Annotated in this window: 41 protein-coding genes and 1 pseudogene; 19 read left to right on the top strand and 23 right to left on the bottom strand. The window is 66.0% G+C overall.

All coding sequences use genetic code 11. From position 1 onward, the window contains the following. Positions 1–142: pseudogene (locus tag JWP90_RS07640) on the top strand (LLM class F420-dependent oxidoreductase); the annotation flags it as partial. Between the two features lie 97 nt (positions 143–239). Here the strand turns inward: JWP90_RS07640 and JWP90_RS07635 are convergent. Next, positions 240–437, bottom strand: coding sequence for a hypothetical protein (locus tag JWP90_RS07635; protein ID WP_297361979.1), 198 nt, complete (start codon positions 435–437; stop codon positions 240–242). A 196-nt stretch (positions 438–633) separates the two neighbouring features. Between JWP90_RS07635 and JWP90_RS07630 the strand changes: the two genes are divergently transcribed. Further along, positions 634–1,140, top strand: a complete 507-nt coding sequence (locus JWP90_RS07630; RefSeq protein WP_297361976.1) for an O-acetyl-ADP-ribose deacetylase — start codon at positions 634–636, stop codon at positions 1,138–1,140. 4 nt (positions 1,141–1,144) lie between these two features. Here the strand turns inward: JWP90_RS07630 and treZ are convergent, their stop codons facing one another. The 3 genes from treZ to glgX are packed head-to-tail and all read right to left on the bottom strand — an operon-like array spanning position 1,145 to position 7,423. After that, positions 1,145–2,887, bottom strand: coding sequence for a malto-oligosyltrehalose trehalohydrolase (gene treZ, locus JWP90_RS07625; protein ID WP_297361973.1), 1,743 nt, complete (start codon positions 2,885–2,887; stop codon positions 1,145–1,147). A 1-nt stretch (position 2,888) separates the two neighbouring features. Next, a complete protein-coding gene (treY, locus tag JWP90_RS07620) occupies positions 2,889–5,216 on the bottom strand; it encodes a malto-oligosyltrehalose synthase (RefSeq protein ID WP_297361970.1) in 2,328 nt (775 codons plus the stop codon). Then, positions 5,213–7,423 carry a glycogen debranching protein GlgX gene (glgX, locus tag JWP90_RS07615; RefSeq protein WP_297361967.1) on the bottom strand — a complete coding sequence of 737 codons (2,211 nt, stop codon included), beginning with the start codon at positions 7,421–7,423 and terminating at the stop codon, positions 5,213–5,215. The genes treY and glgX overlap by 4 nt, the downstream gene beginning before the upstream one ends. A 278-nt stretch (positions 7,424–7,701) precedes the next feature. Between glgX and JWP90_RS07610 the strand changes: the two genes are divergently transcribed. From JWP90_RS07610 to JWP90_RS07585, 6 genes are read left to right on the top strand one after another with little or no spacing between them, the layout of a single operon-like run. After that, positions 7,702–8,886 (top strand): Vms1/Ankzf1 family peptidyl-tRNA hydrolase, encoded by a 1,185-nt coding sequence (locus JWP90_RS07610; RefSeq protein WP_297361964.1) that lies wholly within the window; start codon positions 7,702–7,704, stop codon positions 8,884–8,886. A 22-nt stretch (positions 8,887–8,908) separates the two neighbouring features. Then, on the top strand, positions 8,909–9,115 hold the full coding sequence (locus JWP90_RS07605) for a hypothetical protein (RefSeq protein ID WP_297361961.1): 207 nt from the start codon (positions 8,909–8,911) through the stop codon (positions 9,113–9,115). Positions 9,116–9,142: 27 nt separating this feature from the next. Beyond that, positions 9,143–10,804, top strand: coding sequence for an ATP-dependent DNA helicase RecQ (locus JWP90_RS07600; protein ID WP_297361958.1), 1,662 nt, complete (start codon positions 9,143–9,145; stop codon positions 10,802–10,804). A gap of 50 nt (positions 10,805–10,854) precedes the next feature. After that, entirely contained in the window at positions 10,855–11,268 is a 414-nt protein-coding gene (locus tag JWP90_RS07595) for a hypothetical protein (protein WP_297361956.1), read from the top strand. After that, complete coding sequence (locus JWP90_RS07590) at positions 11,265–11,972, top strand: hypothetical protein (RefSeq protein ID WP_297361954.1); 708 nt, start codon at positions 11,265–11,267, stop codon at positions 11,970–11,972. Before JWP90_RS07595 ends, JWP90_RS07590 begins: the two co-directional genes overlap by 4 nt. Beyond that, the gene (locus tag JWP90_RS07585) at positions 11,969–12,478 is read left to right on the top strand and encodes a DinB family protein (RefSeq protein ID WP_297361951.1); all 510 of its coding nucleotides are present in this window, start codon (positions 11,969–11,971) and stop codon (positions 12,476–12,478) included. Before JWP90_RS07590 ends, JWP90_RS07585 begins: the two co-directional genes overlap by 4 nt. 20 nt (positions 12,479–12,498) lie before the next feature. Here the strand turns inward: JWP90_RS07585 and JWP90_RS07580 are convergent, their stop codons facing one another. Both JWP90_RS07580 and JWP90_RS07575 read right to left on the bottom strand, forming a co-directional pair. Beyond that, a complete protein-coding gene (locus tag JWP90_RS07580) occupies positions 12,499–13,860 on the bottom strand; it encodes a phosphotransferase (RefSeq protein WP_297361949.1) in 1,362 nt (453 codons plus the stop codon). Positions 13,861–13,924: 64 nt separating this feature from the next. Next, positions 13,925–14,707: an alpha/beta hydrolase gene (locus tag JWP90_RS07575; protein ID WP_297361946.1), complete on the bottom strand. Its 783-nt coding sequence runs from the start codon at positions 14,705–14,707 to the stop codon at positions 13,925–13,927. A 397-nt stretch (positions 14,708–15,104) separates the two neighbouring features. On the opposite strand from JWP90_RS07575, the gene JWP90_RS07570 reads away from it, so the two are divergent. After that, positions 15,105–16,811: an FAD-dependent oxidoreductase gene (locus JWP90_RS07570; RefSeq protein WP_297361943.1), complete on the top strand. Its 1,707-nt coding sequence runs from the start codon at positions 15,105–15,107 to the stop codon at positions 16,809–16,811. Positions 16,812–16,816: 5 nt separating this feature from the next. Here JWP90_RS07570 and JWP90_RS07565 read toward each other — a convergent pair whose 3' ends face one another. Both JWP90_RS07565 and JWP90_RS07560 read right to left on the bottom strand, forming a co-directional pair. Beyond that, positions 16,817–17,692, bottom strand: coding sequence for a DUF72 domain-containing protein (locus tag JWP90_RS07565; RefSeq protein WP_297361940.1), 876 nt, complete (start codon positions 17,690–17,692; stop codon positions 16,817–16,819). Further along, positions 17,667–18,104: an MSMEG_6728 family protein gene (locus tag JWP90_RS07560; RefSeq protein ID WP_367182688.1), complete on the bottom strand. Its 438-nt coding sequence runs from the start codon at positions 18,102–18,104 to the stop codon at positions 17,667–17,669. Before JWP90_RS07560 ends, JWP90_RS07565 begins: the two co-directional genes overlap by 26 nt. 99 nt (positions 18,105–18,203) lie before the next feature. Here JWP90_RS07560 and JWP90_RS07555 point away from each other — a divergent pair, with 99 nt between their 5' ends. Then, positions 18,204–19,250 carry an ATP-dependent DNA ligase gene (locus JWP90_RS07555; RefSeq protein WP_297361937.1) on the top strand — a complete coding sequence of 349 codons (1,047 nt, stop codon included), beginning with the start codon at positions 18,204–18,206 and terminating at the stop codon, positions 19,248–19,250. A gap of 267 nt (positions 19,251–19,517) precedes the next feature. Here JWP90_RS07555 and ligD read toward each other — a convergent pair whose 3' ends face one another. The 8 genes from ligD to JWP90_RS07515 all read right to left on the bottom strand — a co-directional run bounded on the left by ligD (position 19,518) and on the right by JWP90_RS07515 (position 25,384). Next, positions 19,518–20,570 (bottom strand): non-homologous end-joining DNA ligase, encoded by a 1,053-nt coding sequence (ligD, locus tag JWP90_RS07550; RefSeq protein ID WP_297361934.1) that lies wholly within the window; start codon positions 20,568–20,570, stop codon positions 19,518–19,520. A gap of 392 nt (positions 20,571–20,962) precedes the next feature. Beyond that, complete coding sequence (locus JWP90_RS07545) at positions 20,963–21,241, bottom strand: helix-turn-helix transcriptional regulator (RefSeq protein ID WP_297361931.1); 279 nt, start codon at positions 21,239–21,241, stop codon at positions 20,963–20,965. Next, positions 21,241–21,726, bottom strand: a complete 486-nt coding sequence (locus tag JWP90_RS07540) for a DUF2975 domain-containing protein (protein WP_297361928.1) — start codon at positions 21,724–21,726, stop codon at positions 21,241–21,243. The genes JWP90_RS07545 and JWP90_RS07540 overlap by 1 nt, the downstream gene beginning before the upstream one ends. Positions 21,727–21,870: 144 nt before the next feature. Next, positions 21,871–22,968, bottom strand: a complete 1,098-nt coding sequence (locus JWP90_RS07535; protein ID WP_297361924.1) for a ScyD/ScyE family protein — start codon at positions 22,966–22,968, stop codon at positions 21,871–21,873. A 164-nt stretch (positions 22,969–23,132) separates the two neighbouring features. Then, the gene (locus JWP90_RS07530; protein ID WP_297361984.1) at positions 23,133–23,690 is read right to left on the bottom strand and encodes a dihydrofolate reductase family protein; all 558 of its coding nucleotides are present in this window, start codon (positions 23,688–23,690) and stop codon (positions 23,133–23,135) included. Between the two features lie 161 nt (positions 23,691–23,851). Then, on the bottom strand, positions 23,852–24,286 hold the full coding sequence (locus JWP90_RS07525; protein WP_297361921.1) for a YbhB/YbcL family Raf kinase inhibitor-like protein: 435 nt from the start codon (positions 24,284–24,286) through the stop codon (positions 23,852–23,854). Between the two features lie 96 nt (positions 24,287–24,382). Continuing rightward, complete coding sequence (locus JWP90_RS07520) at positions 24,383–25,141, bottom strand: class I SAM-dependent methyltransferase (protein WP_297361918.1); 759 nt, start codon at positions 25,139–25,141, stop codon at positions 24,383–24,385. Positions 25,142–25,228: 87 nt separating this feature from the next. After that, positions 25,229–25,384 (bottom strand): hypothetical protein, encoded by a 156-nt coding sequence (locus JWP90_RS07515; RefSeq protein ID WP_297361915.1) that lies wholly within the window; start codon positions 25,382–25,384, stop codon positions 25,229–25,231. Positions 25,385–25,691: 307 nt separating this feature from the next. Between JWP90_RS07515 and JWP90_RS07510 the strand changes: the two genes are divergently transcribed. Next, positions 25,692–26,333 carry a hypothetical protein gene (locus JWP90_RS07510; protein ID WP_297361982.1) on the top strand — a complete coding sequence of 214 codons (642 nt, stop codon included), beginning with the start codon at positions 25,692–25,694 and terminating at the stop codon, positions 26,331–26,333. A gap of 67 nt (positions 26,334–26,400) precedes the next feature. Here the strand turns inward: JWP90_RS07510 and msrA are convergent, their stop codons facing one another. After that, a complete protein-coding gene (gene msrA, locus JWP90_RS07505; RefSeq protein ID WP_297361913.1) occupies positions 26,401–26,922 on the bottom strand; it encodes a peptide-methionine (S)-S-oxide reductase MsrA in 522 nt (173 codons plus the stop codon). Between the two features lie 171 nt (positions 26,923–27,093). Here msrA and JWP90_RS07500 point away from each other — a divergent pair, with 171 nt between their 5' ends. From JWP90_RS07500 to JWP90_RS07485, 4 genes are all read left to right on the top strand, one after another. Next, positions 27,094–28,887, top strand: a complete 1,794-nt coding sequence (locus JWP90_RS07500; RefSeq protein WP_297361910.1) for a DEAD/DEAH box helicase — start codon at positions 27,094–27,096, stop codon at positions 28,885–28,887. Positions 28,888–28,899: 12 nt separating this feature from the next. Next, entirely contained in the window at positions 28,900–29,544 is a 645-nt protein-coding gene (locus JWP90_RS07495) for an alpha/beta fold hydrolase (protein ID WP_297361907.1), read from the top strand. A gap of 507 nt (positions 29,545–30,051) precedes the next feature. Further along, complete coding sequence (locus JWP90_RS07490) at positions 30,052–31,128, top strand: NYN domain-containing protein (RefSeq protein ID WP_297361904.1); 1,077 nt, start codon at positions 30,052–30,054, stop codon at positions 31,126–31,128. A gap of 16 nt (positions 31,129–31,144) precedes the next feature. Further along, positions 31,145–31,498 carry a hypothetical protein gene (locus JWP90_RS07485; RefSeq protein ID WP_297361901.1) on the top strand — a complete coding sequence of 118 codons (354 nt, stop codon included), beginning with the start codon at positions 31,145–31,147 and terminating at the stop codon, positions 31,496–31,498. A gap of 117 nt (positions 31,499–31,615) precedes the next feature. Here the strand turns inward: JWP90_RS07485 and JWP90_RS07480 are convergent, their stop codons facing one another. From JWP90_RS07480 to JWP90_RS07470, 3 genes are all read right to left on the bottom strand, one after another. Then, the gene (locus JWP90_RS07480; protein ID WP_297361899.1) at positions 31,616–31,759 is read right to left on the bottom strand and encodes a hypothetical protein; all 144 of its coding nucleotides are present in this window, start codon (positions 31,757–31,759) and stop codon (positions 31,616–31,618) included. Further along, entirely contained in the window at positions 31,756–32,688 is a 933-nt protein-coding gene (locus JWP90_RS07475) for a pseudouridine synthase (protein WP_297361895.1), read from the bottom strand. The genes JWP90_RS07480 and JWP90_RS07475 overlap by 4 nt, the downstream gene beginning before the upstream one ends. Positions 32,689–33,341: 653 nt before the next feature. After that, entirely contained in the window at positions 33,342–36,371 is a 3,030-nt protein-coding gene (locus JWP90_RS07470) for a hypothetical protein (protein ID WP_297361893.1), read from the bottom strand. A gap of 146 nt (positions 36,372–36,517) precedes the next feature. On the opposite strand from JWP90_RS07470, the gene JWP90_RS07465 reads away from it, so the two are divergent. Next, complete coding sequence (locus tag JWP90_RS07465; RefSeq protein WP_297361890.1) at positions 36,518–36,775, top strand: zinc-ribbon domain-containing protein; 258 nt, start codon at positions 36,518–36,520, stop codon at positions 36,773–36,775. A 130-nt stretch (positions 36,776–36,905) separates the two neighbouring features. On the opposite strand, the gene JWP90_RS07460 is transcribed toward JWP90_RS07465, so the two are convergent. Further along, positions 36,906–37,190 carry a hypothetical protein gene (locus tag JWP90_RS07460; protein ID WP_297361887.1) on the bottom strand — a complete coding sequence of 95 codons (285 nt, stop codon included), beginning with the start codon at positions 37,188–37,190 and terminating at the stop codon, positions 36,906–36,908. Between the two features lie 61 nt (positions 37,191–37,251). Here JWP90_RS07460 and JWP90_RS07455 point away from each other — a divergent pair, with 61 nt between their 5' ends. Next, on the top strand, positions 37,252–38,739 hold the full coding sequence (locus JWP90_RS07455; protein WP_297361884.1) for a serine hydrolase: 1,488 nt from the start codon (positions 37,252–37,254) through the stop codon (positions 38,737–38,739). A 316-nt stretch (positions 38,740–39,055) separates the two neighbouring features. Here JWP90_RS07455 and arfB read toward each other — a convergent pair whose 3' ends face one another. Next, positions 39,056–39,478, bottom strand: coding sequence for an alternative ribosome rescue aminoacyl-tRNA hydrolase ArfB (gene arfB / locus JWP90_RS07450; RefSeq protein WP_297361881.1), 423 nt, complete (start codon positions 39,476–39,478; stop codon positions 39,056–39,058). Between the two features lie 131 nt (positions 39,479–39,609). Here arfB and JWP90_RS07445 point away from each other — a divergent pair, with 131 nt between their 5' ends. Continuing rightward, a complete protein-coding gene (locus JWP90_RS07445; protein WP_297361878.1) occupies positions 39,610–39,798 on the top strand; it encodes a hypothetical protein in 189 nt (62 codons plus the stop codon). Between the two features lie 59 nt (positions 39,799–39,857). Here JWP90_RS07445 and JWP90_RS07440 read toward each other — a convergent pair whose 3' ends face one another. Continuing rightward, a complete protein-coding gene (locus JWP90_RS07440; RefSeq protein ID WP_297361875.1) occupies positions 39,858–40,679 on the bottom strand; it encodes an aldo/keto reductase in 822 nt (273 codons plus the stop codon). Positions 40,680–41,529: 850 nt separating this feature from the next. Here JWP90_RS07440 and JWP90_RS07435 point away from each other — a divergent pair. Continuing rightward, positions 41,530–43,404, top strand: a complete 1,875-nt coding sequence (locus JWP90_RS07435; protein WP_297361872.1) for a serine/threonine-protein kinase — start codon at positions 41,530–41,532, stop codon at positions 43,402–43,404. Positions 43,405–43,690: the final 286 nt, after the last annotated feature.

Below are 43,690 nucleotides of genomic sequence, written 5' to 3'. Positions count from 1 at the left end.
CGACGAGCTGGCCGAAAGCGTGCGCCCGTTCCTCGAGGCCGGATTCACCGACATCGCCCTCGTCCAGGTCGGCGACGACGGGCAGGACGACTTCCTCGCCGAGGCCGCAGGTCCGTTGCTGGAACGGCTTCGTTCCCTCTGAGCCCGGTCCACCGCGGGTTCCCCGCCAGGCTGCGTCGTCGCCGCTGCCTTCAGGACGGCCTTGACTGATCCATCCAGCACGCGGTGAACGCTGCCGCTCAGCCGTCCTGCCCTGGACGGACCACCCAGAGATTACTGTAGGTCCGGCCGCCGGTGTAGGCCGCTGTGCCCTGGGCGATCCAGATGTCGCCGGTGGCGACGAGCGTCAACCACTCGAACGTGTGGTTTTCGGGTTCGTCCTTCGTTCCAGCCAGCCGTCGACGATCGCACTGACTCCGCGCCAGGGCTCGATTCACGGTTCCGTGTAATACGAGGCCCGGTGAACAGGGCACGGATGTCATCCGGATCGTTCGAGTCCCAGGCGCGCTCGTATGCCTGCATCCACGAGGTGAGATCGCTCATGTTTCCGATCTACCGCTACCAGAGTACGCAGGCAACCGGTGGTTCACGCCGTCACCGGCGGTTATCCTGACGACCGGGCGAAGGAGAACCGTGGAACTCGAACTGGTCGAAGGGGACATCACGACGCAGGACGTGGACGCGATCGTCAACGCCGCGAACAATTCGCTGCTCGGCGGTGGAGGTGTCGACGGTGCCATCCACCGGGCGGGAGGGCCCGAAATCCTCGCCGCTTGCCGTCACCTGCGCGCGACGACCCTCCCGAACGGCCTCGCGACCGGAGAAGCGGTCGCCACAACCGGCGGCACGCTGAACGCACGCTACGTCATCCACACGGCGGGTCCGGTCTGGGACCCGGCCGAGGATCGATCGGGGTTGCTCATCTCCGCCTACCGCAACAGCATCCGGGTCGCCGTCTCGCTCGGCGTCGGTTCGATCGCGTTCCCCGCGATCTCGGCTGGCGTCTACGGCTGGCCGCTGGCGGATGCCGCAAGAATCGCGGTTCGCACGGTGCGCGACGCAGCGCCGCCATTCCCTGTGCGATTCGTGATGTTCAACCGGCCCGCGGCTGAGGCGTTCCACGCTGCACTTGCGCCGTGACCGGTCAGCCGATTACGACCACCGAATGAGCGGGGACCCTGAGGTTCCCCTCCAGCACGGCAGACAGCTCCTCCCCCGACCCGGTGAATGACAGCAGCACCTCGCCCTCCGGCACGGGAACGGCGCGCTCCGAAGCGCTGAAGTTCAGCACCACCGCGCTCTCGCCCCGATGCAGCACGAGCCAGCGGTCCGCCTCGTCGAAGGTCACCCGGGTCCGCCCGAATCGCGGGTCGGTGAACTCGGGTCGGTGCCTGCGCAGCCCGGCGAGAGCACGATAGAAGGCGAGGATCCGCTCGGAATCCGGACGCCCGAGTTCGTCCCAGTCCAGTTTCGAGTTCTCGAAGGTGGCGGGGTCCTGCGGGTCGGGAACGATGTCGGGGTCCCAGCCCATCCGGGCGAATTCCTCGATGCGGCCCTCAGCGGTCGCCTTGCCGAGTTCCGGTTCAGGATGCGACGTGAAGAACTGCCACGGTGTCGACGCGCCCCACTCCTCCCCCATGAACAGCATGGGAGTAAACGGGCCGAGCACGGTGATCGCGGCGGCGATGGCGAGCTGGCCGGGATTCAGTTGCGCCGACAGCCGGTCACCGACGGCGCGGTTGCCGATCTGGTCGTGATTTTGATTGGCGACGACAAGGCGCCAGGCCGGCATCCGTTCGGTGTCGATGGGACGGCCGTGGACGCGTCCGCGGAAGCCGGAGAATGTTCCGTCGTGGAAGAACCCGCGGGTGAGCACCTTCTGCAGCGCGGAGAGCGGTTCGAAGTCGGCGTAATACCCGGTGGTCTCCCCGGTCAGCGCGACGTGGACGGCATGGTGAAAGTCATCGCTCCACTGCCCGTCGAGGCCGTAACCGTTCGCCTCTCGCGGGGTGATCAGCGTCGGGTCGTTGAGATCAGACTCGGCGATCAGGCTGAGCGGCCGGCCGACGGCAGCGCTCAACGCCGCCACCTCGACAGCCATCTCCTCAAGCACGTGCGTTGCCCGGGAGTCCACCAGGGCGTGCACCGCATCGAGGCGGAGACCGTCGACCTGGTATTCACCGAGCCACATCAGGGCGTTGTCGAGAATGTAGCGGCGGACGGTGTCTGAGTCGGGTCCGTCGAGGTTGACAGAGGACCCCCACGTGTTACCGGGCCCGTCGGTGAGGTAAGGCCCGAACTTCGGCAGGTAATTGCCGCTGGGACCGAGGTGGTTGTAGACGACGTCCTGGATCACACCCATTCCGGCTGCGTGACAGGCGTCGACGAACCGCCGGTACCCATCTGGACCGCCGTAACCTTCGTGCACGGCGTACCAGAGCACCCCGTCGTAGCCCCAGTTGTGAGTGCCGTTGAACGCGTTCACCGGCAGAATTTCGACGAAGTCCACGCCGATCGAGGCGAGGTGGGCGAGCTTGCCTGCTGCGGCATCGAACGTGCCCTCTGGAGTGAAGGTGCCGATGTGGAGTTCATAGATCACCGCACCGGCCAGTTGGCGGCCGGTCCACGCCGAATTCGTCTCTCGGTGGTGGTTCGTGCCGACGGTGCGGGACAGCCCGTGCACCCCGTACGGCTGACGCCGGGAGCGCGGGTCCGGGAAAGGCCCTTCACCGTCGAGGAGGAAGCCGTAATCAGTGCCGGGTGCCGCTTCCAGTCCCGGCCGTTCCCACCAGCCCTCCCCGGTGCGGGTCAGCTCGAGAGTCTCGTCGCCCAGCCGCAGGTCGACGCGCCCGGCGCGAGGTGCCCACACGCGGATACCTTCGGTCATGTCAGTCCTCCATCGCTCGCGAGTCATCGAAGTCGTCGGCCACCAGAAGGGCGACCGGGTAGTGTCGGAGCAGGTCCGCCAGTCGCACCGTGCCACCATCGTGGCGTTCCCCGGTGAGGGCATCGAACCAGCGGCGCCCGGCGAGTTCAAGCGTCGTGTCGCCCCAGCCCCCGGCAGCCTGGAGGCGGAGTGGCAGTCGCGTGGCCACGGTCACTGCGTCGCCCCGGTCGAAGGCCACGACGTGGCCGGCGGCGCTCCCGTAAGCGGGGACAGGAAGATACCGGGAAAACAGTTCAGGCTTGTCCCGGCGCAGGCGGAGAGCGCGTGAGGTGACGACCAGTTTCGCCGCTCCGGTTTCGTCGACCTCCGGCAGCCAGCCGCGGTCGATGCGGGCGAGGTAGTCGCGCCGGACCGCGAAGTCGACCTGACGGCGGTTGTCAGGGTCGACCAGCGACGTCTCCCAGAGTTCGCTGCCCTGATACACGTCGGGGACGCCCGGCGCGGTGAGTTGCACGAGTTTCGCACTGAGCGAATTGGACCAGCCGGCCTCGGCGACCCGCCGGACGAAGGCGGTGACGATGCCGTTCACCCGATCATCGTCGAAGACGGCAGCGACCAGCTCGTGCATTTTCTTCTCGAACGTCTCGTTCGGTTCGGTCCAGGTGGTCGACGTGCCGGCTTCCCGCGCCGCCTTCTCGGCGTAAGCGTCGAGCCGTTCCCTGGTGATCGGCCAGGCGCCGATCACGGCTTCCCACAGCAGTTTCTCGAACGGTCCGTCGTCGAGCGGAACGATCGACCGCAGCTCGTCGAGGACGGCGGACCATTCAGCGGGCATCTCGGCCAGCACCGAGATGCGGGCGCGAACGTCTTCACCGCGTTTGGTGTCGTGGGTGGACAGGGTGGTCATCGACGCGGGAAGCGCCGCCTGCCGATGCTGCTGCCTGGCATGGAACTCGTCCACGCCGATCGAAAACTCTCCAGGTTCCGCTCCGACCTCATTGAGTGAGGTGAGCCGGGAGAACCGGTAGAACGCGGTGTCCTCGACGCCCTTTGCCATGACCATGCCAGACGTCTGCTGGAATCGCACAGCGGCGGGATGCTCCGGGTCGGCAAGGACGAGAACGAGGGCATCGATACGGTCCGCCAGGTCAGGGCGCCTGGCGGCTGCGGTCCGAGCAGCGAAGTGCAGGTGTTCGGCACCGAACGGCAGGTACGACCGGTAGACGGAAAAAGCGGCGAGGAGCTCGGCGATAGCGTCGTCAGCACCAGCCACCTGCGGAACCAGTCGAGCCAGGCGGAGCACTTCGGAACGCAGGATGCCGTCGGCGATGTGCCGTTTGCTCTCATAGATCAGCTCTGGCCAGACCGTGTCGATGTCGGCAGGGGTGCCCTGCAACCGGCCCTCGAGTTCGTCGAGGACGAGTTTGCCTGCGGGGTCGACGAGAACCCGGTCGATGTCGCCGAGGGCGTCGTATCCGGTGGTTCCTGCGGCTGCCCAACTCGGCGGCAGCTGTTCGTCTCCCTCGAGAATCTTCTCCACGAGAACGTAGGTGCCACCGGTCGCTGCCTGCAGCGCGTCGAGGTATCCGCCCGGGTCCGCGAGCCCGTCCGGGTGGTCGACCCGCAGTCCGTCGATCAGCCCCTCGCGTGCCCAACGCACGATCTCCGCATGGGATTCGGCGAAGACCCACGGCACTTCGACCCGGATGCCTGCGAGGGAGTTCACGGCGAAGAACCGGCGGTAGTTGAGCTCGGCGTCCGCACGGCGCCAGTTCACGAGTTCGTAATTCTGCCGGTCGTGGACCGTCCTGGCGTCCGCACCGTCGTCCGCCGTCCCGGGAGCAAGTGGGAACGCATTGTCGTAATAACGCAGCTGTCCGTCCACGACCTCGAGTGCGTCGAGCTCCGTGTCGCCGTCGCCGAGCACGGGGATGCGGATTTTTCCGTCTGCCGCGGCCCAGTCGACGTCGAAGGCCTCGGCGTACCGCGAACCCTGCCCGTGAGTGAGCAGATCCCACCACCACCCGTTGGCTGACGGCGTCGCGACACCCATGTGATTGGGAACGATGTCGACGAGGATGCCGCGCCCAGCGGATCGGGCGGCACGTGAAAGCTTCGCCAGTCCCTCCGCGCCGCCGCGGACGGGGTCGATTCGCGAATGATCGATGACGTCGTAACCGTGATCGGATCCCGGCTCCGCGACGAGGAGCGGCGAGAGGTAGAGCCAGTCGGCGCCGAGCGAGGTCACGTAGTCGGTGACCTCGCCGGCGTCGTTCAGGTCGAAGCTCTCCCGGATCTGAAGGCGGTATGTCGAGAGCGGGAGTCTCATGTGCCGGCTCCGGGTTTGACGTCGGTCGATGAGGTGAGTTGCGACCCGCTCAGAACGGCAAGCGAGGCCGCGACGGAGTGGTCCGGCTCGACCTCCGGCGCGCTGTACGCCCTCATCACGATGAGTGACCGTGCAACGACCGGCTGCTGGGCTCCGGCCGGGCGAGGAACCGAGTCGGCGCCCTCCCCTGCCGTGTCGACGACGATCTCCCACGCCGGGGAGTATTCCTCCGGCGGCAGGGTGAACTCAGCGTCCTCCGCGTCCGCGTTGAAGAACAGCAGGAAGTTTACGTCGGTGATGGCCTGGCCGCGAGCGTCACGCTCACGGATGCCCTGCCCGTTGAAGAACACACCAACCGTGCGCGCGAGCTTCTCGTCCCAGTCCTCCGGCTGCATCTCCGCGCCGTCCTGGTTGAGCCAGACGATGTCGGGAAGCGGTTCTCCTTCGCCGCGGCGCACGGGGCGTCCGTCGAAGAAGCGGCTGCGCCGGAAAACCGGGTGCTCTTTCCGCAGCCGCACCACGGCTGCCGTGAACTCGACGAGCGGGGCATCGGCCTGGTCCCAGTGCACCCAGGTCAGTTCGTTGTCCTGCGCGTAGCCGTTGTTGTTGCCTCTCTGGGTCCTGCCGAGTTCGTCGCCGTGCAGAAGCATCGGCACCCCCTGCGACAACAGCGTCGTGGCAATGAAGTTGCGCTGCTGCCGAGCCCTGAGTTCGAGCACCGCCGGGTCGTCAGTGTCACCCTCGACGCCGGAGTTCCACGAACGGTTGTGTGACTCCCCGTCGTTGTTGTCCTCACCGTTCGCGTCGTTGTGCTTCTCGTTGTATGACACGAGGTCACGCAGGGTGAAACCGTCGTGAGCGGTGACGAAGTTGATCGAGGCGACCGGGCGGCGACCGGAGTGCTCGTACAGGTCCGCGGAACCGGTGATCCTGGAGGCGAACTCCGCGAGGGTAGACGGCTCTCCGCGCCAGAAGTCGCGAACCGTGTCGCGGTACTTCCCATTCCATTCCGTCCATTGCGGCGGGAAGTTCCCGACCTGGTACCCGCCGGGGCCGACGTCCCACGGCTCGGCGATGAGCTTCACCTGCGAGACGATCGGGTCCTGCTGCACAAGCTCGAAGAAGGTGGAGAGCCGGTCGACCGCGTACAGGTCGCGCGCGAGGGCGCTCGCGAGGTCGAAGCGGAAACCGTCGACGTGCATCTCAGTCACCCAGTAGCGCAGCGAGTCCATGATCAACTGCAGCGAGTGCGGGTGCCGCACGTTGAGCGTGTTGCCAGTGCCTGTGTAGTCCGTGTAGTATCGCTTGTCGTTTTCTTCGAGGCGGTAGTAGGCCTCGTTGTCGAGGCCGCGGAACGACAGAGTGGGGCCGAGGTGGTTCCCCTCGGCAGTGTGGTTGTAGACCACGTCGAGGATGACTTCGAGGCCGGCGGCGTGGAGCGATCGCACCATGCCTTTGAACTCCTGCACCTGCTGGCCGTCTTCACCGGTGGAGGCGTAGTCGCTGTGCGGGGCGAAGAAGCCGATCGAGTTGTAGCCCCAGTAGTTGCTCAGCCCCTTGTCGAGCAAGGTGGAGTCCTGCACGAACTGGTGCACCGGCATGAGTTCGATCGCCGTGACGCCCAGCTTCTGCAGATGCTCGATTGTGGAGGGGTGCGCGATGCCCGAGTACGTTCCGCGCTGCGCCTCCGGGATGCTCTCGTTGAGCTGCGTAAGACCTTTGACGTGGGCTTCATAGATGACCGTCTGGTTGTACGGTGTGCTGGGGTGCCGGTCGCCGGCCCAGTCGAAGAACGGGTTGACCACGACGCTGAGCATCGTGTGCGAAGCGGAGTCCTCGTCATTGCGTGAGTCTGGGTCCCCGAAGTTGTACGCGAACAACGCCTGGCTCCAGTCGTTCTTCCCGTAAGTCGCCTTGGCATACGGGTCCAGAAGCAGTTTGTTCGGATTGGCCCGCTTGCCCTGGCTGGGGTCGTAGTCCCCGTGTACGCGGTAACCGTATCGCTGCCCCGGTTGCACCTCGGGCAGGTAGCAGTGCCAGATGAAGGCTTCCACCTCGCGCAGCTCGATCCTGGTTTCCTCGCCGCCCTCCTCGTTGACGAGACAGAGCTCGACCTTGTGTGCGGCTTCGCTGTAGACGGCGAAGTTCGTGCCGCTTCCGTCGTAGGTTGCACCGAGCGGATAGGCGGTTCCTGGCCAGATTTCCATCGATCTCCTTGTCAGACGTCGCCCGCGAACATGCTGACGGCGCCTGTACAAATCTAGGCTGTCGACCTCCGTGGGGCCTTTTCGGCCGCTGTCGCTGGCTTTTTGCGGCGTTGGATGATAGACGCGATCCGTCAGCGGCGCCAATACCGGCGACTCGCGAAAGCAGGCCTTGTGCCGCTCCTGCGGCGAGGGTTTCATTGAAGCATTCGTTACATCGCGGCGCGGTCGCCGGCCTGTTCGACGCCCTGCGTGTCTCGCGCCCTTCTGAGGAGGAGATCATGGTCAATCGACCAACAACCGAGAACACGACTCGTGACATCCGCTCGGATCAGATCCAGCAGTGGGCGGCTCTGTGGCGTCGCCAGGCCCCTTCGAGCATCGTTCATGTTGACGCGGCCAAGCTCTTCGACGGCTCAGGTCAGGATGCCGACCTGCACAGGCGGGTCATTCAGGATTCGCTCGCCGCAGCTGGCTCACCGGAGGCCGACCGTGCCGTCATCGATCGAATCCTCGCCGAGCCGACCGGCGTCGGCGGCCCGTGTTCCCGGTTCCTCGTCGTCGCTGACGGTGAGCCAGCCGTCGACGAGATTCTGGGCGGACCGATGGCATCCGCCGAGATGGTGGCGTACTCGACCGTCCCGAACCCGCTCCCCCTTCTCGTCGACCGCAACAACGACGCTCTCTACCTCGTCGTCGAGGCAGGGCGTGAGGGGGGTGAGATCCACGCCTTCCGCGCTCGCCACACCGGGACCCTGCGCCATGAGGACGTCCAGGGACGCACGGACAGCCTGAACAAGGTGCAGGCCGGTGGCTGGTCCCACAGCCGGTACCAGCACCACTCAGAGGAAATCTGGAAGCAGAACCAGAATCAGCTCGCCGAGGCCGTCGACGCTCTGGTGCGAGAGTTGCGGCCGCGGCTGCTCGTCCTCGCTGGCGACATCCGCGCCGTCCAGCTGCTCTCCGAAGAGCTCACGCCGGCGTCGCGTGAGATCATGTCAACCGTTCCGACGCACGTGCGGGCCGCCGGTTCATCCAGGGATGCCCTCGACGAACACGTCGCCACGAGGCTCGACGAGTTGCGTGCGACGGACGAGACCACGGCAATCGACAGGCTCTCCGCCGGCGACTTCGAAAACGGTGCCGTCGGGCTCGGCGCCGTTCTCCACGCCCTCCAGCAGGGGCAGGTCGAGACGATGCTTCTCGACCTCGATTCGATCGGCGATCGCACGTTGTTCGCTCTCGCGGCGGAACCGTGGGTGGCGTCGGCGCCGGAGGAGGCGCTGGGGGTCCCCGTTCTCGATTCGGTCCCGGCCGCCCTCGCGCTGGCGCGTGCCGCCCTCGTCGCCGGCTCCGGCCTGATGTTCGTGGACCCCGGGCGGTTACCTCAGCGAGCCGGGGTTGCGGCGGTTCTCCGCTGGCCGACCGGTCCAGCCGTTCCCGGTGGATCCAGGCCCATCCCGTGACAAATGTATTCTGAGGAGAGACATGGACAGGAAAAAACACCCCGAATACCCTGACGAACCGCGCGGTCCCCGGTCGACCATCGGTGAGCGCATCACCGGCATCCGGGACCCGAAAGACCCGGATGGGCTGGTGACGCTCAACGACCTGCCCGATCCCACCGGTGATGTGTCGGATTTGAGCGCCCTTACTCCCAAGACCAGCCGGTACGGCGATGACACAGCGCGCTGAACCAACGACGGCAGCACGGTGTCGCAGGTGAGGCATCCGAGCGACGGACAAGCGGATGCCGTCGGCGAGGTGGCCGAGGCGGCGTTCGGCTGGGCGGAACTCCGCCCTGGCCAGCGGGCGGCGATCGACGCCCTTCTCGCCGGCCAGGATGTGCTCGCGACGATGCCGACCGGGTATGGCAAGTCGGCGATCTACCAGGTAGCGTCACTCCTTCTCGATGGTGTCACCGTCGTTGTCTCTCCCCTGATCGCACTTCAGGCGGACCAAGTCGCAGGCATCACCGCAGCGCCTGGCGCCCCTGACGCCGTGGCGGTGAACTCGGCGCAGTCCGATTCCGCCAATGAGAGGGCCTGGGCGGCGCTCGCTTCCGGGGAGGCCGGGTACCTCTTCCTCGCGCCGGAGCAGCTCGCGAAGGACGATGTCGTGGAGCGTCTCACCGAGCTCACCGTCTCGCTCTTCGTGGTTGATGAAGCGCATTGCGTGTCGGCGTGGGGTCACGATTTCCGCCCGGACTACCTGCGGCTTGGGGCGATCATCGACCGGCTGTCAGGACCGACGACCCTGGGGCTCACCGCGACAGGGTCTGGGCCTGTCCGCGAGGAGATCGTTGAACGGCTGCACATGACGGACCCGCTGGTGCTGACCCGCGGATTCGATCGGCCCAACATCCGGCTGGAGGTGAACCGCCACGAGTCGGATGCTGCGAAACGGCACGCGGTCGTCGATGCCGTCGCTGACCTGCCGAAGCCGGGACTCGTCTACGCGGCGACCCGCCGCGACACCGAACGGTACGCCGACGAGTTGACGCAGCGCGGCCTGGCGGCACGCGCCTATCACGCGGGACTGAGCGCGGGTGAACGGCGGGAGGTTCATGAGGCGTTCCTCGACGACAGCGTCGACGTGGTCGTCGCGACATCGGCGTTCGGCATGGGAATCGACAAGCCCAACGTCCGCTTCGTGGTTCACGCTGCGATCACCGATTCCCCGGATAGTTACTACCAGGAGATCGGCCGGGCAGGCCGGAACGGCGACGAGGCGCTCGCCGCCCTCCACTACCGATCCGAGGACCTGGGACTCCGTGCGTTCTTCGCGTCGAGAACACCGGACGAGGACGCCATCGTCGCGGTACTGCGAACGGTGGCCGAATCGGACACCGCCGTGTCCGTCGCGCGGCTGTCCCGGACGACCGGGCTGTCCCGTCGCAAGCTCAGCGGCGTCATATCGCTGTTGGAGGAGGCGGATGCCCTCGTCGCGATCCGGCGCGGGTTGCGGCTGTCCCGATCACTGAGGTCGAGAACGCCCGAGGAGGCCGCGCAGGCGGGGCTCGCCGCCGCGGTCGCCACAGCGGATTCCCGTGAGCGGATTGAGGAGTCCCGCCTGGCCATGATGCGGGCGTACGCGGAGACCACAGGATGCAGGAGACGGTACCTCCTCGGCTACTTCGGCGAGGACCTGCCCGAGCCCTGCGGCAACTGCGACACGTGCAGCTCAGGATCCGCATCCGACGAAAAAGCCGACGTGGAATCGGAGATCTTCCCGGCCCAGGCGGCTGTCCGCCACAGGGAATGGGGTGACGGCGTGGTCATGCACGTCGAAGAGGACCGGATCACCGTCTTCTTCGAGAGCGAGGGATACAAGGTGCTCTCCCTCGAAGCCATCCTTTCCAATCGGCTGCTCGAACGAAGCTGAGCCGCTGGTCGGCCATTGCCTCAGCAGGTGTCTGCCCATACTGTTGCTCCATGCCTGCGTCGCGAACAGCTCCCACCCGACCGGGGCCTGGGGCGGCCGCGACGGCAACGGCAACGGCGGTCATGTTCGCGGCAACGGGCACACTTCATTTCCTCCGCCCTGGCATCTTCGATCCGATCGTGCCCCTGCGTCTTCCCGGTTCCAGCCGCTCCTGGACCTACGGGTCCGGGGCGGCCGAGCTGGTGCTCGCCGCTCTTGTGGCATCCCATCGCTTCCGGAACCTCGGCGGGCTTCTCGCTGCGGTCTTTCTGGTCGCCGTCTTTCCCGCGAATCTCCGGACGGTGAGCATCGTTCGCCGGCAACCGCTGCCGGTCCGGGTCTTCGTCGTTGCCCGGCTCCCTCTGCAGGTGCCGCTGATCGCGTTGGCGCTCCAAGTCGGTCGGAGTGGAGGAGCTTCCCGATGACCGGATCCAGTGAGCACCCCACCGCGGCGGGCGTCGTCGGGCGGCTCCTCGCTGAGGGTTTCGGTCTCCTGCAGCGGATCCGGCATCCGCGGCCGATCCATCCGCACGGTGTCGCGCTCGAGGGAACCGTGCGGTTCCTCACCGGCAGCACAACCGGTCTGCCCGTCCTCGATTCCCCGCCCGCCGCGGAGATCACCGTGTCGGCACGCGTGTCGCGATCGCTTGGCGTTCCTTCTCCCCTGCCAGACGTGATCGGGCTTGCGGTGCGGTTGGCCGTGCCGACCGGAGCCGCTGACGTCCTCTTCGCCTCGACAGGGTTCGGTGTCCCGTCCCGGTTCTGGCTGGCAGCGCAGCGATCCCCCTCCCGCGCCCGGTTCACCACCTTCTTCCCGTATCGCTCGGCGGGCGGCCCAGTGCTCCTCGCCGCCCGCACGATAGAACCGGAGGACCTCCCAACCGGATTACCCGAGCTCGCAGCTGCGCTCGAAAGAACTACCTGGCGCCTGCGCCTGTACTCAGCGACGATCACCGGGCGCTGGCATCCCTTCGCCGTGCTCGAACTGGGCCGCGAGGCCGGAAGCCCGGTCGACACCCCTGACCATTACGACCCCGTGCGCAACCTGCTGCCGGGCTCTGAGTGGTATGCCTGGGCCCGCCGGGTGCGCGAACCGTCATACTCGAAGATCCAGGAGAGCTCATCATGACACGTGCAGATCTGTTGACGGATGCGTTCGGGAGAGTCTCCGGCAGCGTTCACCGGGTCGTGAAGGGACTCGACGCACGAATGCTGATGGCTCGGCTCGACGCAGACGCGAACTCGATCGCCTGGCTGGTCTGGCATCTCACCCGGATCCAGGACGACCACATCGCCGACATCCTCGGCACCGATCAGATCTGGCTTTCGGCGGGCTGGGTCGACCGGTTCCGTCTCCCGCTGCCGCCGGCGGACACCGGATACGCTCACTCGAGCGATGACGTCGCGGCCGTCGTCGTTGAGTCACCCGACCTCCTGCTCGGCTATTTCGACGAGGTCCACGACCGCACCATGCATCTCGTCTCCGGGCTGTCTGACGCGGAACTGGACAGGATCGTCGACGAGAGCTGGACCCCGCCGGTCACGCTCGGCGTCCGGCTGGTGAGTGTGCTCGCCGACGATCTGGAACACGTCGGACAGGCAGCTTTCATCCGCGGCGTGCTTGAGCGCCGCTGAAGGATCGCCGACCTACCGGATCACCGGCTGCGTGCCGCGAGCCTGCGCAAAGCGGTCAGCGGGATGGGCAACCAGTCCGGCCGATTGCGAGCTTCGTAGACGGCTTCGTAGACGGCTTTATCCACTTCGAAGGCGTCGAGCAGTTCGCGGTGGGCACGGAGGTCAGTGCCCGATTCCTCGATGTAACCGTTGAGGAAAGCCCGCCGGGAGGCACTGGTCCAGGCGGCGGCCTGTTCGGTGCTGCCGAGCGAACCGGCTACGTAGTCGAAGCTGCGCAGCATTCCGGCGACATCGCGCAGGGCGAAGTCCGGCCGCGAACGTTCGAGCATCGGGCGCATCGGTTCCCCTTCGAAATCGAGGAGGATCCAATGACCGTCGGCGAGGAGCACCTGGCCGAGGTGGTAATCGCCGTGGATACGCTGCAGCGACGGCCAGTCCAGATCGGCGACGGCGGAGTAGAGGCCGTCGATCGCTTCGCGAAGCTCGGCGATGGCCGGTACCTCGTCGATGGCGACCTGGAGTCGGGAGCGCCAGCTGACGAGCGTCTCGGCGACGTCCTCAGCCGTTGGCGCACGGGTCCCCAACGATGCAGCCAGGGTGCGATGGACCTCAGCGGTCACGACACCGAGGTCGTGTGCATCCGCCGTGAAGTCGATGCCGGCCTCGCTGGCGCGCAACGCGAAACGCCACGCATCCTCAGCGCCGGCCAGGAACTCCTGGGCGAAGGCCAGGTGCCCGCTGGCCCGGCCGTCGGGTTGTCCGATGTCGTTCCACTCCCCCGTGACACAACCGATGGAGTGCGGCACGCTCTGTGAGCCGGCAGCGGCGAGCGCGGACTGGAGCACGACGTCCGGGTTCTCGCCATGGTGCAGGGCGCGGAACACCTTGCAGATCACCCGAAGCGGTCCACCAGGGGTGACAACACGGTAGATGATCGACGTGTTCGACTGTTCACCCGTGAGTACTCGCGCGTCAAGGATCGACGTGACGTTCAGGCTGCCGAAGGCGCGCCCTGTGGCATCCGCCCCCTCCGGCACCGCCGTGGCGTTACCGGTGATCATCCGCAACAGCGCCTCAGCGTATGCGGGGTCGTGAGGTCCGTCGTACAGGTAGACGGTATCGTCCCCGTCGGGGTACGTGCCGATCAGCGACGCGTCGGCACCGTCAAGCGGGAATGCGCGCTCGGTGACAGGCAGCTGGTAGAGCACGGGCACGGTTGCACTGTGATCCATGATCAGGTGGGTGTGCAGCCGGACGTCGGCGGCAGGAATCCGCCAGCTGCCGATCAATTCGAGCTCGGGAAGGCGTCCTTTGCTGGCGAACCAGCGTTGGGATCCGAGCCAGGGGGCGATGAGATCGAGGTGGCTCGTCAGCAAAGACATACACGAAGACTATTACGCTTGCCGTTCGTGGCCCGGTGTGAGGGGCCGGGGTTGACAGCGGTTGTCAGGTTCTGAGGAATCCCGAGATCTCCCGCGCCATGACCTCGGGCACCCAACCGTGATTGCGCGCATCGATCCGCCGTTGGCTGGCGTGTGGCAGAGCGGCGACGATGGCGTCGGCTGCGGGAGGGAAGATCGGCTGGGTCTCCTCGCCGATGAGAACGATGGCCGGAACGGTGATGGCGGCCCACTCCCCTGGCAACGTCTTTCCCCGCTCGGCCTTCTCCAGCACTGCGGCGTCGTAGGCAAGGGTGTGCGCGATCGACAGCAAAGTAGGCCAGGCCGCACTGTTCCTCGCGCCCTCGAACCACTGCGGCGGCATGTCACGCATGAAGAAGGCGACGGCGCCCTCCCGGTCACCGGCAGCCAGGCGTTGCTGCAGGCCCGCGAGGTTCTCTGAGCCGTCGCTCTCGAGGTCGAGTGGTGGTTCCCAGAGCACCAGCTTGGTCACCCCTGGCAGGGCGGCAGCAGCCCACAGGCAGAGCACGGCCCCCGATGAACTTCCGTAGAGCGCGGCCGACCCTCCGGCGACATCCAGCAACGCCCGGATGTCGTCCACCTCGCGATCCACGCCATACGGCAGCGTGTCGGTGCTTTCACCCCGACCACGACGGTCGTAGGTGATCGCTGTGAAGCCGGACTCCGCCAGCAGGCGGGCGACCTCGGCAGTTCCTGTGTCGAATGCACGGAACTGGTTGGCGCTTCCGACCAGAATGATGGCGGGTCCGCTGCCCTCGCGGTCGAAAGCGATACGGGTTCCGTCGGCCGAAGTGGTGAACGAGGTCAAGGTACTCCCGGTGCTTGTGGGACAGCGTTCAGACTGTCACGATCACGCAGCAGCCACAATGCCTCGGTGTCGTCGACCGTTCGAGCGCTGCGCTCGCAGAACGCACAGTGGCGCCGGCGGGCTGCAGGTGGAGCGCTTCCTCCCTGCCGCGCCTGCCGAAAGTGCCCTCCCTCCCGCACGTGCCGTTTCGAACGACGAGGCTCCATCACGGGCAAACGCGCAGACGCTGGTCGGGGGTTCGAATGATCCGCGAGGGATTCATCACTGGATTCTTCCAACGACACCCGCTGTCCCGTCTACCCTTCACCGGCGCAGTGGTGTGAGCCGTACCCGAGGAGTACTCTTGCCGCAGAAATCCGGCGACGGTTTCGCGGGCCGAGCGGGTGGAGGTCTGGACATGGCTGACGAATCGACGAGTCCTGAGCCGATCATCCTGGCGTGCGCGGCCGCCGATGACACGCGGGAACGTCTCTCGGAGGAACTTCGCCGGCGCTACTCAGCGAACTACCGCATTCTCGCCTCGGCGAGCGCCGCGGAGTCGGCCGACCTGCTCCGCCGCGCGGCCGCGAACGGCGACCGGGTGGCTCTGGTCCTCTCGGATGATCTCACCGAGGATGAGCACGACGGCACCATTTTCGACGTCGCGCGCAGACTGTTCCCCGACGTGCGGAGGGGACTCGTCGTGCGATGGGGGTCCTGGACCGACTCAGAGGTGGCCCAGTCGATCTTCACCGCCATGACCAGGACCCTGATCGACTACTACGTCGTTCAGCCGCGGCACACCCCTGACGAATACTTCCACCGCACCGTGACCGAATTCCTGCTGGAATGGGAGCGCGCGGCAGGTGACCACCCCCCGGACGCCATCGTTTTCGGCCGGGACGGGCTCCCCCGGGTGCATGAGATCCGGCGGTTTCTGTCGCGTGCTGGTATCCGCTTCCGCTATGCCGCCCCTGGCTCAGCGCTTGCAGAAGCAACCGCCAGGGAGGTCGGCGCTGAGCCGTCGGATTCTCCGGCGGTGCGCCTCGCCGACGGCAGGCTTCTTGTCGACCCCGCCGATGGCGAACTGGCGGACGCCGTCGGCCTCACCACTACCCTGCCGTCGCACACCGTCGACCTGACGATCATCGGTGCCGGCCCTGGCGGTCTGGCAGCCGCCGTCTACGCCGCCTCGGAGGGTCTGGACACCCTCGTGCTCGAACGCGAGTCGGTCGGCGGGCAGGCGGGGTCCAGTTCTCTCATCCGCAACTACCTTGGCTTCTCCCGCGGTGTCTCCGGTGCCGAATTGTCCGAACGCGCCTACCAGCAGGCCTGGGTCTTCGGCGCCCGCTTCGGCCACACCCGTGAGGTGGTCGGGATGGAGGTCGACGACCGTTGCTTCCGGCTCACGGTCGCCCCCGGCGATACCGTTCGCACACGGGCGGTCGTTCTCGCCAGCGGGGTGTCGTATCGCAGGCTCGCGACTCCCGGGCTGGACCCGTGGGTGGGGTCTGCCGTCTTCTACGGAGCATCCGCCGTCGAGGCGAAAGCTCAGACCGGGCGGATCGTCCACGTCGTCGGCGGCGGTAACTCCGCCGGTCAGGCGGCGTTGCACCTCGCCCGTTACGCGGCATCCGTCTCGCTCATCGTGCGGAGCCCGAACCTCGCCGCGAGCATGTCTGCCTATCTCATCGACGAACTCGCCGCGGCCGGCGTGGCCGTGCTCACCGAGACGAAGGTGGTGGGCGGAGGTGGCAACGGCGACCGGCTGGATCACCTCGTGCTGCGACACCGCACCACCGGGGAGGAGACTCGTGTTCCCTCCCACGCGCTGTTCATCACCATCGGTGCTGCGCCGCACACCGGGTGGTTGCCGGATGCGGTGCTCCGCGACGATTGGGGCTTCGTCTGGACCGGAAGCGACGTGGTGCTCGAGGGTGGTCGCCGGGCCTGGTCGCACGAACGTGCTCCTGGTGCGCTCGAGGGGTCGGTACCCGGGTTCTTCGCGATCGGCGATGTGCGGCGTGGGTCGGTCAAGCGTGTTGCGTCGGCGGTTGGGGAAGGCTCGGTGGTGATCTCCTCGGTGCATGCGTTCCTCGCCGAACAGTCGGCTGAGAAGGGCTGACCGGCTCAGCGCCGAGGCTGGGCTAGCAATTCCCGCAGTCGCATGGCGTCATAGGGCGCCCTGACCTTCACGTCGTTGTCGCAATAGACGTAGACGTCACGCGGCAGCCCGTCAGGCACGCTGGTCCCGGTGCGCCAGCCGTCGATGCGGGCAGCCCATTCCCGCAGTGATTCCTCCGGGTAACCGCCGACGTAGAGCTCCTCCGCCCCATGCAGCCGCACATAAACGAAATCGGAGGAGACGTCGAACAGTTGCGGGAAGTGCCCGGCGCTGTCGGCGACGACGATGCCGACATGCTGCTCGCGCATCAGATCGACGAACTCGGCACAGTCGAAACTCGGATGCCGGACCTCGAGACAGTGCCGGATCGGCCGGTCAGCGTCGGTTTGGAGCCAGGTCCTGCCTTCGAGACGCTCATCGTGGCCGCGGGCGAATTCGACGGCGGCGGTCGTCGTCCTCGGCAGCACGCCAAGGAACGAGCGCACCAGTTCCGGATTGAAGGCGAGGTTGGGTGGAAGCTGCCAGAGGATGGGGCCCAGCTTCGGCCCGAGGGCGAGCAATCCGGATGCGAAGAAGTTCGGCAACGCCGTGCCGGCGTTTCTCAACCGGAGAAGGTGGGTGAGGTACCGGCTGCCCTTCACCGCGAAAACGAAGTCGTCTGGCACCTCAGTGGCCCATCGCGCATAGCTGGCCGGCGTCTGCAACGAATAGAACGACCCGTTGATCTCGACCGAGTCCAATCGTTCGGCCGCGTACGCCAGTTCGTTCTTCTGGGCGAGGCCTTTCGGGTAGAACACCGACCGCCACGGTTTGTAACGCCAGCCGGAGATGCCGACACGGACGGTCCCGCCAGCGCTACCGGGTGGGTGCTGGCCAGACATACGGCAAATCGTCGGGGACGCCTGGGAACAGTGGCGCGTAATGGGCGGGGTCCTTGCGGATCAGGTTGGATCGATGACTGAGGTGGAGCGCCTCATCGCCCAGCCATGGCGGCAGTTCGAGGTCGTCCTGAGCCAGCAGATCAACCTCCGGGGCGAAGAGCAGCACCTGCGCCCTGACCGTGTCCGAATGGCCCCGCTCGATCCATGCATCCGTCATGTCGAGACCATACCGGGTGAGCGCCGGAACGTAACCTCGCCACATTTTCGCCGCGGGGTGATTGCGCCAGCCGTATGTGGGGATGGTGACGGCCCTGAGAAGCTGCAGCGCCTCGACCCGCTGCTTGCCGAGGCGAGCACGGTCGAGCACACGGGCGCTTTCGGCGAAGGACGGGTAAGGGAGGAAGGTCTGCACAGTGGCTCTGACGCTAACACCGGCGTTTGCTGCGGCGACATGGGTTGACGAGCCCGTCCGCCGCTGTCGCAGCGGCGCCGAGTGCGGCAGGATCGAGCCATGGAAATTTCGGCGCTCCCCTCCCCCATGCTCGCCAAAGCGGTCGATGCCGTCCCGGAACCGGACAGTGTCGACGGCGGCCTGAGCTACGAGCCCAAGTGGGATGGTTTCCGCGCGATTGTCGCCTTCGACGGCGAGAACGTGGAGATCGGCAGCCGCGGCGCAAAGATGCTCACCCGCTACTTTCCCGAGCTGACGGATGCCCTCAGCCGGCTCCTCGCCGAACCCTGCGTCCTCGACGGGGAGATCGTCGTGCCGACGGGTGAGGCGGGGAACCAGCGCCTCGACTGGGAGGCGCTGACAGCTCGGATCCACCCGGCGGAGAGCCGGGTCCGGATGCTCGCGGCGGAGACTCCGGCCATGTTCGTGGCTTTCGACCTTCTCGAGCAGCGCGGCGAAAGCCTTCTCGACGTGCCGTTCGCCGAACGGCGGGAACGGCTGGAGGCTCTTGTCGGCAGGGCAGCGCACCCGCTGCATCTCACCAGGACGACGACAGACGTGGCTCTCGCTCGGACCTGGCTGGTCGAGTTCGAGGGTGCTGGCCTCGACGGTGTCGTCGCGAAACCGCTCGCCGCCGGGTACGCGCCGGGTAAACGGGTGATGCTGAAGATCAAGCATCACCGGACTGCCGATGTCGTCATCGTCGGCTACCGCGTCCACAAGAGCGGCAACGGGGTCGGTTCGCTCCTCCTGGGGCTCTACGACGACGCCGGCGTCCTGCGGAACGTGGGAGGGGCATCCGCGTTCAGCAACGCACGTCGACTCGAACTCGTCGACGAGCTCGCCCCGCTTGTGCGGAGGGATGAGGACGGGACCGTCACGAGCGCGCAGACGGATCGGAGCCGGTTCAGCGGCAGCAAGGACGTCTCGTTCGTCCCGCTCGAGCCCACGCTCGTCGCCGAGGTTCAGTACGACCAGATGGAGGGCATGCGGTTCCGGCACACCGTTCAGTTCTCCCGCTGGCGGCCGGACCGCGAGGCGACGTCGTGCAGATTCGACCAGCTCGACCGGCCGATCGCCTACGACCTCAGCGACGTGCTCGACTAACCGGAGCTCGTCCGAGAGCACTCCCCGACTCCCATCTCCCCGACTGCCGGCTCGCCGACTCCCAACTCCCCGACTCCCCGACTCCCAACTCCCCGACTCCCCGACTCCCCGACTCCAAATTCAGGAGATCTGTGCCGACACGCCGTACGGGAGCGCTCTCAGTACGGCGTGTCGTCAGGATCTGCTGAATTTGGGGGGATCTGCTGAATTTGGGGATCTGCTGAATTTGGGGGGGGCTGGTGAATTCAGGGGGGCTGCTGGATGTGATCAGTCAGTTCTCGGGTTGTCGTCGCCGTCCCAGTTTTCCGCGTTCTTCCGGCTGGGCTGCACGCGAGGGGGCTCGCCGGGCATCTTCGGGAAGTCAGGCGGGAACGGGAGCTCCCCAAGGCCATCCGACAGGTCACGCTCCCACCATCCGAGCAGCACATCGACCGTGCCAGGCTTCGCGTGCAGGTTCTGCCACGGGTCCCCGACGGTGCGTAACCGTTCAGGAACGGTCAGGATCGTGAACGCCGCAGGGTCGGCACCTTCGAGCTCGTCCCACTCGAGCGGGCAGGACACCGGCGCGTGTGCGAGGGCACGCGGGCTGTACGCACCGGCCATGGTGCGGTCCCGGTTGGCCTGGTTGTAGTCGATGAAAATGCGCTCGCCGCGTTCTTCCTTCCACCAGTTCGTGGTGACCTTGTCAGGCATCCGCCGTTCGAGTTCTCTCGCGGCGGCGATGACCGCGTGGCGGACGTCGAGGAATTCACGCGTCGGCTCTATCGGGGCGAACACGTGGATGCCGCGGTTGCCGCTCGTTTTGACGAAGGCGGTGAGGCCGGCTTCCTCGAGCACGGAGCGGAGTTCGAACGCGGCTGGGACGGCGTCACCGAAGTCGGTTCCCGGCTGCGGGTCGAGGTCGATGCGTAGCTGGTCCGGGTTGTCGGAGTTGTCGGCCCGGGACGGCCAGGGGTGGAAGACGACGGTGTTCATCTGGACCGCCCAGACCGCTGCCGCCGGTTCGTCGAGCACCAGCTGCGGGTGTGAACGACCGCTCGGGTAGACCACGGGCACGGACCGGACGTAGTCGGGGGCACCCTTCGGTGGGTTCTTCGAGAAGAACTGTTCACCGTCGATACCACCGGGGAAGCGCTGCAGTGACACGGGGCGGTTCCCATTGGCCCGGATGAATGCTTCACCGACGTCGACGAGGTAGCCGGCGAGGTCGAGTTTGCTGATGCCGGATTCGGACCACAGAACCCGTGTCGGACTGGAGATACGCACCTCCCGCGCTCCGTTCGGCCCGGGAACAGGGAGCAGCACTGCGTCTTTTGCCATGACACCTAACCTAACGGCGAGCCCGTCGGGCGGATATGACCTTCCGACGCATTGTTGAAGATTGCTCAGATGAAAACCAAATCACACGGGACGCCGCTACGAAGACACCCCCACCGGCGAGAGCTGCTCGAGGGCCATTTTACAAAGGAGTGAGTCGTGAAACTGAATTCCCGTGCTGCGCTCGGAGCGTCAGCCTTGGCGATAATCGCCACAGCAGCCCTCGGTGCCGGCCCGGCCCTGACCACGGCCCGGACTCGGTTCCGAACAGGCGGGGCGAGCACAACGGCGACTTCGACCGCGCACCTGACCGAACTCACCGGTTCAGGTGCACGGGCAGGGCCCACGATCGCCTTCTCTCGACAAGCATCGAAATCTCGAGGTCCGGCAGCAGTTCAGGTTTCTCGGACCCCGTCGCGGTCCAGCGACGCAACCGCGACGTCGCTCGAGAGTTCGGTGTCGACGGCGGTGTCTGGTTCAAAGCGCAGCAGGTCCCCCGGCTGACATCGGAGAACTTCGCACAGCGCCTCGAGGGTTGTGAAACGCACCGCCTTGGCGCGTCCGTTCTTGAGAACCGCAATGTTGGCGGGCGTGACGCCGACTCGCTCGGCGAGCGTGCCCACCGCCATTTTGCGTCTGGCGAGCATGACGTCGATGTCGACGACGATGGGCATCAGATCACCTCATTCAGCTCTGACCGGAGTTGCTGCGCCTCGATTTCGCGGGCAACCGCCTGGGTCAGAAGCGCCCTCAGGACGAGAACGATCAACACAACGCCGGCGATGACCAGTGCGGCCCCGCAGAGAAGTCCGACGATGCCCGGCGCCACATCGCCTGGGGCGAGGAGAATCGCGAGAAGAAACGTCAGCAGGGACGCCATCGCGATAGCGCCGATGATGACGTCGACGTACCGGAACGCGGCAGGTGTGAAAACGGAACCTCTCCGCACCATCGTCAGCAGGCGCCAGACGCAGACGGCGCTGACCTGCATCGTCATGATGCCCAGGATCAGGATGCCGAGGAGCAGGACACGGATGCGATCCTCGGTTCCTTCGAGATCCGCCCACACCAGCGGCATCATCCGAATCTGCACGCCGACAGACCCGACCACGGCAAGCACGATCACGATGCGCAACGCGAGGATGGTGAGTCTTCCCATCTCAGCCTTTCGTTTCTTTCGATAGAAAGCTTTCGATAAACGGTAGGTAGTGCAACTCCTTCGATCGCCCGGCGCCGCCGGATACGACGGCGCCGTTCACCATGAGCGAGGTGGGATGTTCACCCCTCAGGGGTCGACATAGGGTCACCTGCTGTGGTGGTGCCCGTTGCCGTCGGCTCCCCTGCCTTCGATCCACATGCCGCGCGTGCCGCTGGCAAGGCAGTAGCCTTTGCCGGACTTACCGGCACCTGGCACGTTCGTGATCTGCAGCACCTCGCCGCCCAACGTCACCACGTACGCAGTGTTCCTGACGAGTTCGACAGACGTCGGCAGGTTGAGCTCATCGGCGATGACCGAGAGAGTCCCACTCCGATCGACCCGAAGCAATTCGCCGCTGTTCGAAAGCGCCGGCGATCCGGCAGGAACCTGCCCGGGTGAGTCCCCCTGGGAAAGAACGAACAGGCTGCCGCAGGAATTGAGCTCCACGTCGACGAGGAGACTGTAGCCGGATGCCACCGTCCGCACAGCAGCAGGATCCGGATCTCTGAGCGAGAATGCCACAACCGTCCCGTCCGCAGGAAGGTGTGGCACAGGACCTGCTTCAGCGAGATAGACGGTTCCGCCCGCCACGTCCAGGCCGGTTGGCACAACGTTGCCGAACTGGACCACTTCTGAGATTGTCCCGTCAAGCGTCACCCGCAGGACACGGTTGTGGTGTCCATCGGTGACGAGGAACCCGCCGCGCACGGGCTGGAGTGCGAACTGCAATCCGCTCGGCACGTCGAACGCCGTGTCCGGCGGGTTGGCGACCGCCCATGCACCGATATCGGCGACCGAAGTGAAGCTGTCGGCGTCGTCGATGCGGTAGATACCATTGACGCTCGTGCCTCCGACATCGGGGCCGACGAGGGTGACGAGAACGTAGGCGGTCCCTCCGAGGAAGGCGACGTCGATTGCGCCGCCGAGGCCGATCACCGCGGGTGGAAGACCGCTGGCGAATAGCGATGTCTCGCCGGTTCTCGGGTCGATGCGGGTGACCTCGCCTGGCCCAGCTTCGGTCACGTAGAGGGCCCCGTCCGGGCCGATGGTGCTCCCACTCGCTCCATCGAGGCCAGAGGCGAGCACCGACACGGTCGGTGCTGGCCGTGGCGGCGCCGCGTGGGCGACCCCCGGCCCGACCACCGGGGGCAACAGAAGTGCCGCCAGCGCGGCACCGAACAATGCTGTTCGTGAGGTTTTCATGACGTTCTTTCCGGTAGACGTGAAGTGACCAGCGGATCGAAGGTGTGGGTGCGCCGTCGCGGCGTTCGTCGCATTCTCGCTCCGGCCACGGGTGGGCATCAGCAGCGGTGTCAACGCGCCAATAGTGCTCCGAGTCAGTGGCATCGTCAACCCCACCACACCGGTCATAGGCGCGAGACGTATCGCAGGTAGAGATCCCCACTCGCGAAGCGGCGCACCTCCGCGAGTGCCAGTTCTGCTTCCGCTCCCGCCGGGAAGAACGCCATCCCGCCGCCGACGAGCACAGGACACACGATCAGCCGGTACTCGTCGACGAGCCCGGCAGTGATCGCAGCGGCTGCGAGGGTCGGCCCGCCGATCGAAATGTCGCGCTCGCCTTCCTTCAGACGCGCGACGGCATCCGGGTCGAAGCGCCGCTCTATCCGAGTGCGGGGCGTCGAGGCGGCTTGGAGCGACGTCGAGAACACGACCTTGTCGGCGCCTCGCCAGAGCGCTGCGTAGTCGAACATCGCTGAGGACGGGTCGGATAACGGCGGCTCGGTTTGCCACACCTTCATCACCTCATACATCCGCCGGCCGTAGAGGTACGTCCCCACCGACTGCTCGAGACCGTTGACGAACGCGTGCACCTCTTCATCCGGTGCCGCCCAATCGAAATTGCCGCTCGCGTCATTGATGTAGCCGTCGAGTGAGACGATGCCCGTGTAGACCAGTCGGCCCATGGTGTCCTCCCTGGATGCTGGGATCATTCGAGCACGGTTCGTCCCGGACGCCTAGAACCGGGTGTCAGCTGCCACGAACATCCTCTGGGTCCATGACGAGCACTCCCGCTGCTGCGCCCGACGTCGAAAGCGCCGCTGAACTCGGGGCGGCGTGTAGGTCGCTAGCGTGAGCAGGTGCCGACGACCGTTGCCTGGCCGAGCATCGCGTCCACGTTGCTCCGCAGGAACTCGTCGCGAGACGGTTCCCCGTCGACGGGTCTCGACAGCGCGTAGACCGTGAACGCGTAGTGATGGGTGCCGTGTCCGATGGGAGGCTTCGGGCCGTACCATCCGGGCCGGCCGGCGTCGTTCGGCCCTTCCCGGTAGCCGGCATCCGCGATGTTTGTCGCCGAAGGCGCCAGACCGTAGACGGTCCAGTGGGTGAAGCCGCCTGGATCAGGGGCATCCGGATCGTGGCAGATCACGGCTAGTTCGACGGCACCGGGTGGGACGTCTTCGATCAGGAGGAAAGGAGGAACGTTCTCGCCGTCAGCGGTGAAGCGTTCGGGGATGGGTTCGCCATCGGAGAAGTCGGTCGAGCGGATCATGAGTGTCATCGTGGTCATCTCCTTTCGGGTTCTCCGCACGCGGAGACTGACTGCGTGGTGAACCTGCCTTCATTGTGGACCGCTCCGTCGGGTAGATGGCAGCCCTCACCGTGCCATCGGAGCACGACCGACCGCGTAACGAAAGGCGTTGACCAGCCGGTAGCCGCCGCCAGGCGCCCGGAACGGGTTCGCCGCGTGAATCACGGTTGCGGCGCCGGCTGCGAGGCCGTCATCGTCCTCGCCGAGAAGGACTCCGCGAACAAGGGTGTTCTCATCCAGTGCCACCCAGGGGGCTGCCACCGTACCGGATGCGACGAGCGCGAGACCGCCCCTGCTGAACAAGTCCTCGAGTCCGCCGGGAACCCGCAGTTCGTCATCGGGCGGCACTTCTTCGTCGAAGGACGCTGCAACCGCCTGTTCGAGGACGTGAATGTCATTGTGGGCGGCGTCGGCCCAGTTGGCGACGACAACGCAGCCACCCGGGACGGTCACTCGCGTCATTTCGGCGAGCGCCGCATCCGGGTCGTCCGCGAACTGCAGACAGTTGACCGCGGTGACGGCATCGAAGGAGGCGTCCGGCCAGGGCAGGGACTCGACGGCCCCGACGCGGATGTCCGCGCCGGAGACCCGCGCTCGGGCCAGCTCGATCATCCCGGGCGCTGGGTCGATACCCGCAACAGCCGCTCCGGCGCTCGCGAGCATGGCGAGGTATTCGCCGCTTCCGCAGCCGACATCCAGGACTCTCATGCCTGGGCGGATGCCGGCGGCTAATGTGATCGCGTTTCGTACCGGGTCCGCGAAGCCACCCCACAACTCAGACCACTCCAGGGCGACGGCCGACCAGGCTTCTCCGGCGTCCTCCACAGCTACCTCCTCGAGCACCCTTGATGATCGGGCTCGGCGGTCACACTAACACCGGCGCGACGGGCGGGTGACGACGAGCAGGGAATGTCACCGCGGGTAGACATCATTCAAAAGAATAATCGACACGAGGTCCGGCACGCTTTTCAATAGGAAGATCCAGATCCAGCTCGTTTCGGAATCCTCGTCGCCGTCGCTGGCCTCGGTTACCTCGCGGACGGATTCGGTGGCATTCTGGTCCGGCACTTCTCGCCCTCTGGATCGGAGTCGTCGTGGCCGTTCTCGGAGCCGGCGGCTTCGTGTACACCTTCCTCACCGGCCAATGAGCATCGATCGCAGTGAGTTGAGCTGAGGGCGGGCCGGGCTGAGCCACACCACCGGGAACGGGGATTGAGCAAGCGATGACCCTTGCCGCCTCCGTCAGCCAGCCATAGAGTAGCGCCGACAGTGGAGTGTGGTCGCTATGCAAAGTCTCCGGTCCCTTGTCGCGGACGCCGAGTCGCGGTCAGTTCTTCCGCCAGGTGACGACGAGCGATTCACAGGTTATGCCGTGATGAGCGTGCCTTTCGACTCCGGCCATGTCCTGGGGCTGCGGCGCTTCATCGTGACCTCGATCGGGCCCAGCTATACGTCGGTATGGCATCGCGACCCTTCCGGGAACTGGACCATATACACGACGGTCGATGCGACCTTGTCGTGCCCACGCTATTTCGGGAGCGCCATCTCTGCGACCTCCGTGCACCGCATCGACATCACCTGGACGGCCGACTTCCGCTTTACGGTCAGCATCGCGGACGCCCTTGAGCTGACGTGGAACGTCAGTGCCGCTGCGACGCCGATGACACGTCTGATGTCCACCGCGATGACGATGGTCCCTGAAGCGGGGTGGCACAACGCGTCGTTCCTCAAAGCCATGGGGAAAGCGGCGGGACCTTCGCTGCGCGCTGGACGGATGGGCCTGACGGGCACGACACCGAACCGCCAGGTTTTCCGGGCCGGCCCCAAAAAGATCTGGGCCGTTGACGACAGCACTGCGGTGCTCAACGGCACGAATCTCGGTCGCATCCGCCCGCTGGCCGAACAGACAAGGCTCGGCGACTTCTGGATGCCACAGCGCGGGATCTTCATGCTCGGTTCGGCGACATTCGAACCGTTTGATCCAGCCAGGCATCTCGCAGCGACCACCACCGCCTGAGCTGTCTCCCTGACCGCAGAGCGACAACGCCCCTGAGCACTCCTCCGGGCGTTGTCGTCGGGGAGATCTAACCGGCGACTTCAGCCTCGCGGCGCGGAAGCTTCCAGCCGGGGCGCACGAAATGGCAGGTGTAGCCGTTCGGGTACTTCACCAGGTAATCCTGGTGCTCTTCTTCGGCCTCCCAGAACGGCCCGGCAGGGGTGACTTCGGTGACGACCTTGCCAGGCCAGAGCCCTGACGCGTCGACGTCGGCGATGGTGTCCTCGGCGACGCGCTTCTGCTCGTCACTGAGGTAGAAAATCGCCGACCGGTAGCTCGCTCCGATGTCGTTGCCCTGGCGGTCCTTCGTCGACGGGTCGTGAATCTGGAAGAAGAACTCCAGCAGGTCCCGGTAGGAGATCTGGGAAGGATCGAACACGATCTCGACCGCCTCGGCGTGGTTGCCATGGTTGCGATACGTCGCATTCGGGGTCTCCCCACCGGAGTACCCGACGCGGGTCGAGATCACTCCCGGGCGCTTACGGAGGAGCTCCTGTGCTCCCCAGAAACATCCGCTTGCGAGAATCGCGGTCTCGGTTGTGCCGGTCATGTGTGGCCTCCTCGTGTTGGACACTGTCCATTGTCGGGCATTTGCAAAGAAGGAGAACACAGGAACACCGGCTGCTGTTCCCGTGCGCCTGAACGCCTGCCGAGAGTTTCGAGCGATACCCCCGGCATCCGTCACGACAGATACACATCAACTTAGGACTACCGTTAGGGTATGACTTCCCCTGAAACAACCGCGCCCAGCGACGCTGATACCGCCGACGCCGGCCAGAACTTTTCCGAGCTCGGGCTCGCAGACGCTGTGCTGAAGGCACTGCGTGACGTTGGATACGAAACCCCGTCGGCAATCCAGGCCGCTACCATTCCCCCGCTCCTCGCCGGTCGCGATGTCGTCGGCCTCGCGCAGACCGGAACCGGCAAGACCGCCGCGTTCGCCCTGCCGATCCTTTCCCGACTGGACATGTCGCAGAAGAGCCCGCAGGCGCTCGTACTCGCACCGACCCGTGAGCTCGCGCTCCAGGTCTGTGAAGCATTCGAGAAGTACGCCGCCCACCTCAAGGGTGTCCACGTGCTGCCCGTCTACGGCGGCCAGGGCTACGGCGTCCAGCTGTCGGCGCTGCGCCGGGGCGTGCACGTCGTCGTCGGTACCCCCGGTCGCATCATGGACCACCTCGACAAGGGCACCCTCGACCTGTCCGAGCTCAAGTACCTCGTGCTCGACGAAGCAGACGAGATGCTGAAGATGGGCTTCGCCGAGGACGTGGAGACGATCCTCGCCGACACCCCAGAGGACAAGCAGGTCGCCCTGTTCTCCGCGACCATGCCAGCGGCGATCCGCCGCATCTCGGCGAAGTACCTCCACGACCCCGAAGAGATCACGGTCAAGGCCAAGACCACGACCTCGGTCAACACCACCCAGCGGTACCTCGTCGTGTCGTACCCGCAGAAGGTGGATGCGCTCACCCGCATCCTCGAGGTCGAAAACTTCGAGGGCATGATCGTCTTCACCCGCACCAAGAACGAGACAGAGACCCTCGCCGAGAAGCTCCGCGCGCGCGGCTACTCCGCTGCGGCCATCTCCGGCGACGTCGCCCAGGTGCAGCGTGAGCGCACGATCAACCAGCTCAAGTCCGGCAAGCTGGACATCCTGGTGGCAACGGATGTCGCGGCTCGCGGCCTCGACGTCGACCGCATCAGTCACGTGGTCAACTACGACATCCCGATCGACACCGAGTCGTACGTGCACCGTATCGGCCGGACCGGTCGAGCCGGACGCAGCGGAACGGCGATCAGCTTCGTCACGCCGCGCGAGCGACGGCTGCTCACCGCCATCGAAAAGGCCACCCGCCAGCCGTTGACCCAGATGCAGCTGCCGAGCGTTGACGACGTCAACGCCACGCGACTGAGCCGCTTCGACGACGCCATCACCGAGGCGCTGAACCAGCCGGAGCGGATCGATGCGTTCCGCGACATCATCGGGCACTACGTCAAGCACCACGATGTTCCCGAGGCTGACGTCGCGGCGGCGCTCGCCGTCGTGTCGCAGGGCGACACCCCGCTTCTGCTCTCCCCCGAGGAGATGCGCGCCCAGCGTGACCGCGACGAGCGTGAGCGCAAGGAAGCATCCGGTTCTCGCCCGAGTCGCGACGACCGAGGACCATCGCGTTTCGACCGAGGCGACCGAGTCGAACGGCGCCCGCGGAGTGCGAGCGACTCGTCGCTCTCGACCTACCGCATCGCGGTCGGCAAGCGCCACAAGGTTGAGCCGCGCCAGATCGTCGGCGCACTCGCGAACGAGGGTGGCCTCAGCCGCAACGACTTCGGCCACATCGACATTCGGCCGGAGTTCTCGCTCGTCGAACTGCCGGCGAATCTGTCGGACGAGGTGCTCGCCAAACTCACCGGCACGCGCATCGGCGGCAAGCTGATCGAGCTCCGCCCGGACCGTGGCGCTCCCGGCAAGCGGGACGACCGCGATGACCGCTCGGCGCGCAAGCCGCGACGCTAGGAGTCTTATTCCATGTCTGTCGTCATTGAGGTCGCCGTTCGACGCCCAGCCGATCCGGCGGCTCAGCCTGGGCAGCCGCTGCTGCTTTTCCTGCACGGATTCGGCTCGCACGAGGGTGACCTCGCCGGTCTCGCCTCGTTCCTGCCGAACCGGTTCGACTGGGTGTCGCTTCGGGCGCCCATCGGGATTTCGGCGAGCGGGTTCGCGTGGTTCCCGATCACGACGCCTGGTCAGCCGGAACCGGCGCCCGTTCATGACGCAACAGAAGCTGTTCTGCAGTGGCTGGATTCCAACGTTGACGAGTCGACTCCGGTCGTTCCCATCGGGTTCTCGCAGGGTGGTCTCATGGTCACCCAGCTGCTCCGCCACTCTCCCGCGCGTTTCGCCGCAGGGGTCGTGCTCTCCGGGTTCAGCCTCGACGCCGTGCTTCCCGGCGACGAGGAGCTGGCCCGGCTGCGGCCGCCCGTGTTCTTCGGACGCGGTGACGCCGATGGTGTCATCTCGCCGCAGACGACGGCGAGGATCACCACCTGGCTGCCTGCCCACAGCACACTGACCGAGAAGGTGTACCCAGGACTTGCCCACTCGATCTCGGCGGAAGAACTGGGCGACATCTCGGCGTTTCTCGACGAAGCGGTACCGACCACCGACGCCTGACGCCTGGCCGAGGCGCTGCGGTGCCAGAAACGGCTGTTCGCCACGTTGCTACGCCACAAACGGCTGGACCTTTCCAGCCGTTTTTGGCGCGGCAGGGCGGATGCTGAGGGAGTGTGGATCGACCAGAAGTCGAGCGACTTCCGGCCCATCGGGGCGTCAGCCCGTCACACGGTGAGTCCGACCGCTCTTCCCCCATCCGCAGCTCCGCTAGCTCCAAACCATGACACCCAATCCGTTGATCCCGGCCGCATACGACGTTATGCGGAGTGGTGTCCTCGTGACTGTGCTCGCGCTGCTCATCGCCGCACTGCTGCAGATTTGCCGTGCCTTGGCGCTCAGGCCGACCGCTCAGTCGACCTGAGTGCTGATCGCGCTCGTCGCGCCGATTGTCGGCCCCCTCGCGTGGTTCGTCGTGGGTCGCAGAACCACGACCGCCTAGACGCAATTGGCGTGCGCGCCGAGCAGCGGCCAGACTGAGTACACACCCTCGACTGAGAAGAGCTTTCCATGCCCGAACCCGTCGATTCACGCGTCGCCGTCTACATCGACTTCGACAACATCGTGATCTCCCGTTACGACCAGGTACACGGACGCAGCCAGTTCATGCGCGACCGGGCACGCGGTTTCAGCGCCGCCGACCGCGAAGCCGACCCGGAGATCACCGAGAAACTCGCCAGGGCGACCGTCGATGTTGGAGCCATCATCGACTTCGCCTCGTCCTTCGGGACTCTCGTTCTCACCCGCGCCTACGCGGACTGGTCCGTGCCGGTGAACGCCGACTACCGCGGACAGCTCGTCAGCCGTGCCGTGGACCTTGTGCAGTTGTTCCCCGCGGCCGCGTACGCGAAGAACGGTGCTGACATCCGCCTTGCCGTCGACTCGGTCGAAGACATGTTCCGGCTCCCCGACCTCACCCACGTCATCATCGTCGGTGGCGACTCCGACTACATCGCCCTCGCACAGCGCTGTAAACGACTCGGCCGCTACGTGGTCGGGATCGGTGTGGCGGGATCGACGAGTCGCTCGCTTGCAGCGGCCTGTGATGAATTCGCCTCATACGACGCGCTGCCCGGCGTGAAGCCGATCCCTCCGGCGCCGGCCAAGGAGAAGTCGGAACCAGCGTCCACGTCCGCCCGGCCGTCCCGATCGAAGAAGACGATGACGGATGCCACGGACCCGGCCGCGAAGGAACAGCCCGTCGCAAAGGAACTGCCTTCCCCCGCCGCCCCTGTGTTCTCCGACCCGGAGTCGGCGGCTCCGCCCCGCCGACGGGCGTCGCGGCGTGCCAAGTCGCCGGAACCCGAGGTGGAGGAGGAGTCAGAGGTCGAGCCGGACCCGCAGGAGGTTGCCACTGGCCTCCTCGAACGCGCCTTGCGGCTCGGGCATGAGAAGGACGACGCCGACTGGCTGCACAGCTCCAACGTCAAGACGCAGATGAAGCGGATGGATCCCTCGTTCAGCGAGAAGGCGCTTGGTTTTCGATCGTTCTCCGATTTCGTGAAGTCCCGCGACACCATCGCAGAAATCGACGAGACGAGCACGGCGCGCCTGGTGCGTCTGGTTCCCGCGCTCTCCGACCGGTAGGGATGCTTCTCGCCTCATGATCGGGTTCGCCCTCGCCCCGGTCGACGACGCTGCCATCAACCGGGGCAAGGATCGGGCGACCGAAGCCGACGAATCGTCCGGGCGGCGCTGTGCCGGTGACGGTTCGCCAGGTACGGGTGTTCGGGGTTCGACGGCGAAAATCCACGCCGCCGAAGTCGATCGCGTACCGTTCGCCCAGTACGTCCGCTCCGTGGCTGGGCACCCGCCGCGCCGGGCTGTTCTGGACCAGCCGCCGGTCGGTGAACGGCAGCGAGAGGACGATCCCACCGGTGGCCGGGGTACTCAGCGTACTGACCCGATTTTCAGCGTGCATACGACGTACCCCGCGGCGGTCGGGTGGAAGGCGTAAGATCCGGTCCGTTGATCCACAAGTCGACATTGCCGATGCCATGACCGGCGAAAACCGTCGTGACGTCGAGGTAGCGGATGTCGGCGCCGGTCAGGGCGAACTGGTGAACGACCCCGGCTATGGCCCGACACGGAGTCCTGCGAGGAGGATGGGCGCGGCGAGGCCACCGGCGTCGGCGAACGTACGGAAGTTCTGGATCATGGGCACAAGCTGCTCCCCGGTCCGTTGCCCCACCAGCAAGAGTGAGGAACCCGCATTCATGGCCCGGCTTCTTCCGGCAGGGGCAATGTGCGGACACTGGCGAATCGACGCCGGTCACCGTCGACAGGATCGATGAAACTCAACTCACTGGCGAGCAACTGAAGCGGATGCGCGAAATCATCGACCGAAACGTCTCGCACGACCGGATAGAGCGGATCACCGCTGATCGGTATCCCCAGGCCGAACATGTGCATCCTGAGTTGATGGGTACGCCCGGTTCGCGGTGCCAAACGGTAGACGGCCGAAGCCTCATCGACCTCCGACTCCAGTTCGATCACGGACTCCGCGTTGACCGGGGCGTCCGCCACAACCTCGGCCTGCATTCGGCCACGGCGTTTTTCCAGATGGTTCCTGACCGTGACGGGAAACTCGAGGTCGGCTGTGCGCGGAGCGAGCGCGCGATAGACCTTATTGACCTCACCACGCTGGAACATCGACTGATACAGCCCTCGCCAGCGTTTCTCGGTCGCCAGGAGGAGAAGACCCGACGTCACCCGGTCGAGGCGGTGCAGGGGCGACAACTCCGGCAACCCGAGCTCGGCGCGGAGTCGCACCACGACGCTCTGCGCGACGTGGCGGCCCCGCGGAATCGTCGACAGGAATGCGGGCTTGTCGACCACCAGGATCCGCTCATCCTGGTGGACCACGTGTATCGCACCGGGAACGAACACTTCCTCCCGCAGGTCCCGGTAAAACCACACGAAGGTGTGCGGGCGGTACGGGTCGTTTCCGGAAACCGGGGAACCCGACTCATAGACGAAACGCTCGTCCGCGATAAATCCGGCGACGTCGATGAACTCCGACAGTCGCTCCCCCAACCACGCACCCATGGTCGGCCACGGATCCGGACGGGAACGGTCGAGATCCGGGGTTCGCATCCATGCGGGATCGAGGCCGAGTCGTTGCGGCAGGGGCGAACGGGGAGGCACCCACCGATCGTACGTCACCCGGCCCGCCGTTCCGGCGCCCCACCGAGGAGACCGGCGGATGCGGCAGCGGATGACCGTTGCGTCCCGTCTCGAACAGACGATGGTGGATGCCGCCCTCGTCACTGACAGGAAAGCTCGGTTTTCAATGGCCTGCAACAGGCGGCGCTGCCGATCCTCAAGGAGATCGCGGACGAACTGGCCATGACCTGGCTGCTGGCCGTTCGTCTCGACAGCGGTGAAGCAGTGACACTCGTCAGCGCCATGCCGAGACAGAGTATCGCTGTGGTGTCCTACCGGCCGGGCCACGGGCACCCAACCAGCCGATCACGCCGACCGGCCCTGGCGGAATCGGCAAGAGCCGGCTCGCCCTCGAAGTGGCTGAACTCGCCTCGGATTTGTTCGACCGGGTGACGCCAACCAGGCACACAGGTCGATCCGGAACCCGTAAACGAAAGCGTCGTACCCGTCCGGGATGCCGGCGACGACTTCAGCGAAGCGTGCGCGCTCACGGTTCTGAGCATCGCGTGCATGTCCACCTTGCCACCCGCCCTCGACCGAGCCGAAGCAGCTCAGCGGCGGGCAATCGAGCTTTCGAGCAGGTACCCCACCTCCCATGCTCTTTCTCGCCGCGTGGCAGGTCGGGCGCCGCCCGTTCATCCGGGGGAAATCCCGCGGCGCCGGCTGTTCCTGCGGAAGAAGCTCAACCCTGGGAGGGCCCTGCCGGTTCGGGGTTCCGGTGGCCGGTGGGTCGGCGCACGCCCGTTGTTTGCATCAGCGAGCATGGCGATCAGCTCGTCACGGGCTGCGCGGTACTGCGGTGTCGAGAGATAGTCGTTGTGCTTCGCCACCGCCCACAGATATGAGCGGGGCGACCGTTCGGTCGCTCGCCGGTCGATCGGGTTCTCATTGACGCCGTTCGTCTCGTTGCTCCAGAACCCGGTGACCGGGAAGCCGAGGTAGTCGGTTCTGCGCCAGAGACTCCGCCACCTCGGTGGGACCGGGGTGTCCGGATCGCTGAAATCGCCGCCCAGCAGCTGAACCACGGACTCCGGGTCCCCCTCCACGTGCACAGGCAACGCCGGCGGCCGGTTGTCGGCGATGACCTGTCTTCTCCACGGGTCGGATGCGAGCATCCGTGGCCCCTCGGTTCCGCGCACGCCCAGAACACGCGGGCCGAACACTTCAGGGAAGAACCGGCTGAAGTATGGGCGCAACTGCACACCGTGGGTCAGCAGGGCCACGCGCGGGAGCGCGTCGCTCTCCTCCTCGCCCTTCAGCGCGAGGATCGCGGCAACGGCGATCGTCGCGCCCATCGAATGAGCAGAGAGGATGACCGTCCCGTCTTCACCCGCTTCTTTCTGCCCCAGCCACCGCTTGATCCTCTTGGTCACCTCCGGGACCGCGCGTTCGGCATAACACGGCGGCGCGAACGGATGCCCCGCCCGGGGAAAGAAGCAGATGATGTCCCAGACCAGGGCGAGTGGCCGTTCCGTCGAGGTGACCGCGTTGGTCACCACCCCGGCAACCGCCGACAAGGCAATGAAACCGATCGCCCATCGCGATACGGCCAGCAGGCCCTCCCAGAATGGCGCTTCTTCCAGGACTTCGCCGATGTACGGGATGGCGAGCGGGACAAGGGCCACTGCCGTGAGGATCGCAAGCACCCGCATGAGCGGTTCCCCTCGGTGAAGGAGGCCGGCGACTCGGCGGGCATCTGCGACAGCGCGCAGCCGACCGCTCGGCCGGATCTCGCTGGGAGGGTAGTCCTTCTCCCGCACCGTCTGGGGAGGATGCGTGCCGTCCTTCGGATCTGGGCGTGAGGGCACGTCCTCGGAGTCCGGGACCAGACGGCCGGTCCCTCCAAGACCCTCGGATCCCGGCCCCGGCAGGCTGAAGGCGGTAAACCGCCGCGATGCCGCGCCCACCGTGAGCAGGAGGAAAGCGAGAAAGACGACCAACCCGACCACGAGCATCCCGGCGAATCGCTCGTGGAACGGCGGTGCCCCGATCGACTCCGGCGTGGGGATCGAACCGATACCCGTTGTCTCCGGCGGCGGATTGAGAAGCCGCCAGCTGTCCCTGACCACCGGTTCATCCGTGTCGGCCGTGAGCCACGCGTGAGTGCCGAGCACGAGCAGGCTGGTGATGATGAGAGAGGCGAGCAGCGCCAGCAACAGCACCACTGCCGCTCCGTTACCGTGCCACCCGGTGTGGCGGCGTGCTTCCCGCACTCGCGGATCACTGAACGGCAGATACCCGACGATGATGGCTAGCACGACCAGTCCCACCGACAGCCACGCCAAAACAGGGCGCATTCCGCCGAGAGCGGTCGGGGCGACCCCCCACAGGGCGGATGCGGCACCACAGGCCAGTGCGAGCGGCAACACGAACCACATCACGAGGCGACGCCTCCATCGGTATCCCCAGGTGAGACTCGCCACCGCGATGAGCGCGCCGCCAGCCGCTATCGCCGTCGGTGTGACGGTGAGGCCGCGAAGTCCGCCGGCAGTCGCCAGCTGCTCCCCCGCCGTCGGCGCACGAACAGCGACGATCGCCCAGACGACCCAGGCCAGATACGCCGCCGCTGCGATCACCAGGATGGCCGTGGACCAGCCGCGCTTGGACCGAGTGGACCAGCTTTTCCCGCTCAACCCGGCTGCTGCAGCGATCACGGCTGCCCCTGCGAGCAGAACAACGGCGACCGTGAGGGCGACGAGCGGCACGGGACCGGCGCTGCCGGGGTCGATCCGTCCGGAGAGCACGCCGATGAGATCGGCGCCGCGGACGGAGACCGGACGCGGCACGGCGTCGAGCAGCGCGTCCTCCGCCAGGAGGAAAAGGATGAGCGCTATCGCGGCAGCGAAATGGGCTCGCTCCGTGGTCTGCCCGACACGGGAACGATGCCAGAAACCGGCCGAAGAGAGCAGCGCCGGTCGCGGAGGATCCGCCTCACTTGCGTCCCCCTCGGCTGGTTCTTCCACGCTGGACGTGCGTTTCGCGTCGTCGTCGAAAGAGCTCTGCGGGTTGAACATGCCTCGTGCTCTCAGACTGATGATGTAGATCAGCAGGGTCACCGCGATGGGGGCGATGCTGAACAGCGCCGCCCGGGCGATCGGGTTCCAGGTTGCGAGGAAGTCGAGCCAGCCGGGCATCGCCGCACAGGCATGGTATCGAGGTGCGTCTTCTCCAGACGACGTCTGAAAGCACTGGAGGCCGATCAGGTGCACACACACCGTGACGAAGCCGACGGTGTAGAAGAGCGTCTGCAGGAGCGCGAACACGCGAATGCTCACGGCTCCGTCGCCGCCGGCCCACCACTTCGGATCTTCGTCCGTACCCTTGATGTCGCGTCTCGCCCAGTAGGCGAGGTTGCACAGCCCGAACGGCAGGACGAACAACCACCCGACGTGAACGACAGCGCGCCCAATCAGGGCGAGAGCGGAAGCCCCGCTGCGTGCCTGGTTCCCCCAGGAGTACGCTTCGGCCACCGTCTGGATCGGGGCGTTCGCCGTCGGGGCTGACGCCGGTGATACGACGGATGGTTTCGGCCTGATCCGCCAGAAGGATCCCTGCTCGTCGCCGTCTTTTCTTTCGACTTCCTCCGTCGTCGTGCACAGCATGTCAGCAGGCGGCGCGTTCGCGATTCCGTGGATTCGTAACTCGAGCACCCGCATGGTGGCCATGATCTCGCCTCTCCTCGAGGATGACGCGAGTCTAGAACCGGCGAATACTCGCCAGGAAGCCCTGCCGAGGCGATGTTCCTGTGCCATGCGGAGCGTGGCTGCGCAAGCCCCTCTTGCTCGTTGGCCCCGGTTCATACACTCGACGGATGTTCCTCATCTTCGGCACGACGTTGCGCGACCGCGTCCTCGTGGTCGTCAGGTTCGTCTGCGAATACTGCCGCACAGACGCATCCCAGGACGTCATTGAGAGCGCGACGAAGGTATCGCTCTTCTTCATTCCGCTCTTCACGATCTCACGACGCTATTTCGTCGTGTGCTCAAACTGCGGAGGTGCGACGGCTCTGACCAAGGAGCAGGCGACCAACGGCATCGAATGGGCGGCACGCAACCGTCAGGTGACGTGACGCCGATGTCCGGGCCGTGGCATCCAGCATCCAGCTGAACGCCATGACCGGTGGCGGCTTTCAGTTCGGCTGGATGTCTGCCGTCCCCTGTGGCGTGAACGGCAGAACCAACCGCGAGTGGTGAGCGGCGTCAGCCATCTAGGGTCGTTCCTTCTCCGTCGTTTGGAAGTTGCGGTGCGAACGGTGTCGCGTAGCCATGCATCGTCGTGAAGAACGGTGACGGTTCCAGAGTGGGGTCCCCCGTGGAGCCCCGTTCCTCGGCGACGCCGGCGAATGGCCAGTAAGCCGATTCGGTCTGCTGCTGCCCGCCCTGCAGGTATTTCAGGGCGGCATCCCGAACCCGAGTGTCGATGTCGAGGCTTTCCTCGCCGAGCACGGTGCAGGTGACTGTATTCCCTGACCATTCGGTTCCCACGTCGGCATGTGAATGTCACTTTTTCGTCGACAGCCTGGTGCCTGGTCCTAGCATGGACCCCATGCATCGCTCACTGCCGAGAAGCACACCGTCCGCCCACGCCGTCGACGCGCGGGGCGTCGTCGCTTTTCTTGACGCTCTGGAGGCCGCTCCGAGCATCGAACCCCACAGCCTGATGCTCCTGCGCGATGGCCATGTGCTCGCGGAAGGGTGGTGGGCGCCGTACGCCGCCGACCGGGTGCATCTGCTCTACTCCCTCAGCAAGAGCTTCACGTCCACCGCCGTCGGCCTTGCCGTCCACGAAGGACTGCTCGATCTGGATGACACAGTTCTCAGCCACTTCCCTGAACTCGACTCCGAGATCACCGACCCGCGCAGCCGGCGGATCCGGATCCGGCACCTGCTCGCCATGGCGAGCGGGCATCGGGAGGAGACGCTCCAGCGAGCGCTCGACCGCGACCCGCTCGATCTGGTGCGCGGCTTCCTGCTGCTGCCGCCCGACGATGAACCGGGAACAGTGTTCGCGTACAACCAACCATGCACCTACGCGCTCTCCCTCATCGTGCAGCGCGCCTCCGGTTCGTCACTGACCGACTACCTGCGACCGCGACTGCTCGATCCGCTGGGGATCGACGATGTCGGCTGGATCACCGATACGGCGGGACAGGAGCTTGGCTACAGCGGCTTGCATGCACAGACGGAAGCCATCGCCGCTCTCGGTCAGTTGTACCTGCAAGGTGGCCGGTGGGAGGGCCGGCAACTGTTGCCGGCAGCCTGGGTCGAAGAAGCGACACGGTCACACGTGTCGAACGGCTCAGATCCGGCTTCGGACTGGGAGCAGGGCTACGGATTCCAGTTCTGGATGGCGCGGCACGGGTACCGCGGAGACGGTGCGTTCGGCCAGTTCTGCGTCGTGCTTCCCGAACACGGTGTCGTTCTGGCGATGACCGGTCAGAGCGAAGACATGCAGGGTGTCCTCAACCTTGCCTGGCAGCACCTGTTGCCGGCGATCAGGCGGTCGGGCGATGCTGGGGGCGGGAAGGACGCGGATGACACGCTCGCCGCACGACTGGCCTCCCTCGCCATCTCCCCTCTTCCAACCGAACCGCTCAACCGCTCGGTCCGCGCCGGCTTGTTCCTCCCGGCGCCGGACAACGCGCTCCCCCAGCTGACCGGCATCGACGTCGCACCAGGCGGCGCCGACCACCTGACTGTCGCGTTGCTTGAAGGCGAAAGCCGCCTGGAGGTCACTGCGGCCTTCGGCATCTGGAGCGCAGATGGTGCAACAGCGGCGAGCGCCGGCTCGGCGGACGGCGGCTCACGCCTGGCCGTCGACGTGATCTTCATCGAGACTCCTCACCGCCTGCACCTCGCGCTCGACTTGCTCAACTCCCGGTTCACCGCTCGCTGGGAAACCGAGCCTCTTCACGATCCGTCGGTCACGGCGCTCCGCCAACCGACCGTCGTGAACCCGATTCCAGGAGGATCGGCTGCCGACTCCCGGATCGGTAGGGGAACAGAAGGTACACGAGAAGGATTCCCAAACTGATTCGAACACCGCGGGAGACTGTCGGATCCGCGGCGAGACGGCGTGTGAGACGTGGCGTGCTCCACCCAGGCGATCCGGTGCGTTGCCGAGTCGATCAGGTAGACGAACAACCCATTCAGGCGAAACGGATCCGCCGGCTCGCGTCGGCGCTCCACGACAGCGAGCTCCAGGGTGCCTCCGCGGCGATGCGCCGAACCGGCGCGCACGTCGCGTCTTCCACTCCGAGGGAACCGGCGTCCTGTTCCTCAAGCATCATCGAGGAACTCGTGGGAGAGGTTGAAGACGCGACCAGCGCGTGACGGTGTAGGCCGCCGCTCTACTCGGCGGGCGGCCTCCGTCGCTGCTGTTTCGTGGTGGAGCGCCGTTCCTTCGCCGCGAGGCGTCGCCGGTCCGACCCCCTCGTGGGCTTCGTCGCCCGCCGACGGGGCCCGTCGGGGGCGAGACCCGCGCTCACGACCTCGGCGAGCTTGCGCCGGGCGATGCCCCGGTTGCGCAGCTGAGAGCGCTGTTCGGATGCGGTGACGGTGAGGACTCCCCCGACGAGGCGCCGCCCGAGGCGCACGAGCAACATCTGTCGCTGGTCGTCGGAGAGCACCGCAGAGTCGGCGACGCTCCAGGAAAGTTCCACGCGGCTGTCCGACGTATTGACGTGCTGGCCACCGGGGCCAGACGAGCGGGAGAACCGCCAGCCGAGTTCGGATGCCGGGAGGGTGAGCCCAGGCGACACCTCCAGATCCATGGGTCAAGCGTTGCACGAATCGGCTCAGCAAAGGCGCGCTGCCCGAGACTCCACGAAGAGCAGCTCTGACGGCAGCTGCACCCATCGGCGCACTTCTCACATCGGAGATCGGCCCGCGCACGGTTGCCGCGATGGGTCTCGGGCTGATGGCCGGCGGCCTCGCAATCCTGACGCTGGTGGATGTAGCCACGCCTTACTGGTTGATGGCCATTCCGTTCGTGATCATCGCGGTTCGCGAGCCGGAGCACCACGACGTCGAAACGGTGCTCGAGGCGACCGTCGAAGGTGAGGCCGGCCACAACCAGCGTCAGCGACCGTAGCGGGAAGGCCCCTCCCCGGGACGGCTTTTTGGGCTTGTGCGCCCTCCAGCACCGCGGGATCACCGCAGATCACGGACCGCCGGAACGCGGGAGACCGCGCCGAGCAGCCAGCGCGGCACGCGGAACGAGGGCCGGTTTCGGTCGATGGCAGCGATCGCTTCCATCTCGGCATCCGTGAGAGTGAGATCGAAGATGTCGAAGTTCTGCTCGATATGGCGCGGATTGGTGGACTTCGGGATGGCGACGAAGCCGGACTGGATGTGCCAGCGCAGGATGATCTGCACCGCGCTTTTGCCATACTTCTTCGCCAGTTCCGTGAAGACCGTTTCACCGAGTAGTTCCTTCGATCCGTGACCGAGCGGGTACCATGCCTCCGGCACGATCTCGCTCCTGGCCAGGAACGCGGCGAGGTCCTTCTGCTGGAAATACGGATGCCGCTCCACCTGGTTGACGGCTGGCGTGATCTTCGCAACGGTCAACAGTTTTTCGAGGTCCTGAATGCGGAAATTGCTGACGCCGATCGAGCGAACCTGGCCTCCCGTAACGGCGTCCTCCAGTGCACTCCAGCTTCCGCGATAGTCCGCGTATGGCTGGTGAAGCAACAGAAGGTCGATGTAGCCGGTCCCCAGACGTTCGAGCGATCGCGCAATCGACTTCTTGGTGCGCTGGTAGCCGTAATCGCTTGGCCACACCTTTGTCGTGACGAAGATCTCGTTGCGGTCGACTCCGGATGCTGTGATGCCGCGTCCAACGGCTCTCTCGTTGCCGTATACCGCTGCGGTATCGATCAGCCGGTAGCCGGTGCGGAGCGCCGCTTCGACGCTACGCTCGCACTCGGTGACGTCGCTGACGAGGTAGACCCCGAGACCGAGAGAAGGCATGGGGTGAGTGTTGTTCAGGACGAAGGATTCCATCGGCATTTCCCTTTCGAGCAGTTTTGTCCGGTCATCTCAGCTCTCGACAGTCCATCAGACCACGTCGACAACACAGAGGCCATTGTCCGTCTCGCGATAGGACACGTCCCCGGGAAAAACCCGACCCGACATCGCCCCCTCGCCGCCGAGTTGCAGGTTGTTGTTCCACACTGGATGCCGCGCGGCCCGCTCCGGCCGGTATTCGTCGTTGAATCGCTCGGGTTCGCCAGCTGAGAGACCCTCCCACTCCTGCGGCTCACCGAACTCCGCCTTCGAGTCGGCACAAGCAAGAGCGATGTTCTCGCCAGAAGCCAGCGGCCTGAATCAGCTTCTCGGTCGTCTCGATGACGCGAGCGCCGCCGGATCCCCCGATCACCGCATCCGTGGAGCAGCCCGCAAGCGCCGCGGGGAGCACCACGGCCACCGCCACCGACGCCGCTCGACTGAGAAGGTTTCTGGCCACAACCTACAGGCCACCATCCGTTGCCCGGCTGGCGCCCCTGCCTAGTCTTGACGCATGTCCCTTCGCCTCGAGGAGATCGTCGTGACAGCCGCGACCCCCCATCGCTCGCCCGATGGCGGCAGGCGGCGACGGGCTCGGTGATCGTTGGCGAGGACGACGACGGAGCAGAGCTGGCTCCCGCCCCAGGTCAGACGCCCAGGGCAACGACTCCTGCATCCTGACGGCGCGTGAGAAACATCCCACAGGAACGGAACGGCGAAGGCAGCCGTTCCACACCGGAAGCGCCGGCGCAAGCCCATGAGGGATCGAATCAGCGGGCGTATCGTTCTGCGTAGTTGCGAAGGAGCGCGTTCCATGAGTACTCCGACCACCCTCGTCGCTGGCCGCTACCGGCTGGTGGCGATGCTCGGCACGGGCGGCATGGGGATCGTCTGGCACGCCTGGGATGAGCGGCTGCACCGAGATGTCGCACTCAAGATGCTCCGCACCCAACCGGAGCTGACCGACGCCGAACGTCAGGTGGCCACGGACCGGGCGATGCGGGAGGCGCGGATCACCGCCGGGCTCCACCACCCCCACGCGGTTACGGTGTTCGACGTCGTGGAGCACGAAGGCCAGCCGTGCATTGTGATGCGGCTCATCGAGTCGACGCCGCTGTCGGCCCTGCTGCGTGAGCATGGCCCGCTGACTCCGTTCGAGACGGCGCGGATCGGAGCGCAGGTCAGCTCAGCGCTCGCAGCAGCGCACAAGATGCGGATCGTGCATCGGGACCTCAAACCTGGCAACATCCTGATCACGGAGGACGGCTCTGCGATGATCAGTGACTTCGGGATCTCCCATGCTCTCGGCGATGCCTCGATCACTGCGACGGGGATGATGCACGGCACTCCCGCCTACCTCGCTCCCGAGGTCGCCAAGGGGATGCCGACCAGTTTCGCGTCCGACGTTTTTTCGCTCGGGTCGACCCTCTACGCGATGCTGGAGGGCGAACCGCCGTTCGGTTCAGACAAGAACGCGATCGCCTTGCTGCACAAGGTAGCGCGCGGCGACTATCCGCCGCCGAAACACGCTGGTCCGCTCGCGCCTCTGCTTCGGGAGATGCTGTCTGCGACCCCGAAGCGGCGCCCAAGCATGGTGTCGATCGTAAAGTCGCTCTCGGCGTTGCAGGAAGAGACCCGAATCGCAGCCGTGCCGGCGGCCGTACCGATCGAGCCTGCGACCATACCCGTCGTGCCGGATCCAGTAGAGGGCGCCCCAGCAGAGAACGCCGGAGATGTCGCTACCGAATTGATGGAACCGCACGCTCGCACCGCTCCAACCGTCCCCATGCAGGAGGCCGACGACGGTTCCGATGTGCACGCGGCCGCTCCCCCGGCGACCGCGGAGATCGAGGCCCAGCCGGCCCCGGTGATAGACCCTGCCGCGGGGACGGTGCCCGTCGACCCCACCCGACCCACACCACCCGCAAACGGCCCCACCGCCGAGACGGTCGCCCTCGAGGACCTCTTCGAATCGCCCGCCTGGGCGTCGCATCCCGCACGGGGTCGACCCGGTCAAATGCCGTCTCCGACGAAAAATGCCGCAGCCCCCAACCGTCCGGTCACATCGCCTCATCGCACGAGCGCGATCGCCAGCATCCTGGTTCTGGTCGGCGCCCTTGTTCTCGGCGCGGTTTTGCTCTTCACCCCCCTCGGGCCCAACGCCATCGAGGCCGGCACACCGGACACCGACCGGGCTCCAACGGCAGGATCGAGCACCGAGACGCCCACGTCAGAGGCCACTTCGCCCCCGCCCGTTTCGCCCGATCCCAGCTCGACATCACCCGCATCTTCGGCGCCGACGCCACCGACCGCGACAGAAGAGCCGGTGCCAGCGCCGACCCCGGTGCCCGGGCAGCCGACCCCGGAGCAGCGAGCTGTCGAGACGGTCACCGGCTACTACGCGATGCTGCCAGGTGATCTCGACAGCGCATGGCCGCTGATGACCGCCGGTTACCAGAAGAATCACGCCGGGGGACGTCGCGGTTATGCGGCCTTCTGGGGCGACATTGCCGATGTCGAGGTCGCCGATGTCAGCGCTTCGGCACCCGATCGCACGCAGGCGACACTCACGTACTTCTTCCGTGACGGGCGGATCGTGCGCGAGTCGACGGCTTACCGACTGGTAGACGAAGGCGGGGTCCTCAAAATCGCCGCGACCGATGTTCTCAGCAGTACGCAACTCAAATAGAGCTGTGAAGCATGAGTGACTCCGCCTCCATGCTCGATCTGGGTGACCCGGGCTCTACGCGCGATGAGGAGTCTCCACCTCAACCATCCGGACCCGAGGCCACGACCGAAGAGAGCGTTCAGCCACCACGATGAAACCGAACCTTGCCGATTGTGGCCAGTACTTTGTCGTTGATCATCGCGGCTGCGTCGGCATTCTTCGCATATGACCCATCGCAGGATGCGTACGTGAGCGACCGCCGAAGTGAGCTGATCTCCGTCGTTACACAGCTGGACGAAAGCCTGCG

Origin of the sequence: Mycetocola sp., from assembly GCF_025464835.1 — a bacterium.
In the GTDB taxonomy this organism is placed as follows: domain Bacteria; phylum Actinomycetota; class Actinomycetes; order Actinomycetales; family Microbacteriaceae; genus Mycetocola_A.
The sequence above is the reverse complement of the archived record's forward strand: the minus strand, read 5'-3'. Positions and strand labels throughout refer to the sequence as shown.

Coding starts and splice junctions, on each gene's coding strand:
- treZ (WP_297361973.1), bottom strand. CDS start 2,887: ATGACCGAAGGTATCCGCGTGTGGGCACCTCGCGCCGGGCGCGTCGAC.
- treY (WP_297361970.1), bottom strand. CDS start 5,216: ATGAGACTCCCGCTCTCGACATACCGCCTTCAGATCCGGGAGAGCTTC.
- glgX (WP_297361967.1), bottom strand. CDS start 7,423: ATGGAAATCTGGCCAGGAACCGCCTATCCGCTCGGTGCAACCTACGAC.
- JWP90_RS07610 (WP_297361964.1), top strand. CDS start 7,702: ATGGTCAATCGACCAACAACCGAGAACACGACTCGTGACATCCGCTCG.
- JWP90_RS07605 (WP_297361961.1), top strand. CDS start 8,909: ATGGACAGGAAAAAACACCCCGAATACCCTGACGAACCGCGCGGTCCC.
- JWP90_RS07595 (WP_297361956.1), top strand. CDS start 10,855: ATGCCTGCGTCGCGAACAGCTCCCACCCGACCGGGGCCTGGGGCGGCC.
- JWP90_RS07590 (WP_297361954.1), top strand. CDS start 11,265: ATGACCGGATCCAGTGAGCACCCCACCGCGGCGGGCGTCGTCGGGCGG.
- JWP90_RS07585 (WP_297361951.1), top strand. CDS start 11,969: ATGACACGTGCAGATCTGTTGACGGATGCGTTCGGGAGAGTCTCCGGC.
- JWP90_RS07580 (WP_297361949.1), bottom strand. CDS start 13,860: ATGTCTTTGCTGACGAGCCACCTCGATCTCATCGCCCCCTGGCTCGGA.
- JWP90_RS07570 (WP_297361943.1), top strand. CDS start 15,105: ATGGCTGACGAATCGACGAGTCCTGAGCCGATCATCCTGGCGTGCGCG.
- JWP90_RS07565 (WP_297361940.1), bottom strand. CDS start 17,692: ATGTCTGGCCAGCACCCACCCGGTAGCGCTGGCGGGACCGTCCGTGTC.
- JWP90_RS07555 (WP_297361937.1), top strand. CDS start 18,204: ATGGAAATTTCGGCGCTCCCCTCCCCCATGCTCGCCAAAGCGGTCGAT.
- ligD (WP_297361934.1), bottom strand. CDS start 20,570: ATGGCAAAAGACGCAGTGCTGCTCCCTGTTCCCGGGCCGAACGGAGCG.
- JWP90_RS07545 (WP_297361931.1), bottom strand. CDS start 21,241: ATGCCCATCGTCGTCGACATCGACGTCATGCTCGCCAGACGCAAAATG.
- JWP90_RS07540 (WP_297361928.1), bottom strand. CDS start 21,726: ATGGGAAGACTCACCATCCTCGCGTTGCGCATCGTGATCGTGCTTGCC.
- JWP90_RS07535 (WP_297361924.1), bottom strand. CDS start 22,968: ATGAAAACCTCACGAACAGCATTGTTCGGTGCCGCGCTGGCGGCACTT.
- JWP90_RS07530 (WP_297361984.1), bottom strand. CDS start 23,690: ATGGGCCGACTGGTCTACACGGGCATCGTCTCACTCGACGGCTACATC.
- JWP90_RS07525 (WP_297361921.1), bottom strand. CDS start 24,286: ATGACACTCATGATCCGCTCGACCGACTTCTCCGATGGCGAACCCATC.
- JWP90_RS07510 (WP_297361982.1), top strand. CDS start 25,692: ATGAGCGTGCCTTTCGACTCCGGCCATGTCCTGGGGCTGCGGCGCTTC.
- msrA (WP_297361913.1), bottom strand. CDS start 26,922: ATGACCGGCACAACCGAGACCGCGATTCTCGCAAGCGGATGTTTCTGG.
- JWP90_RS07500 (WP_297361910.1), top strand. CDS start 27,094: ATGACTTCCCCTGAAACAACCGCGCCCAGCGACGCTGATACCGCCGAC.
- JWP90_RS07495 (WP_297361907.1), top strand. CDS start 28,900: ATGTCTGTCGTCATTGAGGTCGCCGTTCGACGCCCAGCCGATCCGGCG.
- JWP90_RS07490 (WP_297361904.1), top strand. CDS start 30,052: ATGCCCGAACCCGTCGATTCACGCGTCGCCGTCTACATCGACTTCGAC.
- JWP90_RS07485 (WP_297361901.1), top strand. CDS start 31,145: ATGATCGGGTTCGCCCTCGCCCCGGTCGACGACGCTGCCATCAACCGG.
- JWP90_RS07480 (WP_297361899.1), bottom strand. CDS start 31,759: ATGAATGCGGGTTCCTCACTCTTGCTGGTGGGGCAACGGACCGGGGAG.
- JWP90_RS07470 (WP_297361893.1), bottom strand. CDS start 36,371: ATGGCCACCATGCGGGTGCTCGAGTTACGAATCCACGGAATCGCGAAC.
- JWP90_RS07465 (WP_297361890.1), top strand. CDS start 36,518: ATGTTCCTCATCTTCGGCACGACGTTGCGCGACCGCGTCCTCGTGGTC.
- JWP90_RS07455 (WP_297361884.1), top strand. CDS start 37,252: ATGCATCGCTCACTGCCGAGAAGCACACCGTCCGCCCACGCCGTCGAC.
- arfB (WP_297361881.1), bottom strand. CDS start 39,478: ATGGATCTGGAGGTGTCGCCTGGGCTCACCCTCCCGGCATCCGAACTC.
- JWP90_RS07445 (WP_297361878.1), top strand. CDS start 39,610: ATGGGTCTCGGGCTGATGGCCGGCGGCCTCGCAATCCTGACGCTGGTG.
- JWP90_RS07440 (WP_297361875.1), bottom strand. CDS start 40,679: ATGCCTTCTCTCGGTCTCGGGGTCTACCTCGTCAGCGACGTCACCGAG.
- JWP90_RS07435 (WP_297361872.1), top strand. CDS start 41,530: ATGAGTACTCCGACCACCCTCGTCGCTGGCCGCTACCGGCTGGTGGCG.